Below are 55,953 nucleotides of genomic sequence, written 5' to 3'. Positions count from 1 at the left end.
CTCTAATGTTATCCGATCATTACACGAGTAAATATGAGAGGATATATGCTTTTTTTGTCAAAAATTATCTTGTAAGCGTTTCATAAGCTTTATACAAGCTATATTTAAAGTCATACTTTGTTAAATGGTTAACAAAAAGACCATCCTACCGGATGGTCTTTCACATATTTTTCTAATTGCGCTAAGCCTACTCAACTATATGATCGGCCCATGAATGAAGCGGACGCCAATTCAATACTTCTTGCGCCATCTTGTTGCTGACGACGGCAGTTCGTCCGGGAAGGTCATTCTTCAACACGGATACCTCGGGATAGAACGACTTCAGAAGCTCTGACGTCTGCCGATCGCTAAGCGTATCATTGCTCGTAATATTGAGGCTGATCGCCCCTCGATCTTCGACTTGAAGGGAAGCGATACACGCGCTTACCGCATCGCGAATATCAATATAGCTCCACATGATTTGCTTGAATGCTTCAGGTTTTCGAATCGATAAGTGATTATAGTCTTCCGGCTTCGTAATCATAGAGAAGCGCAGCGAGACAACCTGCATGCCATTTCGTCTGTCGAACATGGCGGCAGTCACTTCATTCACGACTTTGGAAAGTCCATAACACTCCTGCGGCTGCTGCGGATGCTCTTCATCGATCGGAAAATAATCCGGCGAGAATGGCGTCGGTGCCCACGCGAAGCCGTATGATGATTCGCTAGAGCCCATAACCACCTTCCGTATGCCTAGAATAGAAGCAGCCTCTAGGATATGATAGCCGGCTACCGTGTTATTCGCGAAAATATAAGGATTCGGATGCAGAATTGGCGCGGGAATYGCCGCCAAGTGGATGATTGCGTCCGCACCATGAACAGCAGCTACGACTTGCCCAAAGTCGTTCAAATCAACCTTAATCTGCTTGCATCTAAGCTCCTTGGATAGCTGATGATCAAGCGAAACAACTTTGTAATCCTGCTGCTGCAGCTCCTTGATAAGAGCCGTACCGAGCTTGCCGCTGCCTCCCGTTACCGCAATCGTCTTCATCTGTTATGCACCTCCGTTGTATCGCATGGCATTATGGACGGACAAGCGTGCCGTCTGCCTTGCGGTCAAGCTGATATGGATTGAAATAAGTTGTTTTGTTCCAATTGTCCCCAACGAGTAGCTGTGCCTTAAGCTCATCAAGCTCGATACCGAGCCCCGGCTTCTGGGATGGATATAAATAGCCGCCTTTTCGAACGATATGTCCTTCGAATGCATCCAGCTCTTCTTGCTTGAAATGATTCACTTCCTGAATGCCGAAATTCCAGATCGCCATGTCCAAATGGACGGCTGCCGCTTGGTTGACAGGATCGTTCTCCCCGCCTTCCTGCCATGCGGTTCGAACGCCGAACGCTTCGCATAATGCCGCGATCTTGCGGCATGCGCTAATCCCTCCAGCCTTGGAGACGCGTACACGGATGAAGTCAATGAGCCTCTCCTGCACAAGCTGCGTCCATTCCTGAGGATTGACGAATAACTCGCCGACTGCTTGCGGAGTGGCGCTTTGTTGACGCAGCTGGCGATACCATCCAATCTGTTCAGGTGCTAACGCATCCTCAAGGAAAAATAGACTATAGGGCTCTACCCGCTTCGCAAGTTGAATCGCGTTAATTGGCGACAAATGCTCATGCACGTCATGTGTGAACTGTACGCCCATACCGAACTCAAGCCGCAACTGCTCGAACATGGACGGTATGGCATGCAAATAAGCTTGCTCGTCGAATACCGGTCCCTTGCCCCAAGCATGATCCGGCAAGATTGCCTTGTCGCGATCGATAAAACCACCACCGCCGTAACCGCCCATTTGCACACGGATGACCGTATACCCTTCCTCCTTGAAACGATGCACGTCCTCTTTCAGTTCGGTAATATCCCGCCCCCCGGCATGTCCATAGCAAGGAACGGCCGCACGGCTCGCTCCGCCGAGCAATTGGTAGACAGGCAGACCTGCCTCCTTGCCCTTAATGTCCCACAGCGCCATGTCGATCCCGCCTATGGCGGTATGCAGAAGCGCGCCGTTGCGCCAATACCCGCTCATGTACATGGTCTGCCACAAGTCTTCTATATTCGCGGCATCCTTGCCGATCAGCAGTRGCGCCATCAACTGCTCAATAACTTGCACAACAGCTTCCGGATTATATACATCCGAGGCTGACCCCAGCCCGTAAAGCCCATCCTGATCCGTCATTACCTTTACGATTGTCCAAGTCCCGTTTTTGCGTGTGCGAATGCATTGGATTCCCGTTATTTTCGCCATGCCGGCACCATCCTTTTTTGTATGTCCCCTATAGTGTAAGCCGAATGAGCCCGCACCCAAATAAGACATACTTAAACTTTCTATCCCAATATTGGCCTCTTTTCTCACCACCGTTCATATCACCTTAACTACTCGCATCATAGCGAATCTCCAATCTCTTATTGCACAGCCCTCTTCATCGCTCGAGCATCATTTTAAGTCTCTATCAATCCTATTCGACTGATTACAACTTTCCGCCTATCCATACAGGTACTGTTGCTTTTTTCTTCTTTTGCTCACTATCCCCATGACTCAGGAAAATAACATCTAGTATTAATTATTTGCGAATCTCTTTCTAAAACGTACAGCCTTTGAACGAGCATCTTATAAATAACTATCAATCAGATTCTGCTAATTGCTGCTCCCAGCCTACCTGTCAGGATACTGCTGCCTTTTTCTGCTTTAGCTCACTATCCCTCTAGCTCAGGTAACAGGGCTGATGAAACAATCAACAGCAGTTACGATTCAGATATGACTTTAAAAATAACCGGAGAGTGAGCAAATAAYGTTGAACTACTTGCTTGCTGAGGTGGTGGATAGGTTAGCAATACATGTTAAACGCTATACGTCCTGAGCTGATGGGAGAGTGCGCTAAAAGGTTTGAAAAGCAGGCTTCCTGAGCAGACGGGTGACTTAGCTAAAGCGTTGAAAGGCTTATGTTCTGAATTGGCAGGAATGTGCGGAGAGCTTCGAGGCGCGCAAAAATAAAGACTGCCCCTCCAGGTCCGATAGATTAGGACTAAGAGGGGCAGTCATGTTTATTCATTCATTTGTATTAAGGCATCAAATTGTAGCTATCAATCCAAGCGTCAATTGGTGCGTGCTGCTTATTTTTTGGATGCCAGGAATGCATCGATTTGTTTTTGCGTTTCAGCGATGATTTTATCAAGGCCGTTTTTCTTTTGCGTTTCGATATATTCGGATACTGCTTTTTCAACGTCTTTCACAACACCGAACTCAATCGGTCTGTTCAGCTCGTCGCTTGCTGTATCACGCTTCGCGATTTCGTTCTTCATCGCATCTTCGGCAATGAACAAGCCGTCGATTGGAGAGTTAACGTTACGTTCTTCGCTTGCGAATTCAGCTTCTTTCACCCAGAAGTCCGGTCCGTAAGTCATAGTCGGACGCATGAATTGCGGTTTCCAGAACGCCCATTGGCCGCCCCACTCCATGTAGTTGCTCGTCGTCGTTTCCATGCCTTCCGGATATTCAGCTGTCTCGCCGTTCAATACGTAGGTTTTGCCTTCGATACCGTATTGGACAAGGTCGTACAACGTTTTGTCMGTTTCGATCATATCCAACAGGCGTAGAACGCGCTCTGGATTTTTGGAGTTGCGGTTGATCGCTACTACGTTGGCAAGCGCTGTACGGTTAATAAAGCGTTTGTCCGGGTAAAGCTCGGACGATTCCATTTTGTATGCCGGATCGGAGAAGCCAGGGTCAGCGCTTACCCACTCATGGGAAGTAACCGTGAACAGTTTCTTGCCGTTTCTCCACTCTGCCGCTTCATCCGATTTGTCGATCATCGCATCGCGGTTAATCAGGTTGTCGTCGTACCATACTTTAGCCAGCTTAGCAGCTTCCAGGTAGAACGGTTGTTGCTCTACAGCTTGAACCGTTACTTTAGGGTCGCTCAAATAGAAGCCGAGACCGTGGAAGTTAAGATCAACCCACTCATCGCGGATCATAATAAGCGATACCGGGGGTGTACGGGAAATTCTTTCGTTTGGATAAGCTTTCTTCAGATCGCGCAGCAATTTATCTACGTCTTCGATCGTTTTGACCGAGCCGTTCGGATAATCAAGACCAGCTTTTTCCGTCAAATCAGAACGCCAGCCCGTGAACTTACGCTCGTTCATCTTCATCGTCCAAGGCAAGCCGACGATTTCGCCGTTTACCGTAGCCGCTTGAAGCGTGCCTTGTTCTTCATACTTCTTGTACAAGTTAGGCGCAAACTCAGGCAGCAGGTCGTTCAGCGCCATATAGGAGCCTTTCGCCGCCATTTGCTTGTACGACAGCCAGTCGCCGTCGAAGTTCATGTCCCAGCTATCGCCGGATGCGGCCATAACGAGCATTTTTTCTTTGAAGTCTCCGAACGGAATGAAGTTAATATCGAATTTGACATTAAGGCCTTTGGCTTTGACATATTCGCTGACTTTAGCCCAAACCTCGTCCGTAGCCGCTTTCTTATCGCCGCCGAAGTAGAATTTAAGCGTAACTTCTTCCTCTTGCTTCGAGCCGTCGGATGGCTTGTTGGAAGCTTTGCCGCCATTGGCCGGTTCATTGTTGCCATTGCCTCCGCTGCATGCTGCTAGAATTACGCTGAACAGCATGATGACGGCAAGCAGTAACGGTAACCCCTTGATGCTTTTCTTCATCGTGACCTCTCCCTTTAGCTTGTCATTATATACTACACGGCCGAAGCCGGTATAGCCTCAAATCATTAACCTTTGACTGCGCCTACCATTAAGCCTTTCACGAAGAAACGCTGCACGAAAGGATACAGGAATATAATCGGCCCTATCGTAATGACCGTGAGCGCCATCTTGATCGACTCCGAAGGAATCTGCGCCGAGATACGCTGCATCGCGGATGCGTTGCTTGAGCTCTTCAGGAACTCGACGTTCGATACGAGCGTCCTTAGGAGCAGCTGCAGCGGCTGCAGCTCTTGCTTGTCGACGAACATGAGCCCGAGGAACCAATCATTCCAATAGCTCAGCGCTACGAAAAGTCCGACAGTCGCAAGTACCGGCAGCGAAAGCGGCATGATGAGGGCGTAAAAAATTTTGAACTCGCCCGCTCCGTCCATTTTCGCAGATTCGTTCATATCCTCGGGGATCGACATCATGAAGTTGCGGATCAGGAACATGTTGAACGCATTCGCCAGCATCGGCAGAATGAGTGCCCACAGCGTATCCTTCAGATCCAAATAACGGACGCAGATGATGTACCAAGGAACAAGTCCGCCATTGAAAAGCATAGTGATAATGACGTAAATGGACAAAATATTTCTATACTTGAACGATCGTCTTGCCATAACGTAAGCGCCCATGCTCGTTACGAGCAGTGACAGCACCGTTCCGGCTACCGTTACGAGAATGCTAACTCCGTAAGCATCGATAATACGAGTGGAGCCAAGCAGCAGGATTCGGTACGAATCGAAAGTAAACGTCTTCGGCCAAAGCGTGTAACCGTAATCCATGATGTCTTTCTCCGTGCTGAGCGAGCCTGATATAACCATGATGAATGGGAACAAACAAGCCAAGCTGAACAGGGAGATGACAATAATGATCATCATTTGCGAGATCGAGAATTTTTTTGCTACCATTATGTTGTTCCTCCTCCTGTGAGAAAAGCCTCTATCGAAGCCATTCGAGATGAGCGACCGCGTTTAGATGTTGTTTTTATCGCCAAACAGAATTTGTCATTTCGTTTAACTCGGAAATTTGTAAATTCTATTGTGGTTAGAATATTGCGGAATCCTTGTCAATTTTGCGAGCCGCATAGTTGCTGCCGATGATGAGCACGAAAGCAATGAGCGATTGCAGGAAGCCTGCCGCGGATGCCATGCCGATGTCGCCGGATTTGCGCAAGCTCCGATAAACGAAGGTATCGATAACGTCCGTTGTCGGGAATAGGAGAGAAGCGTCGCCGACCATGGCATAGAACATGCCGAAGTCCGCATTCATAATTCTGCCCACCGCGAGCAGCGTCAAAATAATAATCGTCGGCCGCAGCATCGGAATACTAATGTACCGAATTTGTTGCCATCTCGTAGCGCCGTCTATGGATGCCGCTTCGTAATACGAATTATCAACCGATGTCAGTGCAGCCAGATAAATAATCGTTCCATAACCCGTAATCTTCCACCGAATCGCGATTGTTAAGATGAGCGGCCATAATCCCGCTTCGCTGTAGAAATCGATCGGCGAGAAGCCTATGCTCTCCAGTACCCGGTTAACCGCACCGCTCTCGAAGTCGAGCAGATTGTAAGCGAACACGCCTACGACGATCCAAGAAATGAAGAAAGGCAGGAAGGTGAGCGACTGGGAAACGCGTTTGAAATATTTGTTGCGAACCTCGTTGAGCAGCAAAGCGAAGCCTACTTCGAATATAAGCCCTACCGCGATGAACAACGCATTAAGCAATATAGTGTTCCTCATCGCCCGGAAAGCTGTCGAGGACGAGAACAAATAATCAAAGTTGTTTAAGAGCGGGTCCATCCAATCACTGCCGAAAATGCCTTTCTGGAAATCGAAATCTTTGAACGCGATTACGAGTCCGGCAAGCGGCAAGTAGTTGAATAGAAATAGGAGTACGGCTACGGGCAAGAACATAAGCAGCAACGTACGATTTCTAAGCAGTTCCCGAATGACTCCATTTGTTTTCATATCGTGTTTCCTTTCGTTTATGTGATAGTTTTATTGTAGTTGAGAGGCAATTCGCATACCATGAGCCATTCTTATACTTTGTAGTATTGATTTATCCTCTGTCCCTTTCCTCTTCCGAAGACGTTAACAAGGCCGTCCTCATGTGAGAACGGCCTTGTATTTGAGCAGTATTTCATTTAGTTTTGCTTCCACTGCTGCCGCAGCTCCAACGTTTTCTTATTCCACGCATCGGTCGAGGCGATGACCCGATTCGGGTCCGATCCGCCAAAAACGATATCGTTAATGACGTTGATCCAATCGTACTCCGAGAACCATGGTATCGTTGCGCCAGGCAGAACGAGGCCGTTATCCTTCGTCATCTTGACCGCCTCGAGATTTTTGCCTTGCCAGAGCGGCACTTGGTCAAGATAAGCGGTTAGTTCGGGATCCAAGACGGAAGCGTTGGCTCCCTTCTCCATCTTCCACTTCTGCGCTTCCATCTCGAACTGGAAGCTAATCCACTTGTACGCCTCGTCCTTATGCTTCGAACCGCTAAGCAGCGCCAGCGGTCCATAGATATGGAATGAATACTGATTGATCTTGCCGCGCGGAAACGGAAGAATGTCCCATTCAAACTTCGCATTTTTCTGCAATCGCGGCAGCAGCCAGTCTCCTCCGACTTCGAAGGCTGTTTTGCCGTTCAGGAAATCTCTCGTCACATCGCCTTGCTTAATCGCTTCCTCCCATGATTGCATCGAGCCGTCCACGGTAACGAATTCCGTCAGCCAACGAACGTCAGCCATTACTTCCGGCGTGTTCAGCAGACTCTGATTGAGACGCTCATTCATATAAGACAAATTCGGGGCATGCCCGTCCGCAGCCGACTTCATCGGCAGCAGCCGCATAACAAATTCTCCGCTCGTCGTTAGACCGTATTCACCGGCTGCCGGGTCTGTCACCTTCTTCGCGATTTCCCGGAAGTCATCGAACGTCCAGTTGTTCGGCGGCATCTCAACGCCGTTCTTCTTAAGCAAATCTTTGTTCACGACGATCCACATCGGCACATCGACGAACGGTACAGCAAGTCTGCGGCCGGAGAACGCCATCATATTGAAATATCCGTCGGGAAGCTCCTTCTCCCGGAAGGAAGCGTCCGCATCCATGTAAGGCTTCAAATTCTCGAGCAATCCTTGTTGCTCGTATTGGAGCAAATCGCCAGCGACCCAGGTCAGGTCGGCAGGCGTTCCCGCGGCCTGCAGCTCCTGAATCTTCRCAACGATTGCCGGGTCTCCTCCATTCGTAATATAAATCGGCTTTATTGTTATCCATGGATACTTGCGATTGAACATGTCATAAAGCTCCTGGTACGTTTCGTCCGACCAGGTTAATAGCTTCAATTCAACCGGTGTCCTCTCTACTGTCTGCTGATCGTCCGGGGGCTTGCGTCCATTCTTGCCATCGACGCCAGGCCATCCTTCTAAGGTACATGCGGTAAGGGTGATGGAGAGAATGGCAAGCAGCAGCATGCTCTTCGCATATGCAATTGATTGTCTGCTTTTCAAGGCTATGCCTCCTTAGAGATTGGCTCTATCCGTTTCCGATTGTATCCAGTTCCTGGCCTTCTTGCAGTATCGGGTGGCGAAGCGTGATCCTGGTGCCGATCTCAGGTCCAGTCTCGATACGAAGCTTGTAGTTATCGCCAAAATAAAGCCTTAACCGGTCATTGACGTTGCRAAGCCCGACGCCTCTGCGCGCATGCGAGTATTGGTCGCTAGGCTGTTCTTCTTGCTCGAGCTGATCAAGCACATGCTGCGGGATCCCTTTCCCGTTATCGGCGATTACAAGTACGAGATCCTCATCATCCTTGGCAGCCGTAATCATAATCTTGCCCTTATCGAAATCGTCACGAACGCTATGTTGAATCGCGTTCTCGACCAAAGGCTGAAGCAACAGTCTGAGGAACGGTGAATCCATTATCGTATCGTCGCATGCGTATAAGATACGTACGGTCTTGCCCATCCGGGCTTGCTCAATCGACACATAAGCCTTTACTTGCTCGATCTCGCGCCGCAGCGTCGTAATTTCTTTGCCTTGATTCAAACTAAGCCGCAGTAGATTGCCAAGCGACGACACCATTTCGCTGATGTCGCTGCGACCATGATTCTCTGCCTTCCATCTAATGGACTCGAGCGTATTATAGAGGAAGTGAGGATTGATCTGATGACTGAGCACTTGGAATTCGAGCGCCTTCTTGTTCCGTTCTGCGCGCGCTCCTTCCTTAATGAGCCCTTCGATACGCGAAACCAGATTGGCAACGCCTCTGTACAGCCACCCGACCTCATCCTTGCGCGACGACCAAGGCAGCAAATAATGAAGATTATCCGCTTCGAGTCTTCGCATCAGCCGAACGAGATGAGCGATCGGCTGTGTATACGTTGCGGTAATGTATACAACCACACTAAATCCGCAAATTAAATAAATGATGAGGAAGTAGACCAGCATCCGATTAATTTCGTCGATCGTGCTCGTGAGCTCTTGCAGCGGCGTTAAGCTTACAATCGTCCAAGGATGGTTCGCCATGTTCAAATACGTTGCGAGAAACGTCTGCCCTTCAATCGTAAGCGACTCTGAACCCGATTCGCTTCCTTGAATTTTTGCAATAAACGAGGCCGAAGGAAACACCTTTCCAGTCCACTGATTGACCGAGGAATCATAGTGGACGACCCCTTTCTCGTTAATCAGCAGCATCTTCTGATCCTGAAGCTGGTCTGACGGCGAGAAAAACCGCTTTAAATAATCTTCGGATAAATCCGTTGCAATAATACCCCTTAACTTCTGATCGTATAATCCGGAAAATCGTTTGACATAAGTCAGCAGCGGCCTGCTGTATTTCCCTTGCCTTGGCATCGTTAAATACCAGGTCKGGCTTACCGTAGCCCGAGAGCGCTGGAACCAATACTCGTCGCCGATGCGCCTCGACTCGTCGATAGTTCTCATGTAATTCGGAAATTTGGCCGGATTCATCGGATACACCTTTACGCGGAAGCCGTCAATGACTTGTGTTGCGTTGTGCACCGCATTGACCATATTGACGGCAAACGCCTCTTCATCCTTATCGGTAATTGGCTCCCGCTCCAGCAATTCCTGAACGGATTTGTCCCCGATAACCTCATTCACTTGCTCGTTTAGCCTGTTTAAGTAAATTTCGAAGTTTTTCTTCGCTTGCTGGAGATAACTCATCGTCATCTTCGTATTCGTATTGGAAATGCCCTCTATGGACTTAATATGAGCGTAATAAGCGAAAAGCAGGAAAGGCACGATGATAATGACAAGAAAGATAAGGATCATTCGATTACGAAACGATGATGCCAATCGGAACGATACTTTTTTCACAAGTGCCTGCCCCCTTTCCTCATTCTAGCTTTAGCATTCAATAATCGATTGAACATGCTCGTCCTCGATTTTAATCATACAAACGCTTTCATGCAAGCTTATTTTCACATTCATACATCCGCTCACTCCTCTCTTACAGGAAGGCGACAACAATCCCCCTTAAAGTTTGCTATTCTCTCATTGTTCGGTGATGGCCGATTATTTACACTAGTTCCGTAACACTTAACCTTCATGGAAAAGAGGAACAACAATGACTGCATCGAAGCGGGTTGTACACGTCATATCGCATACCCATTGGGATCGCGAATGGTATATGCCATATGAAGCCCATCACGTGAAGCTGATCGAAACGATGGACACGCTGCTGGAGACGTTCGAGAACGATCCCGAATTCCGCAGCTTTTATTTAGATGGACAAACGATTGTGCTGGACGATTATTTGCAGGTGTATCCTGAGAAGCGCGACATCATTCAGAAATTGTGTGACGAAGGCAAGCTTTCTCTCGGGCCTTGGTACATTCTCCAGGACGAATTTCTTACGAGCAGCGAAGCCAACGTTCGCAACTTGCAAATCGGACACCGCGACGCAGCGAAGTTCGGTCCGATCTCGAAGCTCGGTTACTTCCCTGATTCATTCGGCAACATGGGCCAGGCCGCGCAGCTGCTGCAGCAAGCCGGCATCGGCACTGCCGTATTCGGCAGAGGCGTCAAGGCTACCGGCTTCAACAATCGGGTCGAAGAAGGTCCTTCGCTTGAGTCGCCTTATTCCGAGCTGCTCTGGCAGTCCCCCGACGGCTCGACGGTACTCGGATTGTTGTTCGCGAACTGGTACAACAACGGGATGGAAATTCCCGTCGATCCGGCTGAAGCGAAGGGGTACTGGGAGCACCGGCTGGCAAGAGCGGAGCAGTTCGCATCGACGCCGCATCTGCTGCTCATGAACGGCTGCGACCATCAGCCGGTACAGACGAACCTGTCCGAGGCGCTCCGCGTCGCAAGAGAGCTGTTCCCTGAATACGAGTTCGTCCATTCGAACTATGACGATTACGTGGCAGCCGTGCAAGCAGAGCTGCCTGAGAACCTAAGCTTGACGCGCGGCGAGCTACGCGGTCAGAAGACAGACGGCTGGTACTCGCTCGTTAATACGGCGTCAGCTCGCGTCTATATTAAGCAGCTCAATGCACAAAACCAAACGCTGCTAGAGAAAGTAACAGAACCGATTGCCGCGATCGCCCACCAATTAGGCAAGCCGTATCCGCATGGCATGCTTCAATACGCTTGGAAGACGCTCATGCAGAACCATCCGCATGACAGCATCTGCGGCTGCAGCGTCGACGAAGTGTATCACGAGATGAAGATCCGCTTCGCGAAAAGCATGGAGGTCGGCAAAGCCTTAACGACGGAGAGCGCCAGGTTCATTAGCGGCAAGATCGATACGTCTAGCTTCGCGTCTTACGGTGAAGCGGCAGCTCCACTTGTCGTATTCAACACGAGCGGCTATGAAGGGTCTAGCGTCATTACGACCGAGGTCGAATGGTCGCACCGCTTCTTCAATCAAAGCGAAGATCCAATCGAGATCGCCGGCATCGTTAGAGCAAGAACGCATGGACGCGGGTATCTAGTGAACACAGCCGGCGAACGGCTCGCCTGCACGGCAGAGGATCTTGGCGTCAGGTTCGGCTATGAGCTGCCAAGCGATAAGTTCCGTCAGCCTTACATGGCACGCGCTATGCGCCTCACCTTCGAGACAGGCACGATGCCGGCAATGGGATATTCGACGTTTGCTTGGATATCATCAGAACATTCCGGCGAGCTTGAACCTACATCCTTAGTCAAGGATGATAGAACGCTCGAGAACAGCCTCCTTAAGGTAACGGTCGAAGAAGACGGCAGCTACTCGCTTTATGACAAGCTGAACAAGCAGCAATATACKAACCTAGGCCATTACGAGAACGTCGGCGACATCGGCAACGAATATATTTTCAAGCAGCCGAACGGCGATATTGCGATTACGACCAAAGGCGTTAAAGCCTCTTCTATTGCTATTGTTGAAGATACGCCTTATCGTGCGACGATCGAGGTTGTCCATGAGCTCTCCATTCCAGCGAGCGCAGATGAGCAACTCGCTAAAGAGGTCAATGCGATGGTCGAATTCCGCCAGCGCAAGGCTGGCAGATCGAGCGAGCTTGCACCGCTGCGGATCGTGACTCGCATTAGCCTGGAACAAGCCGGCAAAGGCGTCCGTGTCCATGCGACCATTCACAATCAATCGAGGGACCACCGCATTCGCGTCCTTCTGCCTTCCGATACAAAGGCGACAAATCACTTCGCAGACTCGATCTTCGAGGTAGCAGAACGTGATAACGTGCCGTCGAAGGAATGGGAAAATCCAAGCAACGCTCAGCACATGCAGACGTTTATCGATACGCATGACAACAATCGCGGATTGACTGTGGCAGGCAAAGGACTAAACGAATACGAGGTACTGCAGGATGGTCGCAATACGCTTGCGGTCACGCTGCTTCGCTCGGTTGGCGAGCTTGGCGACTGGGGCGTATTCCATACGCCTGACGCTCAGTGCATCGGCCTGCAAGAAGCCGAATGGATGATCATTCCTTACGGCGGCGCAGAAGAACGTTTCTCTGCTTATCGCGAAGCCTACCGCTTCCCTATTCCGATGACTGCCTTTAGTAGCAAGATGCATGATGGCGAGCTCCCGATTGAACAGCATTTCCTGAAGTGGAGCGGCGATGGCCTTGCCTTCTCTAGCTTCAAGATCAACGAGGAACGCGGCGATCAAATGGTGCGCTGGTACAATCTGTCCGGCAGCACGACGAGTCTTGCGATTCATCCTGACTCCGCCGACAACAGCTATGTGAGCAATATTCTCGAGGAAAAACCATCCGAGCAGATTGCGAACACCGTTCAAGTCGAAGGGTTCAAAATCGTGACGATCGGCATTCCTTCAAAATAAAATAGATTAAAAAACAGCCTCCAAGGACATGCAAATTGAACCTTGGGGGCTGCTTCTTTGTGCGGGTGATCTAAGGTTTGTTTATTCGTCGTTAATCCCTCTCTGCCGCCGATATTCCTTAGGCGTGCAGCCGACCTGTTTCTTGAACAGCTTGGAGAAGTGAACCGGATCCTTGTAGCCGACCTGGAACGAGATTTGATACACTTTATACTTAATGTCGCCGAGCATTTCCTTCGCTTTCTCGATTCGTATATCGGTCAAATATTCAAGGAATGTCTGGCGTTTCTCTTTCTTGAACAGCTTGCTTAGCCATACCGGCGTAACATGAACGGCAGTCGCCACGCTTTGCAGCGTTAGCCCTTCCGCATAGTCGCGCTGCAAAATTTTCTCCGCCTCATATACGATCTGGCTAGGCGTCGAGGACAGCTTGCGGAAGTCGTCCGCTATCGACTTCAGGAATATTTCCACCTGCACRCGAAGCGATTGCAGCGTATCGTATTGCTCCAGCTGCTCCCATACCGCGATGGGGTTGTTTCCCCAATGCTTGTTCGGCATTCCCGCTGCTGCGGCTCTGCGGAATACTTCGAACAACCACTCGAATATTTTTTGCTGAATATCGCGCAATTGAGTGAATTGCCAAGCTTGTACCATGGCTTCAAATCGATCCATCGCCATCGTAATTTCCTCATCTGAACCGAACTTCACGAGATCAAGCACCTCCTCCGGCTCGGCAAGCGACAGATCGGCACCTTCGACCTCGGGATAATTCTCCTGTACCGTGAACACTCGGTTGCCGCCATAAACGGCCTTCTGCTCAAGAACGGACAATGATTCAACATATATCTCATGCAAATGCTCGAACGTGCAAATCGCTGTTGGAATACCGGCGCTCGCCTTTACCTTCACATAGTCGTTGATTCGCTTGATGCATAGCTGCGCGATTCCCGGACTAAGCTCCGCGTGCTCGGGACGAGAGCAGCCTAAGATGATAACCCACCTGTTGCTACCATCCATACAAAGCGCGGACGAGTAAGGATATTCCTCTTCCAGCGTCTGATTAACGACATTGCCGATTCCGAACAATATTAGTTCTTTCTCTTTGGTGCGGCGATTCTCGATCGCCTTCAAATCATCCGCCTCAATAACGATTAACGTAAGCTGCCCACTTGCTATCCAATCGAGATTCAATGACTTCAATCGATGGATTCTTCTCGATTCGCGATAGGGATCGTATTCCTTCTCCACCATTTCCCTCAGCAGTTCCTCGCGCATCTTGGGAATTGCAAACTTCACTTGATTAATAAGCAGCTGCTCGTTATGCAGATCCATCCTCTTCTGATGAATTTTCTCCATCGTCCTGCGAACGACCTGTTCCAGCTCCTGCATATTAATCGGTTTCAAAATATAGTCCAGCACGCCAATCTGCAGCGCCTGCCTTACAAGCTCAAAATCATCATAGCCGCTTATTACGATGGCCTCAGGATGATAGTCCTCTACAGGCAGCAAAGAACGTATAAACTCGATTCCCGACATTCGATTCATCTTGATGTCAGACACGATAAGATCAGGCCGCTTATCCAGCGCTAGCATGAGCGCCGTATCCCCGTCATCAGCCGTTAATACTTCTTCGATGCCGTAGGCTTCCCATGGAAAGCGGTTACGCAAACCTTCGCGGATTTCGAACTCGTCATCCACAATTAGCGCACGCAGCATTATCTCACCTTCCCTTAGTATGCATTTACATAGTCGGATTATTTATAGAATAGCTTATCTCCATACTAACTGACTGTATTTTGGATTGCACGGGGGCAAAAGAAAACTTTATGGGGGTGTTTTAAATTCCCGTATATCTACAGCGACATTTGGATGCAACGATTGTCTGAAGCGGTTATAAAAAGTTAAAAGAACACGCCTCGAAAGAAAAGACGTGTTCGTCTATTACTATGCGATAACTCTGTCAAACTCAGACCTTCGGCATCTGACTTTCATCCATATACAGTACGTTCCACCGATGTCCATCGAGGTCGGAGAAGCCCGCACCGTACATCCAGCCTTGATCGCTGGGCTTGCCGTAGATCGCGCCGCCTGCGCGTTCGACCTTTGCAAGCAGCTCGTCGACCTCTACCTTGCTCTCCGCATCGAAAGAGATCAGCACTTCGCTGCCGCGCTCCGTATCAGCGATATCGTGGCTCGTAAATTGCTTGAACGTCGTCTCGGGAACGAGCATGACCATCACTTGCTTGTCCCCGATGATCAACCCCGCCATTGCGTCGCTGCCCTCGTGTCTGGGATGAAAAGAAAATCCGAGCTCGGCGAAAAACTGTCTCGACTTCGCCAGATCCTTCACTGGAAGGCTAAGCCATAACTCTTTGGCCATCTGTATCGCTCCTCTTCGACTAAGCTCGTCTATTGAATATCGACTAGAGTTTAGCATATTTCGGGACAATAAGCTCAAGAATGTGAAGAACCCCTTCTCCACTTGGGAGACGGGGTTCTCGAACTCGAACTTCCTATTGCGATACCGACTTGAACCACTCATTTACTTCCTTCGTTACTTGCTCGCCGCCATTCGCTTTCCAGTTGGCAACGAACTCGTCGAATGCATCAACAGGCAGTTTGCCGTAGATGATTTTGTTGAACGTCTCCAGCTCGGATTGACGAAGCAAGTTCCATTTCTCGATCATCGTTGGCGTTGCTGCGCCCGTGAAATAGTTTTGCTTGCGAATATCGATTTGAGACATAACGACCTTCGCGGCATACCAGTTCTCCGGTTTGCGGAACGTAGCAAGCTGTTTCTCGTAAGGCGTCTCAGGCGTACCGCCGTCTGCCAGCTTCACGAGCGATTTCATGTACAGATCAGGAATACGTGCAGGACCTGTAATATAAGGGAATGCATCGAAGAAGTCTTTGATCTTTTCTTTGTCATTCGTAGGCTGACCGTCAATTACATCCCAATCGTAGCCTTGAGCGAAGCCATATTCGTATTTGCTGCCTACTGCCGGGTTGGCTAGATTGTCGAGCAGTGTGTTGTAATAAAGAATGATCGCTTCCGGATGCTTCGCGTCTTTGTTGATCATGAAGCTGCTGTTGACGCCGGAATTTTGCCATTTTGTGCCGATCAAGCCATCAGGTCCTGCAGGGATCGGATACGCTTTGTATTTCGAACCAGCTACGTTCTTCAGAAGGTCTGGAGCCGGCCAATCCGGTACCCAGTTCGCGCCTGGCAATACGCCCGCGTTTCCTTTGGTCCAAATTTCAGCCGATTTGCCTTCATCCCAAAGTGCGGAATCGGGGTGAATATAACCTTTATCCATCCATTCCTGCAGCTTAGCGAGCGCTTGCTTCGCTCCCGGATTAACCGAACCGTATTCTAAGTTGCCGCTTGCGTCCTTGTTCCATTGCTCTTGCACGCTGCCATAAGCGCCGAACAGCCAGTCAAGTCCGCCCATCCATGTGTTTGTATTGTTTTTGAGCGAGATTGCGAGCGGATATACGTCTTTTGCAGCCAATCCGTCCGGATTCTCGTTTTTGAATTTATCCATGATATTCTCGAGGTCGGCGATCGTCTTCGGCGCTTCGAGATTCAGCTTCTCCATCCAGTCTTCACGGAGCCATAGAAGCGTATCATCGTTGTCTGTGTATTCCATGATCGGAAGGTTCCATTTCTTGCCGTCTTTCGTGAACGGGTACCACAGTTCAGGATGCTCGGCAGCATGGCTTTTCCACGTTTCATTCGCGTATTTCTCAAACAGCTCGTCAATCGCGATGAATTGACCGGAATCGATGAGTTGATTCGTCAGTACGGCGTCCGTAGGCACCATGACGAAGTCTGGCAACTTCTCTCCCGACGTTAACGCCAGTTGAAGCTGTTGCTTGTATTGGTCGCTGCCTGCCGGATACCACGTATCCTTGTGCTTGATACCAAGCGTCTCCAGCATCCAGCGGTCATGCACGTTGTTTTCTTTTGTCTCGCCTTTTGTATATTCCTTCGGCATAATGATCGTGCTGATTTCAATCGGCGGATCATATTTACCTTTTTCGAATGCGAGATCCGCTTCGGACTTCGTCGCCGAATCCGTCGCAGCCGGACTTTCCGAACTCGTTCCGCCTTTGTTCTCATTGTTGTTGCCGGCATTGCCGCTGCAAGCCGATACGACCATCACGATCGCAATGAGAGGCAGCCATAGCTTTTTGTAATTACCCATTTGATTCTCCCCCTATGGTGTAAGTTGGTTACAAGTGTTACTTTACAGGCGCAACTAGGAGGTCATCTATAGGATTTTGTTAGTTTCCATAGGACTCTGTCATGTTGTTAATTTCCTTCGCGGAATTCCTGCGGCGTAGATCCGAATTGTCTTTTGAACACTTTGATGAAGTAGGCGGGATCCAAATAACCGATCTCCGAGCTTATTTCGTATACCTTCTTGTCGGTCGTTCGCAACAGATGGCAAGCCGTCTCCATGCGCAGCCGGGATACGTAATCGCTGATGCCTTCACCCGTCTCGATCTTATATAGCTTCGAGAGATGCGTGGGATGCAGATTGACATGGTCCGCAAGCGCGCGAAGCGATACGTCAAGATGCAGATTGGCCTCAACGAACGATTGAATCTTCTTCACATAGACGGAGCGGATGTCCTTCACTTCTTCGGACGTACCTTTGTCCAGCAGGTCCAGGGCGCCCAGCGCCCAGCTCCTCAGCTTGCCGATCGAGGAGAACGCCTCCCCGTTCTGCAGCTGTTCGATATGATCGCCCAATAGACCGGCTAACGTATGTCCATTGCGATGGGCATAGTGCGTATAGGAAGATGCGATGATATATCCCGCCTCCAGGCAGTGCTCCCACGAATCGGACCATTTCTCGTCCAGCTCCGCGAATACTTCACCCAGCTTCTGCTCCGCCGCTTCCCAGCGGCCGGCCGCAAGTAAGTTACGCAAAGCAGGAGGAGCATGGATCGCATCAAGCGCGCCATGCGACACTTGGTTCTCCAAATCGTCAGCCCGCATGACGAATTCCCGCTCGTCGCCGACGATTTGGCGGAAATATGCAACAGCGTGCCGGTAACGATCAGACAGCTTATCGGGAAATAGGAACGGCTCCGTCGTCACGATAGACAACGAACCTCTCAAAAATTGCTTTACCTTCGATTGGAGCTGCATGGCGGACTTCTCGAGCATCGTATCCTTCAGAGCGCTGTCGTACGGCTCTTTGAATTGGAGCAGGAAGACGAGATAGCCATGGTCGTCCTTGACGCCCCACACCTTCGCGAATTCGCCAAGTATTTCTTCCGCCATGTTAATAATGGCGTACTCCATCAGCTGCTGGCCATTGTTGCGGTACTGCCCGAACTCCTCCTCCATCCGAACGAGAAGAAGCGCGCATTCCCCGAAGGARAACGGCAAATCGTAGCTGTCCAGCTTCCGGTTCCAGTCGGCTTCGGACTGCCGCTCTCCGCGTAAAGCGCCAAGCAGCAATTGGCCTCGCAGCATCGGCAAGTTTTCCCGTAGCGTGAATTCGGTCCGCTCGCTCGAGCTGATGCTCTCCCACTCCGCCTTCAATTGGCCAATGGCCGCAGACACCGCGTCGAGCAGCTCTTRATCGGTCGGCGGCTTCAGCAAATAATTAACCGCTTGATGACGAAGCGCTTCCTGCGCGTATTCGAAATCAGAGTGCCCGGAGAGGATGATGCATTTGATCTTCGGGTCTCTTTCGCGGATTTTGGCTATAAGCTCGATTCCCGTCATCTCCGGCATTTGAACATCCGATAGGACGAGATCGATCGGGTGAGTTTCCAATAATTGCAGCGCCTCATGCGCGGAATAAGCTTTATGAACCTGTTCGATGCCGAGCGTATGCCACGGCTTTGTTGCGTACAGGCTGTCTACCCAGTGGGCTTCGTCGTCAACGATGATCATTTGCATGCGGCGGTTCTCCTTTTAGGTTGTTCGTTTGTTTGCTTTGCAATGCTCCTTGGGCGGGCTCCCAGACGATAACGGCACGCAGTCCCCCCAGCTCTGAATGCGCGAAACTCAGCGAAGACTTGTCCCCGAATAGATGGATAATGCGCTGATTCGTATTCCAGAAACCGTAGCCCATATCCTCTTCGAGCGGCCCCTTCATCTTGCGGTTTAGCGTCTCGAGCTGCTCCATGTCCATGCCTGGACCGTCGTCGTCGACATACAGCTTGCAGCAGCCCTTCTCCATTTCGCCGGTGATACGGATCTCGCCCGAGGAATAGGACTTGCCTACGCCGTGAATGACGGCGTTCTCGACGATCGGCTGCAGCAGGAGCCGCGGAACCTGCTGTTTCAGCATCTCTTCAGGGATGGCTATATCGTAATGAATTCTGCCGTTGCGCAGCTTCTGTATATCCAAATAATTATTGATCAGGCCGATTTCGTCGCCTAACAATGCGGTAGGTTTCTCAAGCCGTGTCATGTACCTGTAATAGGCGCTCAAATTATGCCCCATCGATACGACAGCTTCGTCATCCTTCATTTGCGCCATATTGATCATGTAGCCGATGCAGTTATACAGGAAATGCGGATTAATCTGTGCTTGAAGCTGCTTCAGCGTCGCCTCGCGCGATCGCAGCTTCTCGTTCAGCACGTTCTCGATCAAGCTCTGGATTTGCCGGGACATATCGTTGAACCGGTAAAATAAAAACGAAAACTCGTTATTAACGTTCGAATCTAGCTGTATCGAGAAATCGCCCCGCTGAACGCTCTGCAAACCGCGGACGAGCTTGCGGATCGGACGCTGCACGTTGCGGTAAAGCAAGACGGAAGACGATAGACCAACGACAAACAGCATCGCCATCGCCAAATAAAACAGATTGCGGCTTGTCGAGATCGGCCCCGTTATTTGTTCAAGCGGCACGAGATCGACCAAATACCAATCCAAATTCAGCGATTTCACGGCGCTGACCAGATAACGCTGATCATCCAGCTTGACGACCTCTTGCCATGTATCCTTCAGAGTGCTGTCATCGAGATTCCGGACAAGCTCGTTCGTCAGCTTCTCGTCGGCGCTGCGGTTAAGGATCGGCGCGTCTCCCTTGCGGTAAAACAAAGGATCGCCTTGCCCGCCCGCTTTGTACGTATCGAGCATATTTTGAATATTTTCATGCTCGAAGGTAGCTTGTACGACCAAATTGCTCCCTTTGAGCGCGCCCTGCTGACCGAATGAATCGGTATAAAACCAATGGAACGCCTTCGTCCCTCCAGGAGCGACGTCATTTCCGTCGCCGTAGTTCCACCTGCCGGTTACGTTTCTCTTCAAGTAATCCTCGTCATACACAGCCATGCTGCTCGCGTTCGAGATCGCTTCCTTGTGCAATTGCGAGTAGACGGTGAACTTGACCGGCCATATATTCATGACGCCCGATTGCAGCATCATCTTCTCCTGTATGACATACTTCGTCTGCATCCGGTCGTATTGATCGTCCCAAATGTTAAGCCCGTTGAACTTGCGGACGTTCGGATCTCTGGAGAACGTCAGGACGAAGTCCATCGTTTGGCTGATCCGCGAATCGATCTGACTCGCGAGGAACGACAGCTGCTTAATGTTCGAAGCCTGCAGCTCCTTGTCGATGACGCTTGACGCAACTCCATTGGAGTAAGTAAAAAGAATGGTGATCGGAATGAACAAGATGACGATCAATCCGTTCATTTTCGCGAACAAGCTGAACTTGGCTCCCATCCTTTTTCTTAGATAACCGATGACTGAACCCCGCTTCATATTTCTCTCCCCCTAGGAAATAACCCTAACAAAACACTATCGATCCTAATAATGTCTTATAGTTCGCTGATCGTACGCGTTGATATTATATATAGCAGGGCTACACCTCATATACAAATAAATTTTTTATTGAACGGGAGAGGGCTATGGAACAATTGACTTTGAAAGACGCTAACCTCGGGGCCGCCCGTAAAACGGGAAAAAGAAAGGGCTACCGGGTACCGTGGGTGCTGCATCTGATGGTGCTGCCGGCCGTATTGCTCGTTTTCGTCTTTTCCTACCTGCCGATGTCTGGCATTATTATGGCCTTCCAGGATTACAAGGCATCGCTTGGCTTTGCCGATTCTCCGTTCGTCGGCTTGAAGCATTTTCAGTACATGTTCGAAAATGACTATTTTATGAAAATTACCGGCAACACCTTAATCTTCGCCTGCTCCAAAATCATCATGAACTTAATCATTCCATTCGGCTTCGCTTTGCTGTTGAACGAAGTCCGCAATATGGGCTTCAAGCGTTCGATTCAGTCGCTCGTTTATTTGCCCCACTTCCTGTCGTGGGTTACGCTCGGGGGCATTCTGATCGACCTGCTCGCTCAGACCGGCATCGTTAACCAGTTGCTGACGAATGTATTCGGATTGGAAAAGCCGATCTTCTTCCTTGGCGACGGTACCTGGTTCCGCTTAACGATTATTTTCAGCGACGTATGGAAGGAATTCGGGTTCAACACCATCATCTTCCTGGCTGCGCTTGCCGGCATTAACCCTGCGCTCTATGAAGCGGCCGAAGTTGACGGTGCTACACGCTTGAAGCAGACGCTGCATATTACAATTCCTTCGCTCGTGCCGATCCTGATCGTTGTTGCTACGCTTGCGCTCGGCAACGTGCTGAACGCGAACTTCGACCAAGTATTTAATCTATACAGTCCGATGATCTACCAGCAGGGCGACATTATCGATACATTCGTCTACCGGGAAGGCTTGTTAAGCGGACAATTCAGCTTCGCGACCGCGGTCAGCCTGTTCAAGTCGATGATCAGCCTTGTCTTGATCGTTATCTCATACCGTCTTGCGTACAAATACGCCGGTTACCGCATCTTCTAAACCGACTCTGCTAGATTTGAAAGGATGAACGCTTATGTACCACAAGACGCTGCCTTACCGCATTTTCAGCGTATTCAACTATATTTTACTCGCCGTCATCTCTGTATGCTGCTTGCTCCCGCTGTTCCACTTGCTGATGGTATCGCTCAGCGATACCGCGCCCGCCAATGCCGGACTTGTCACCTTCTGGCCGATCGGCTTCACGGTCGAGGCCTACGTCAAGACATTCGACAACGCCAACTTCTTGGCATCGTTATGGATCTCGGTCAAGCGTACCGTCTTCGGTACGGCGCTAGCACTGCTCGTAAACTCGCTTGCCGCCTATGCGCTGTCCAAGGACAACCGCGTATTCCGCGGCCGCAACGCCTATCTCTGGTATTTCGTCGTCACAATGCTGTTCAGCGGCGGCCTCATTCCGAGTTATATTCTTATCTTGCGTCTCGGGTTGATTAACAACCTGCTTGCGCTCATTCTTCCGGTCCTCGTCACCGTATACAACATTATATTGCTGCTTAACTTTTTCCGCACCGTGCCTAAGGAGCTGGAGGAAGCGACGTTCATGGACGGCGCGGGACATTTTCGAAGTTTTATTTCGATCTATCTGCCCATTTCGCTGCCGGCAATCGCCACGATCGCCTTGTTCACGATGGTTGGCCATTGGAACGCGTACTTCGACGGGCTTATTTATATGAAGGGATCGGAAAATCTCCCGCTCGCGAGCTTCATGCAGACGATCATCGTGCAAGGGAATACGACGAGCTTCGATCCCGCCGTTATCGCCAATCTGTCGCAGCGGACGCTCCGCGCCTCGCAAATCTTTATCGGAGCCTTGCCGATCCTGCTCGTCTATCMGTTCCTGCAGCGTTTCTTCGTTAAAGGTATCGTTATTGGTGCGGTAAAAGAATAATAGGTTCAACCTCAGCCGTCCGCCCTTCATGGTGCGGACGGCTTTTTATATGTGCATATAAGAGCCTAGATGCTCTCGTCGACTCAGTCTCCATCTGTAAGAGCATATATGCTCTTACACAACCGAGTAACCAGTTACTCCTGCGCTGTAAGAGCACATACGAGCTTACAGCCACCCTCGCCGTCCCACATCCGTAGAGAGAAGCACTGTAAGAGCATATACGCGGTTGTTCTCCAAAAGCAAAGAGGCTGCAGGCGTTCGGTACCGTCGGCAGCCCCTTGCGTTTGATTGTGCGGGGCGTTAATTATTTGATTAGCTTGAATGGCAGCGCCGCATTGGTTTTGCTGTTCGGTCCTACGAATGCAATGAATGCGCCTGCATCGCTTTCATGCGCAAGATCGGAATGGTAGTACCGCAACTGCTGCTCCGTGAGTACGAATTCCACTACACTGGACTCCCCTGGCTGAAGCACCACCTTGCGGAAATCCTTCAGTTCCTTCACTGGACGGACAACCTCGCCCGACAGATCACGCACGTAGAGCTGTACCGTTTCCACGCCAGCAACGTTTCCTGCATTCGTTACCTTTACCGTTACTTTAAGTTGATCGGACTCCTTCATCGTCTCCGACGACAAGCTTGCTTCACTATATGCGAATTCACTGTAGCTAAGCCCAAACCCGAACGGCAGCAGAGGCTCATTCGGAATGTCGAGATACTGAGACACGTAGCGAACCTGAGCATCCGGCGCGCCTTGCGGACGGCCCGTATTATACGCGTTGTAGTAAACCGGAACTTGACCGACGCTATACGGGAAGGACATCGTCAACCGTCCGGAAGGATTCGCATCGCCGAACAACAATGGCGCTACCGCGCTGCCCGCTTCGGAGCCTGGATACCACGCTTCTAGAATCGCGTCCGCTTCCTCGTATACGCCATGCAGATCGAGCGGGCGTCCGTTGAACAGGACAGCTACGACTTGCTTGCCTAACGCCTTGATCTTGCGAATCAATTCAAGCTGAATGCCTGGCAAGCGAATGTCCGCTCTGCAGCCGGCTTCGCCGCTCATATCCGAGTGCTCGCCGAGCGCCAATACGACGATATCGGCGGCCGTTGCCGTTGTAAGCGCCTCCTGCCACTGCTCCTCCGTCGCTGTTTCGATGCCGCAACCTTCCGCGACAAGCAGTTCAGCTGCATCACCGAGCCTGTTTCTCATGCCTGCTTCCATCGTTACCGCGGCATCCTTCGAGCCTGTCCACGACCACGGGCCAAGCACGTCGCTGTGTCTGGCAAAAGGGCCGATAAGCGCGATCTTACGATCGGCTGACAGCGGAAGTGCCCCATCGTTTTTCAACAAAACGCATGATTTAACAGCCAGCTCTCTTGCCGTATCGCGATGCTCATCGCAAAACACGACTTCTGTCTCCCGCTTCGGATCTGCTGCACGATACGGATTGTCGAACAAGCCGAGCTTCTGCTTCAGCTTCAATATTCGCAGTACAGCCTCGTCAATAAGCTCTTCATTGACGTCCTTGCTCTCTACTAGTTCGGATAGATGACTCACATAGCAGGAGGTCATCATCTCAATATCTACGCCTGCTTTGATCGCTTTCAGCGCTGCTTCGGATTCGTCTGCGGCAATGCCGTGGGCGATTAGCTCCTTCACCGCTCCCCAGTCGGAAATAAGGATGCCGTCGAAGCCCCATTCCTCGCGAAGCAGCTTCCGCATCAGCTTGGAATTGCCGGTTGCCGGCACGCCGTCCACGGTGTTGAAGGAAGTCATGACCATCTCGCAGCCTTCGTCCAAAGCAGCTTTGTAAGCCGGCAAATAAAACTCGCGCATTTGGCGGTCGGACAGATCGACCGTATTGTAATCACGACCGCCCTCAGCCGCGCCGTATGCAGCGAAATGCTTCACGCATGCTGCGACCTTATCCATGTCTCCAGCCAGATCCGAGCCTTGGAAACCTCGTACGAAAGCGCGGGCATACAGCGAATTCAAGTATGGATCCTCGCCAGTCGATTCCACGACGCGCCCCCATCTCGGATCGCGAACAAGATCGACCATCGGCGCATACGTCACATGAACGCCGGATACGGCAGCCTCCTTCGCAGCAATGGCAGCGCTTTGCTCAGCCAGTTCCATGTCCCATGAGCAGCCGATTGCAAGCGGCACTGGGAAGATCGTTTTAAAACCATGCACGATGTCCGCCATCATAAGCAGAGGAATGCCGTGCCGATTGTTGCTTAAATGCGTGCGCTGCACGTTGATAACGTCCTGGGCGCCTGCCATTCCAAGTACGGAGCCCGAGTTGTGAACAGTCTCTTCCGTAATGCCAAGCGACTCCATCGGTCCCGTAATTTGTCCAGCGCCGACGGCGCCTTCATAGAAAGGTACGGCCAGTTGTATTAACTGGGCGATTTTTTCGTCCAGCGTCATTTGTTTGATGAGTCCGTTCAGATCAATGTCTTTACGGGATTGGGCTTGCTGCGTTTGAACTGAATTGTGATTTGACATGGCAGTCGCAACCTCTCCAAAATAAAATTGAATCGAAACGTTTCGATTGATCCTGTAATCGATTATAATTCCGCATTATTCGGGCTGTCAAACCTTTAATTGCACCTTATATACACATAAATCCTCCTATTGATAAACAATTGTTAATACGATATAGTCAAATATAGAATAAATAAAAACGTTTCACCAACGATATCGGAGGCACGAAACCATTGGCAAGCATCAAAGATATTGCAAAGCAAGCCGGCGTGTCCATCTCCACCGTTTCCTACGCGCTTAACGGAAGCGACAAGGTTACGAAGGAGACCGCTGCACGGATATTGCAGATCGCCGAGGAGCTGAATTACGTTCCTCACGCCGCCGCTCGACTGCTGAAGAAGAAAAAATCGAATCTGATCGGCATCTTCTTAACCGATTTCAGCGGCAGCTTCTATGGCGATTTGCTTCAAGGCGTCAAAGACTATTTGAGCGCCAAGGGTTATGACTTGCTCGTATGCAGCGGATCGCAATCCCGCCGCCTCATTCCGGAAGGAATGATCGATGGCGCTATTATTCTCGATGAAACTTTTTCCAATGAAGAGCTTCTTCAATACGCGGGGCAAGGGCATAGGGCGGTCGTGCTTGACCGCGAATTGCATCATCCTCTTATTAACCAGGTGCTGCTCGACAATAAAGCAGGGGCCACTCTCGCTATGGAGTTTTTGCTTGAACAAGGTCATGACCGAATCTATGCGGTAACGGGGCCGAAAGGCTCTTACGATGCCAACCAGAGGCTGCGCGCCATTCATCAGGTTGCCGAGCGCTCGCCCGGCGCGCAGTTGACCGAGCTTGAGGGGGATTTCAGTAAGGCAAGCGGCGCAGCGGCAGCTCAGCGAATCGTCGAGCAATATAACGGTCCAGCAGCCGTCTTGTGCCTGAACGATGAGATGGCCATCGGCGTGTATGGATACGTTCGCGACCATAGCAAGCTTATCATTGGCGAGCATATTCATCTGATCGGCTTCGACAACATCGAGCTGGCCCAATTCATCCAGCCTAGATTGGCTACCATCGATTATTCCATGCGCAAATGGGGAGCTCTAGCCTCCGAGCAGTTGCTCAAGATGTTAGCCGGCGACTCCGTCGACAACGAACGCATCTATGTCACGCTCATAAAAGGGCGATCCGTCCGGCCCAAATTCAAATAATCGACAAAAACAAAAAAGGGAATCCAATGAGGGCAAGACAGGGGAAAATCTAGGGGAAGTGAATAAGTTGCTTGAAATCCACCATAATAGTCAGGTACACCTACCTACTGATTGGAGGATTAGACATGCTAGGTAACCTCGAGAGCAATTATGATTGCGCCAATGCGGGAGACGATCTGCATCAGCTCAAGCAGGAGCTAGAAGCGCTTCGTGGACAGCAAGCAGAAGATAAGGAATCTCAAGAAACGATCAATCGACTTGAAAATCAAATCTCGTTTATATTGAACAAATGCGATATCAACCATTAGTCTGACGTTGCATACAGAACGAATCCCCTGCCTCTACCCGCGTATGCGGTGAAGCAGGGGATTTGTTTTTTCTAATTTCCATTGGTTCTGCGGTTGACGAAGTAAATGCTTAGAAGAATGAGCACAAGGCCGGCAAGCAAAGACATCGTGAAAGGCTCGTCCAGAAACAGCGTCCCGATTAGGATAGCGATGAGCGGGATTAGAAACGTAAAAGAGGCCACCTTGCTCGCTTCGCCCGAATCCATCAGTTTATAGAAGATGATCCAGCCAATCGCAATGACGAAGATCGATATGAACAATAAAGCGATTATAAAGCCTAAGCTCCATTCGACTTCAGACCAGCTCTCTACCCCCGAACCGACAGCCGTCATGAATAAGCCGCCGATCAGCAGTTGGTTCGTCACGAGCCAGATAGGATCAACGCGAGCGCTCGTCTTCTTCACATATATCGTTCCTAATGCCCAGCTAAACGCGGAACCAAGCGCTAGCAGTATTCCTTCTACGGATATATGGCCTGAAAGTCCGCCCGCTCCGCTGCATATGACGCCTACGCCCGCGAAGCCGAGTAATAGTCCGCCGATCTTCATGACATTCATTGATTCGCCGAGCCACAGCCACGAAAAGATGCCGACGAGCACAGGCTGGAGGAATACGATTGCCGAGAACAACCCCGAAGGCAAGTAATTTAATCCGATTGTCTGCAAGCCATAGTACAAAATAACATTGACGATCGACGATACGACATAGATCACCCATGTTTCCTTGAGCCGAAGCCGACTCCATCTCGGAATGGCGACTGCGAGCAGCAGTAAACCGCCGATCAACGTTCTAATGCCTGAGAACAATACAGGCGGCATGTAATCCAAAGCGTATTTGGACACAGGCCAATTGATCCCCCATACGATAATTAAAAAAGCGAGCAATAAGCTCGTCTGCAGCTTAGATAATGCCGGCATGTGTCATTCTCCCTGATGTCTGACTTTCCTTAGCGTTTAACAAATGACAATACTTATCCAATCGAAAGCCCCGAAAAAAAATTCCATCAGGGCCGTTGCGCAGATTAAATGTTCAAATGTCCTAGGCTTGCTCCCTTGACGAATATCCGCTCGATGCTCTTCTCGACATTCGGATCGGGAATAAGCGGAGGCGCTTGATGCGGCTTTACTCTGGCATCGATAATGACGTTATCGCAGCTCCAATGCTTATGCTCATAGAAGCTGTTCACTCCGTACATGTCGTGCGACGGATTGCTGCGCGTGAACGTAGCCCACAGGAAATTGCCTAAGGTCTCGCTCATGAACGAGCTGTCGTCGGCGACAATAATGATCAGGCATGAATCAAGCGGCCCTCTCTCCGCAATAGCTTCGCTTAGGCTGGCCATCTCCAGCTTAGCGCTGTCATAATCGGTGAACGCCGCGCCTTGCAAGACGGCGATCCCCGGCATAATCATACGCGGATTGTCATAGCCGCTCAGCAGCTTAAGCGTCTCCGGCGTCTCGCTGCAGAGCTCGCGCTTCTTATCTCCATAGGCAGCGAACACGACCTTACTGCCGCTATTTATACCCGTCCCCGAATAGTCGAGCGTATCGATCGTCGTATTCGTGTAGAAATGAATATCGCGTCTCAAGTCAAGACGTTCCAATATATAAGCCAGGAAATCCGCTTCGCGGTGCGTATCAAGCGGCTGCTTCTCTTCCGCCGTAATGAACAAATATTTGGCAAGACTTAGCTGCCCTGTACCAAGAATCCGATTGGCAATCGTGAGCAGCTCGGCAGRCTGCTTCACCTGCTGGTATGGCGTGTAGCGCTCGCTGCCGATAGCGAACAACAAAGGATGAACGCCCGCGGCATCGACCGCGTGAACCTGCTTCACGCCAGGAATCTCCTGCTTAATCGCATCTCCCGTTAGATCATGAATGAGATTGCCGAATGCCGTATCTTCTTGCGGCGGACGACCTACGACCGTGAATGGCCAGATGGCGCCGGGCTTGGCGTATACCTTATGCACCTTCATGAGCGGGAACTCATGGGTCAAGCTGTAATAGCCCAGGTGATCGCCGAACGGGCCTTCCGGCTTCGTCTCGCCGGGATGAATCTCTCCCGTAATGACAAAGTCGGCATCATTGCTAATGCAATATCCGTCGACATAGCTATAATTGAAGCGTCGACCTGCAAGCAGACCTGCGAACGTCATTTCGCTTAAGCCCTCGGGCAGCGGCATAACCGCCGACAGCGTATGCGCGGGAGGGCCGCCGATGAAGATGCTTACCTTGAGCGGCTGCCCCTTCCTCGTGGCCTTCTCCTGATGGATTCCAATGCCCCGATGTATCTGATAATGAAGACCGACTTCCTTGTTCATCTCGTATTCGTTGCCGCTTAGTTGAATGCGGTACATCCCGAGATTGGAATTCATAATGCCCGGCTTATCCGGATCCTCCGAGTACACTTGCGGCAGCGTTACGAAAGCTCCGCCATCCATCGGCCAGCTCTGGATGAGCGGCAAGTCGGAGATGTTCACTTCGTGAAGCGCAAGCGGACTGCGCGTCTTCTTCGCGGGGAGCGCATTCCAAGCCGCTAAGCCTGTTCCGATATTGCTGAAGGGCCGCTTCAGCGCGCTCATCGGATCGCTGCGAACAGCCATTACCTTCTGAACTGCATCCCATGTTTGGCGGAAGATGAACATGCTCCGCTCCGTCGTACCGAACAGATTCGATACGGACCGGAACTTCGTTCCTTTCACATTTTCGAACAATAAGGCAGGTCCTCCCGCCTCAAAAACTTTCATATGAATAGCCGCCATCTCTAAATACGGGTCAACCTCTTCCTTAATTCGAACGAGATGGCCGTTTTTCTCAAGATCAATTAAACATTGCTCCAAACTACTATACATAGGAATAGCTCCATTCATCGCGTCTTGTCCTGCTACTTGTCCCAAGTATACCAACCTATCGGCGCAAAATGAAGGTTTATCCGGACTGGCATACAATGTTCACAATTAAAACGACAGAGAGGCTGAACCTGCCGTTGCTCAGGTTCAGCCTCTCTGCTCTCGTCCGTTATTCTTATATCCACTGCAACTTGCTCAATAAATTATAGATCGCTTGCGCCGTTTCTGCGCGGCTCGCTTGATCCTGAGGAGCGAACAACGCTGCTGATTGGCCCTTCATTAAGCCCAGCTCGATAGCTTTCGCAACACCATCCGCAGCCCAGACGGAAACTTTCTCCCCGTCTTTCAAGCTTGCCAAGCTTGCTTGTTCCGATGCCTTCTTGCCGCTCGCTAGTTCATAAGCCCGCACCATCAATATCGCCATCTGCTCTCTTGTGATTGTCGCATTCGGTGCGAAACTCGTCTCCGATACACCTGTTACTAACCCGGCCTTGTATGCAGCCGCAATACTTCCTGCGTACCAATCCTGAGCATCCACATCCGTGAACGGCGTAACCCCGTTATCGCTTGTCAGCCCGAGCGCATTAGCAAGCATCGTAACGAATTGCGCGCGTGACGTCTGTCCGGCAGGATTAAAAGATACAACTGTCACGCCATTCGCAATATGTTTCGAAGCGAGCACTTTGATCGTCTTATATGCCCAATGGGATATTGGCACATCAATAAATGACTTGTTATAGGCCATAACCGCATATTTGCTAAAGTGCTGCAAGCCGACGACGACTGCTGTCCCTGACGGATCAACCGTCCCGCCTACATATTCCCACGCCTTCGTCGCTTCGTTGTAGTAATAAACGCCGAGCAGCTCTTTATCGACATTATTAGAAGTGATAGGAAGCGTAATGACGACTGGTTCAGGGAAAGACGATAACTTCACTTTCTTAYCTTCCTTATCCGTAAGGAAAAGATCGAGTTCGAACACTTGGCCGCCGAACGTCAGGTTCGGACCGGCAGGTGTATCTGCCTGTGCAGCGCCATGAACGCGAACGGTGACCTTAGCATCTATCGCCCCAGGAAGCAAACCGATCAATTGCGCAAGAACAGCATTCGGAATCGTGATGGACATTTCATCCGATTGAATGACAACGGGATGGTTGCCAGCTGCTTTGATACTGTCTACCGACAGTTGCGCCTCCGTCTCCCCCGGAGACAGCTCCGCTACCGCTTCCTCGCCTTGCAGCACAAGCTTGGTATCCTCTCTCGACTGCTCAGGGAGGGTTGGCTGATCCACTGGAGGATTGCTTGTATTCTGTGACTTCTGACCGCTAATGACAATCATTATAGTGCCTTTGACGCCCGAACCGTCCGATGCTGTCGCCACTGCTTTGATTTCTCCGTTCTTCACGGCCGTTAATAATCCGTCTACACTTATCGTTGCTTTATCTGTCGGGCTGTCGTCAGGCGACGAAACTGACCATACTACCGCATCATTATCCGCATCGGCTGGCAGTACTTCGGCATTCAATTGCAGCGTTCCGCCCTTAGCCGTAATCGTGGTTGCACCGCCTGCTGTTGTGACTGCAATACTTGTTAGGGGATGTTGTCCGCTAATATCGACGGTTAGAAAACCCGTTACGCCAGAGCCGTCTGTTGCAGACGCCACAACGTTCACAGAACCGTTATCGACCGCGGTCAACAGACCCGAACTGCTTATCGTTGCCAGTGCCGTAGGCAAGCTATCCGTTCCGGTTACCAACCAAACGTACTCTTTATTGTCCGCATCTGACGGCCGAACCTCGGCATTCAACTGCAAAGTACCGCCTTTTGTCGTAATCGTTGACGCACCGCCTGCTCCTGTTACCTCAATATCTGTAACCGGATGTTGTCCGCTAATCGCAATCGTAAGACTGCCAGTTATCCCCGATCCGTCGATGGCCGTAGCTACGGCTTTGACTGTACCGTTATCGAGGGCGGTCAATACGCCGTTATCGTTAATTTCCGCTGCTGTCGTCAGTTCTCCGCTCGAATCCGTCACGGACCAGATTACGCCTGGATCGTCAGCATTGTCCGGCGAAACGGCTGCGAACAGCTGCAGCTCTCCGCCTGCGGTTGTAATCGATGTTGCATCGTCTTCAGCCGTTACGATTATTGCAGTGACGGGATGTTGACCGCTAATTTCGATGATCGCACTCCCTGTTACCCCCGAACCGTCAACCGCCGTTGCAACTACCTTTACTGCACCGTTATCGAGTGCGGTTACCAGACCGCTTACGCTAATCGTCGCGAGCTCTGTCTCCTCATCATCTGCTCCCGTGACCGACCAAAAGACGTCCGTATCATCTGCATAGACCGGTAGCGCCTGCGCAGTCATTTGGAGGGTTCCGCCTTTCGCCGTAATCGCTTCCGCTCCGCCAGCGCCCGCTACTTCAATCCCGCTCACCGGCACCGGCACCGTACCGTCACGGTAAACCGTAATCTCATGGACGGACCACCAACTGCTATTCGTTGCCGTCTGAACAAGCTTCAAATAGCGAGCCGTTTGATCGGCAAAATCGGATACAATGAGCGGACCGTTCGCCGTTCCCGCAACGAGCGCCGTTCCCCATTCTGCGCCATCATCAGAAATATAGATTTCATACGAACGCGAATAATCGTTGTTGCTTCCTCTTGAGTCCACTACGATTTTGTTAAACCATTGCTCCGCTTTCATATCGATGACGATCGATTGGCCGGGAACCATCGTCGTGCCTGAGCTCCAGCGGGTTGAAGGCTTATCGTCCAGCARATTGGCGGTCGAATCGCCTGCCGGCGAAGCTGTTGCCGTCCATGACTTCCGATCAAGCGATTTCTCCGTATCCGTGTAAACGCCGAATTCATCGACGGCCCACCAGCTACCGGCTGAGCCCGTCTGCACGACTTTAACGAATTGCGCCGTTAATGCTTCTTCGAAGTCAACGATTATGGATGCGCTGCCCGTTCCGCTGGCGACCGCCGTGCCCCAATCGATGCCGTCTTGCGAGATGTAGATCTCGTAACCGCGCGCATAGTCGTTATTGCCTGCCGGCAACGTAATCGACAAGCGTGAAATTTGCTTGGCCGACTTCATATCGATAGCAAAGTATTGTCCCGGCACCATCGGCGTTCCTGAGCTCCAGCGCGAGCTTGTATTGCCGTCTATTAGATTGCCGACGCTGCCAGTACCGGACGAGGCCGTTGCTGTCCATCCGCTTTGATTGTAAGTCGTTAATTCTCTTTGCGTCACGRCGCTTGCTTCATTGCTGGCCTCCGATTGATTTCCTGCGGAGTCTCGCGCAACGACCGTATAGCTGTACTCCTTCTTCGCTTTAAGTCCGGAATCGCTGTACGACGTGCCGTTCTCAGTGCCCACCTTCACGCCATCGCGATAGATATCATAGCTTTCAACGCCGATATTGTCGGTTGCAGCTGTCCAGGTCAGATCGATCTGCTTGCTGGACACCGCGAGCGCCGTTAAGTCTGTCGGTTCGGTAGGCGCTTCGCTGTCGCCTGTCGTATAATGCGTAACCGTCTGGCGCATCGCGCTTGCCGGCGAGTTGGCATATACTTTGCCGCCTGTGCCGTTAATAATATGCGTAATTTCGCTGCCTGCCACGCCGTTCAGCCATATCGTAGTCACATGATGGATCTTAACCCCCTCTACTTGCGGAACCTCCATCGCATTTTCCAAGTCAACGTCAGCGTCCCTGAAAAAGGAATAGATGCCAAGCCCCCACGCCTCGTGAGTCGTTACGTCGTCGCCAACCTTATAGGAAGCGTAGCCGTTAACGGTTCCGTCATGACTCATCCAAGCTTCCTGGGAAGGCGGGTCATATGGAATCTCGGACTGATAGAAGTACAGCCTGCCGCCATTTCCGTTCCAGATCGTTTGGTATTGCTCATGATGCTCGTTGAACAACCCATAGATCGTCACATCTTCGCCGTTCACGATTATACCGTTATTGCTTATATTCGTATCCCAGCTTGCTCCGGCGCCATGGTCTGCTCGCCAAATCCAGAAGTGATCGCCAATGACGTCGTCGCTGTTCACGATAAGACCGACGTCTGCGCTGCCTGGAAGAAATCCGCCTATACCGAAGAATAGGTCCGCAATAAGGATCGGATTAGCGGAATGGTCGACGTCTGAATTTTCCTCTCCAACGGTTAGAAGCGATGGAGACATTTCCTCCCCGGCAATAAAGAAGAGCGAAGACACGCTTACTCCATCAACGTCGGCAACCGTCATAGCCGGCAATCCTGTTGTCGGCACAAGCGAAGCATATCCAAGACCCATTACGACGGTGTCCGGATTCTCTACTCTTATCGTATCGTCCAAGTAATAGAAGCCTGGCGTAAACAATAGATGAAGTCCATTATCGAGGGCCGCATTAATATCGTCCGCCGTCGAGCTCTCGGGATCAGCAATGTAAAAATCGCTAATCGGCAGCGAGTCGCCGGGAGTCGAGCCGTCCTTCCAGCTAACGCCTACTTTATCGGTTTGCAGTGAAGGTACAAAGACGTTATATTCACCGCTATCGTCGATATAGAGATAAGGCTTTTCCTTAATCGCCGGCGTTTCATCGATGACTGTATAGGGCTGTGCCGGGAATGTTCCTTCAGGCGGATTCGTATCGCCGACGAACATCATATTCCATACGCCGTTCAACCAGCTCGTATACTCATTATTGCGGGAGAAAAATTGTTGCTGCGATGCCGGAAGTATGGTGCCGTCGATAATAGAATCCGCGATATAGCCGCCGCTCGCCCAGCCCGCATCCCAGCTTGATGTAAAGTCGAATAAATTAATCTTCCCGAGCACATGCACGCGCCGCATCGGCGCAGCCTGCGACACCGCCCACTTCGCGTCGGTCAGCGTTGGCGGATTTTTGGTCAGGTCAAGCGGCTTAAACGATAAATTTTCCACCGAACGCCAAAAATTGCGTGTCGCATTGCCGTTATCCCACTTGGCATCGGCCGTGACGCCGCCGTTAATGAGCACATCGTCCGGGTCTTGGCCAAGTCCTGCTACTTGCGTGTAAAAGCCGACTCTCACGTTCAGATTGTTATAGACGCCTGGCTTGAATAGAAGCGAATAACGGCTTTGACCGAACTCCGCCCATTCCTGTTCGGCGAAGATGTCATCAACTTCTGACTGGATCGTCGCTATATCCATCGTCGGATCGTAGACTTTCACATTGGGGCCGAGTGCCACAACCGTCGTACCCGCAAATTCTGCGGATAGACTTGATTCTCCGCCCTCCCTTAACGCAGACACCTTGTAATAATAGGTTGTATCCGTCGCCACCCCTTTGTCCGTATAGCTTGCAGTTGCAATAGAAGCATCATTCACCTTCTCGTATGGCCCTGAACTGCTTTGTGCCCGGTATAAATTGTAAGCCATTGCATTTTCTGCGGCTGACCAGCTCAACTGAACAGAATTGACCGTCATTATGCCATTCAAATCTTCTGGCGCGGATGACGAATCAGCATGAACCATTGTCGCGAACCCGTTCAGTACTAAGACGAGAACAATAAATACGGTTGCCATCTTCCTCACGAATGTTACCTCCCGAATCGTTTTTTTGCTTCGTTACGACGTCTAACTAGCCTTCGATTAAATAGTAGCAATTGGCGCTCGGTCGTTATAGGTAGCATTTTTTAGATAAGAGGCATCATTTTTTGGACTTTTGCACTTGCTTCACGTACAAGCACTACATGCTTGGTCCATTGCCTTTGAACTTGACAACAAACTACAGACAGAGTACTCTAATTAGAGTACATTATATAAAGTATGGATAAAGAGCGGAGAGTGGAGCCATGAAAAGTTTTTTGAAGCACAAAGGGATTGCATCAGGCATATTCATGATGGTTTTTTATCAAGTCGTAATGATCGTTATTTTTATGTCGGGTTACAGCGCCATTCCCAAAAATGTAGACCAGCTTACCGTTTCCATCGTGAATGAGGATGCGCAATACGGTGACGAGTTCGTAAAGCAAATGCAAGAACAGTTGCCGCTTAAAGTCATAATGGATGACTCGTTGGATCATGCTAAGCAACAACTTGATGACCGCAGCTCCCATCTGCTTATTCATATCCCGGCCGATTTCTCGCAGAAGCTGTCAGAGCAGGGCGAGCAAGCAAAGCTTGCGTTTTTCATTAATCAATCCAATCCGGCGTCTGTCGTTAGCACCGTCCAGAGCGTAGCCGATCAAATTTCTAATCAAATGAGCTCGCAACTGCTCGCTCAGTCGACGCAAGGTGCGCTGCAATCGCTGAACGTCCCTGAGGAGCAGTCAAAGCAAATGACAGAAGCGATTCAGAACAAGTTTGCGGCTAGTATCGTTATGACGAACCAACCGCCTGCCGGGATGCACAATCAGATGGCGCCGATGTTTCTAACGATGTCTATCTATGCCGCTGCCATGATCTACTCCATGATGAGCATTGGCGCCTTGAATGAGCTGAAGTCTAAGCTCGGGAAGTGGAAGGCGTTCCTGTCGTTGCAGGGCGTTAACGTATTGCTGTCGCTTATCCTTCCGCTCATTGGAATATCGATTTATTTTGCCGTTCAAGGCTACGGCTTCGAAACGTTTGTTCATATGTGGCTTACTCAGTCGCTGGAAATGTTCGCAGCTATCGAATTCACAAGCATCTTCTGCATCTTGCTCGGCCAGGCCGGTATGCTGGTGAACCTGCCGATCCTGCTTAGCCAAACGGTCAGTAACGGCGCTGTGATGCCGCAAGATATGATGCCAGGTTTCTTCAAAGCCGTTAGCCACATTACGCCAATGTTCTACAACGTTCAATTGATCTACAACAACTTATTCGGCGGAGGCCGAACAGGCTATTATGTGCTCGGACTTGCTCTTGTCGCAGTCGGCGCGCTTGTTATCAACACCGTTATTCATGCTATCAAAGGCGGCAAATCGGAGGCTGTTCAAGAAGCTTCAGAGCTAAGCGGCACCCAGCAACCGCCTGCGACACAGCCAATCATGATGTAAAGTTTGCGTAATTATTACGCTTTCTAATGTGCTATTATAGAATTTAAGGGCCGGCAGACGATTTCATAGTCCTGCCAGCCCTTTTGACTGCCGTTGCTAAGGAGGCCATAATGACACTTCAAATTTTCATATTGGGAACGTTAAGCGAGGGTGAGCGCCATCCCTACGATCTGAAGAAGCAGRTGCTCAAGTCATTGGACAGCGCCATATCCATTAATGATGGAACGCTGTATTATCATTTTGAGGTACTTGCCAAAAAAGGCTTAATCAAAAAAATTAAAGTCGTTCAATCGGATAATCGTCCCGAGAAAACGACTTACGGCATAACGGATAAAGGACGTAAGGCGCTGGAGGATGACATCTATGCCGTCTTCCAGAACGTCACGAACATAACAACGCTTTACTCCTCGCTCCTATTTCTCGATAAAGTCGATAAGCACAAGCTGGCTTATCTCATTGAGGAATCGATCAATCGTATGGCCAAACGAATAGAACTCATCGAAAATAGCGATCCCGAGCTTCTTCACGACATTCCGGAGAATAAGCTTGTGCCGGTCAAGCTTATCTCTGAGCATGCCTATCAAATGCTCCAAAACAACCTAACATGGCTGCAGAAGCTGCTTGCCTATGTTAGGGGCGAATAAAGAACGGAGGCTGCCCGCATGGGCAGCCTCTTCTTTTAATTGGATAATGTATATTGAATTATGGACAAATAACATCTATAATGGATATATAGAGTCTATAATTCAAGATCCGAGAGGGAGATTATAATGGAACAATTGATGGATGTTGGTATTATCGGCGGCGGTCCAGCCGGTTTGAGCGCAGCGCTTGTGCTAGGCAGAGCAAGAAAAACCGTTGTCTTGATCGATGAGGGACGGGCTCGCAATCGGGTTACACATGCAACTCATGGTTACCTCACTCGCGACGGCATTAAGCCCGCCGACTTCAGGAAGGTAGCGCGCGAGGAGATAAGCGCCTATCCTAGCGTTCGTTTCGTCGACGAAGCAGCGACAGCCGTATCCGGTTCGGATGGCAGATTCATGATTACGACGTCTCAAGGGACGGTATACTATGTCAAGAAGCTGCTCTTCGCCGTTGGCAAACGAGATCTGCCGGTAGAGATCAATGGATTGCGAGAAGTATATGGCAAGAGCGCTTTCGTCTGTCCTTATTGCGACGGCTGGGAACTGAGCGATCAGCCGCTCGCCATTATTGCGAAGGGGCAAGGAGCGCATCATCTCGCGAAGATGCTCACCGGTTGGACGAATCAAACGGTTATATGCTCGAATGGGCCCGACGAGCTGTCCGAGGAGCAGCGCGAGGAGCTGAACCGGCATAATGTTGCCGTTTATTCTTCGCCGATTCAGCAAATTGAGTCAAACGACGGCATCGTAAACCAAATACGGCTGGAAGACGGGAGCGTTATTATCTGCACGGGCATTTTCTTCGCTMCAAAGCTCGCTGCCGGCTCCGATCTGCCTGCAAGGCTTGGTTGCAACATGACCGATTCCGGAACCGTCGTCATCGACAACTTCGGCAAGACGAACGTTGCCGGTGTCTACAGCGCCGGAGACGCCGCAACAGAGATGTATCAAGCGATTGCCGCCGCATCTATGGGGTCGCTAGCTGCAGCTGTCCTTAACGGCGAGCTAATCACGGAAGCTTGGGATAAAATCTAAATATTTTGGGCTAAAAACAAAACATTGTTAGGGTTTAATGGGCAGCGTTATTTGATAGAATAAGGAGGAAAACGGTTTCGCGAACATAGGAACTCACTAGGAGGATACGATGACTACACCGAACAAGCCTTTAGTAACCCATATCTATACCGCTGACCCTTCTGCCCATGTATTCGATGGCAAGCTTTATATTTATCCTTCCCACGATCTCGATCACGAGATGACGTCCAACGATAACGGCGACCAATACGATATGGAAGATTACCATGTTCTATCGATGGATGACGTTAATTCCGAGTGTGTTGACCATGGCGAAGCGCTTCACGTTAAGGATGTTCCTTGGGCCAAAAAGCAAATGTGGGCACCTGACGCAGCTTATCGCAACAATACGTACTATTTATTTTTCCCGGCTAGAGATCATGACGATATTTTCCGACTAGGCGTAGCAACAAGCACATCGCCTGCGGGACCTTTCACGGCGCAGCCGGACTACATTCCAGGCAGCTTCAGCATCGACCCAGCCGTCTTCATCGACGAAGACGATAAGGCATATATTTATTTCGGCGGATTATGGGGCGGTCAGCTTGAGAAATGGCAAACTGGTTCTTTTGTAGAAGATGCGGAAGGCCCGGCAGCGTCTGAACCGGCGCTCGGTCCAATCGTAGCTGAGCTTAGCGATGATTTGCTAACGTTCAAGAGCGAGCCGAAGCAAATCTCGATCGTAGACGAGGATGGCAATCCGATACCGGCAGGCGACGAAGACCGCAGATACTTCGAAGGCCCATGGGTACATAAGTATAACGGATACTATTACTTGTCCTACTCCACGGGAACGACGCATAAGATCGTCTACGCGATCAGCAAGGATCCCCAAGGACCTTATGTATACCAAGGTACGATTCTTACACCGGTCTTAGGCTGGACGACGCATCACTCGATCGTGCAGTTCAACGAGAAGTGGTACTTATTCTATCATGACAGCTCGCTGTCGGGCGGTGCAGACAACAAGCGGAGCGTTAAATTTACAGAGCTGCATTACAATGAGGACGGCACTATTCAGACGATTCCTTACGAATCCTAATCCAAAAGAACGCAAGGCAGAGGGCTTTAGAAGCCTCGGCCTTGCGTTCTTCTTAGTTATTGCAGCAAACTTACAACAGCATACCTCCGGATGCTTCGATACGTTGAGCGTTAACCCAAGCGAGCTCCGGCGTGCATAGTGCCGCGACAACGCCGCCAATATCGTCGGCTTCGCCCGCTCGTCCGAGTGCCGTAATCGATCCGATGTGGTCCCTTAGATTTTGGTTCGACTTAATGCGTCCACCGCCAAAATCGGTAGCAATCGCACCTGGCGCAACGACGTTAACGCGGATGCCGCGCTCGCCCAGCTCCTGCGCCATATACTTCGTAAGCACTTCGATTGCGCCTTTCATTGCCGCATAAGCTGCACTGCCCTTCATGGAGAAGCGCGTCAGTCCCGTAGAAATATTAACGATACCGCCATGATCGTTCATAACCGGCAGCAGCGTCTGCGTAAGGAAAAATACCCCTTTAAAGTGAACGTTCATCAGGCTGTCGAACTGCTCGACGGTCGTATCGGCAATCGGAGCATTTATACCGAAACCCGCGTTGTTGACTAGAAAATCGATATGATCCCGATTCCATTGTTCCTTAAGCACAGCTTGCAGCTGCGACCTGAATGCTTCGAAAGATGACACATCTCCTGCATCAAGCTTCATCGCATAACCCTTTGCTCCATTGCTTTCAATTTCTTGAACGGCGGAATCGGCGAGCTCCTGCTCTTTATTGTAAGTCACAATGACATCGATGCCTTTCTTGGACAGCGCAATGGCCGAGTTTCTGCCTAAGCCGCGGCTGCCGCCGGTTACTAGTGCGATTTTGGTCGTATTGCCCATTCTGCATTCTCCTCTAACCTTTTTTATTAACCGCTTGCTTATAGAAGCATTTCGGTCTAAAGTAAGGCTATCACTTAGAGTTAACTCGAAGTCAAGCGAGAGGATGAAAATAAATATGCCATACACGATTAATGAGGTTGCCGCGAAGTTTGGACTGTCCGCGCATACGCTCCGATATTATGACAAAGAGGGGCTTCTCCCCTTTATCTCCCGCAATTCATCGGGCAACCGATCATTCACCGACAACGATCTGGACTGGGTTGCGCTCATCTGCTGCTTGAAAGATACAGGTATGCCGATCAAGGAAATCAAGCAATATATGGAATGGGTCAAAGAAGGCGGCAGATCGATTCATCCACGAAAGGAAATGCTGACTTTGCATCGGCAAGCCGTGCTGAAGCAGATTGACGATTTGGCTAATCACCTGAAGCTTATTGATAACAAAATCGCGTTCTACGAGCAGCCGGGAATTGCCGAGAAACTCGATCAACATTTCGGCATCGCGGAAGCTGAGGGCAGCGATTACGAGTCGAAGCTTCCAAGCAGCATCTGATCGAGCGTTGTCCCCCCTAGCACCATCGGGTACACATTCTCGTCCGACGGGATAACAAACTCCAGCAATACTGGACCAGGTGTTGCCAGTGCCTCTTCCCATATGCGCAAAGCTTCCGCTTTCGTGCTAGCTCTGAGACCTTTAACCCCATAAGCATCGGCAAGCATAACGAAGTCTGGACTGCCGGCAAGGTCGATCTGACTGAACCGTTTGTCGTACATGAGCTCTTGCTGCTGCTTAACCATGCCGAGCACCTGGTTGTTGATGACGACGATCTTAACCGGAATTTGATGAATCACACATATCGCCAGCTCCTGTGCGCACATTTGCATGCCACCATCGCCATTAATGGAAACGACAAGCCGGTGCGGATTGCCGATCTGAGCTCCGATAGCCGACGGGAATCCGAAGCCCATCGTGCCGAAACCTCCCGAAGTTACGAGCGAGCGCGGATATTTGAACTTATAGAACTGCGCTGCCCACATTTGATGTTGGCCGACATCAGTCGTAATGATTGCTTCGCCGCCTGTCGTTTCGCTAATCAGCTCCATGACGAATTGCGGCTTCAGTACTTTGTCTGAATCGGCATAGCGCAACGGATGCTTCAGACTGCTGAGCTTAAGCTCTTCGATCCATTGCGCCGACCTGGCACTGCGAGCGCTCCTATTCGCGTGAGTCAGCACTTCTTTAATATCTCCGACACAAGCAATATCCGTCTTGACGATTTTGCCGATCTCCGCCGGATCGATATCGATATGGGCAATTACTTTCGCTTGCGGTGCGAAGCCGTCTACCTTCATCGTGACCCGATCGTCGAACCTCGAGCCGATGGACAGAACGAGATCAGCCTGTTGAATCGCCATATTGGCTGTATACGTGCCATGATGGCCAGGCATGCCAAGCCATAGCTCATGCGCGCTTGGGAATGCGCCTAGACCAAGCAGCGTCGTCGCTACAGGCATACTTGTCAACTCAGCGAAAGCTAGCAGCTCATCTGCTGCGCCTGCATAGACGACACCGCCCCCCGCAATAATAACCGGGCGTTCCGCCACGGCAATCGCTTCAAGCAGTTCATCTACTTGCGTAAGATCTAGTAACGGAGAAGCTTTATACCCCCGGATATCGAGCCCCTTGTGCTTGTGCGGCTTGTAATGCAGCTTCTGATTCGATACGTCCTTCGGTATATCGATGAGGACTGGGCCTTTCCTACCGCTATTCGCAAGAAAGAACGCTTCATGAACGATACGCGGAAGCTCCTCGGCATCGCTGACATAATAGCTATGCTTCGTAATCGGCATCGTGATTGATATAATATCCGCTTCTTGGAACGCATCCGAGCCCTTCAACGACTGGAACACATTTGCCGTAATAATAACAAGCGGCACGGAATCCATATGTGCCGTGGCAATGCCTGTAACGAGGTTCGTTGCACCTGGACCGGAAGTCGCGAGACATACGCCAACCTTGCCCGTCGAGCGCGCATAACCGTCGGCTGCGTGAACCGCCCCTTGTTCATGCCGAGTCAAAATATGCTTAAAGTCCGGATTGCCTACCATTGCATCGTAAATATAGAGCGCACTGCCTCCCGGATAGCCGAATACGCAATCCACTCCCTCTGCCTGTAGGCAACGCAAAAGCGCTTCCGATCCGCTAATATAATCCGTTGTTCCTTTGTTCATTCCAATCCCTCCATTGGTTTAGTATTTATGCAAATCAAAAACCCCTTTCCTCCCATGGCGACAGCATGCATGCGCTGCCAGCCAAAGGGACGAAAGGGGTTAGCTTCTCGTGGTACCACCCTGATTCACCGAAATGTTATTGTAGCGATTACGATTTCGGCCTCATGAGACAAGATCATTCGATCTGTCTGCAGCACGTTAACGTGTGCCAATCCGGTTAAGTCTACTCGCCATATGGACGAACAACATATTGCTTCTGCCCGTCTTGGCTTTCCTTCAACAGCTCCGAGACGACCATTCACGCGCCTTATGGCAAAGGTTGCACCGTTTCCTTTGCTCTCTGTACATAACGCATTCGTAAACGCTTCTCTTCATCGCTTATTTCTATCGGTTAAACTTACTCAAATAAGAAGATACGCCTGATGGCGTCCATTCTATAGACTCCAGCGTTTCGTCGAAACGTATAGAGAAAGTATGAGAAAATGCTTTCCTATACGTTAAAAAACCTCTCTCATCCGTTGGCGACAGCATACAGCTGCGAAGCCAAGGGACGAAAGAGGTTATCATTTCGCGGTACCACCCTGATTTGCCGAAATGTTGCCATTCCAGCCTCATGAGACAAGACATACGACTTGTCTGCAGCACGGTATCGTGTGCCAATCCGGTTGATTCTACTACTCGCTAGCCCTCGCGGTGGAGTAAAGTAACGACAGGCGCGGTTTCCTTCAACAGCTCCGAGACGACTTTGTACAGGACCTTAAGGCAAAGGTTGCAGCTTTCCCCTTGCTCTCTGGGCATAAAGCCTTTGTACTTCTTCTCTTCATCGCTTTTTATATCGTTTAGATAGCAATAACAAAACCCCTTCCATCCAATGGCGGCAGCATATGCTGCTAAGCYAAAGGGACGAAAGGGGTTAACTTTTCGCGGTACCACCCTGATTCACCAAAATGTTGTCATTTCGGTCTCATGAGGCAAAATAGTTTGCCTGCAGCACAGTAACGAGTGCCAATCCGTTCGATTCTACTCGCAATCCATATGCATCTGAAGAAGATGCACTCTGCTTTCCTTCGAATAGCTCAGAGACGACGATATACAAGGCTTAAGGCAAAGGTTGCAGCAATCCCCTTGCTCTCTGGACATGAAGCGCATTGTATTCCTTCTCATCAACGCCGTTATCAAAAATTTTCATCATCATATCATAACGATCGGTGAATTTCAATGCTCAATTTGGATACTTTCTGTTTCTGCAAATTGTATATTCGTGAGTTGAAATTGTCCATCCGAGTACAGAACTTCTCCTTGAATTACGCCAATATATTGGGGAGAAACCGCTGATCCGGCAGTAATGCCAGCTCCGAATTCCGCCTTGATGACCTTGTCCTCTAAGGTGAAACGGACAATGCTTCCGAACACCAAACCCTCATTAATCGGTCCTAAATCCGACGCTTTATAGGGCTCTAAGTTAACGGTGTACAAATGATCTCCTATCGTGATTTGGCCGCTTAACGCATCATCGTCATTCGACAAACTGAAAGCAACCGCATCATGAAGCTGCCCTAAGTATACGTCTGGAATATAGACATAGTCTTTGAAGAAATGTCCGTTTTCTAGCCCTGTATCATTCAGTTCTATCACGTGCAGCTGCTCAACAGAAACGCCTGTTCCGGAACCCATATACAAGTCCACTGCAAGTTCGTCTCCCCCATCTCCATCGTAATCCAATGCCTTCATATGCGGGGGAATATCTCTTGGCGTCGCATAAATCCAATCAAACGACTGCTCCTTGTCACCAACTTGCAGCGTTACGCCTTCTGACTCTTGACTATACAAATAGATGTCTTTACCTTGAATGAATGCTAATTGCTCTGGCTTAAAATCCGGCTCGTTGCTGACCGTCGCTGCGGTTGGCGGCGCTTCCGAGGCTACGTATCCCGAATCCGCTGAGCCCGAATCTTTTACAGGTTGCTCATTCTTCGTTGCAGAGCATGATGCAAGCAGCAGCAGGCCAGCAATGATTAGCAAACCTGTCATTCGAATACGCACCTTCGCTTGCTTCAACATTGCCTTACATCCTCTCACTGAGTCGTTACTGACGCTTCCTATAGTAAAACGCTGGAAAATGGATAATTGTTGCAGGAAACGCCAACAGTTGCTCGATCGAGCAGGACGATAACGGCGGTCATTGATTATTCTTACTCTTCCGCAACATGTAGCACAATTMTGCCGCGGCCATGCCCTGCTTCGCTTCGGATATGGGCTTCGCGCGCTTCAGCGAGAGGGTGCACGCTTTGCACGAACGCTTTCACCTGTTGACTTCCGAGCAGCTCGGCGATCTCCTCGAGATCACGGCTGGATGCCAACGAGGAAGGAATCACTTCAATGCCCAGCGCCTTTCCACGCTCCAGAGGCGGCTGCCCTGTAATGGTCATGAGCCGGCCGCCTTTTTTTACAATCGACCATGAACGCTCAAGTGTCTCTCCGCCAATCGTATCCAGGACAAAATCGATGTCCTTCGCCTCTTGCTCGAACATGACGGCTCTATAATCGATCGGCTGATCAACGCCAAGTGATTGAATAAACGCGATGTTGTCAGATCCTGCAGTACCGATCACATATGCTCCTCTTAGCTTAGCGAACTGAACGGCGAAGAGGCCTACACCTCCAGCAGCTCCATGGATGAGTACACGGTCACCCTTCTTCACTTGACCGCCCATGATCGCTCGCCAAGCCGTTGTTGCTCCGCCCGATATGGAGGCAGCCTCCTCGAAGCTAATAGACTTCGGTTTCATTGCAATGGACTCTGCTGATACAGCCGTAAATTCCGCATACGTGCCTGCTGTACTTCGGCCGAACACCGCCTGTCCTCGTTTGAACCCGGCAACGCCTGGTCCGACCTCCTCAATAATACCCGAGAAGGCTGTTCCGGGAATCGCCGGGAACTTCACTGGCATCGGGAACAATCCTTTGCGAATTTTCCAATCGACAGGCAATACGCCTGCTGCGAGGATACGAACCACCACTTCCCCCGTAATGGCCGCCGGACGTGATAGCTGCTCCAGCTTCAACACCTCAGGTCCACCGAACGCACTATAGGTTATTGCCTTCATGATTTGCATCGACATTTAAAAGTCATTCGGTCAAATCGGTTCAAACTTTATGGAAGGTGATGTGTTACCAAAGGGTACTTGCCRTACTCTAACTTCCATACTTATCCGCAAAAAAATCCGATCTCCAGCGCAACTGATTGTTGCCGCCGTAGACCGGAAGATTTCTTTTAATCATATTCGCTAACCGTTCAGCACATCGTCCAGTCGTTGCTCGCACTCTGCAAGTTCACTCTACTGCAGTCGATGTCATCTCAATCATCCGTCACTCTTGAATTTATCTCACCCATCCATCTATCAAAATTTGAATTGCAATTTATAGACAGGCTCGCTCGAACCTACGTCCTTCACGGTCAGATGAATGCGGTAATAGCTTTCTACTTGGCCAAAATGATTGGAAAAGCTTATTTCATCGATCGTTACGTCATAACGTCCAGCTTCGAACTCGAAGGCTACGTCATGTCGTTTCCCTTGAAGACGTATGCGCCCGTCTTCGAGCAACGACGGCTTGCAGCGTGTAATGACGGTCTCCACGATGGACTGCGCTTTGTCTGTGAATCGAAATGAATCCGTCAACTCGAGAACCGGCCGCGTAAGCTTGCGCCAGATGAACCGACGCTTGAACGAGGAGAGTTCGGCAACATCCGAATAGCAGCTAGCTAGTTCAAGCTCCAACCGATCTTCCTCCGCGCTCGTATGCGCCTCAAGCACGGAGGCCTTACTGCCGGCTCCCGTCTGCTGCAGTTGACCACCCACAACAGGAAGCGAATGCCCTTGCGCGCCAGTACAGTCATAGCTGTATCTATCAGAACCAAAATATTGTGCCGTGTATTCCCCGGCGCCTAGATCGGCAGCAAATGCCGGATCGTCATCCGCCAGCAAAATAAAATGGCCGACGTCGTTATGGTTATGCGGCTCGTTATTGTTGCCGCCCTTAGCCGCGAAGCCGAAGCTGCCTTCGCTTGATCGGCAACGCGATATAAGCCACTCGGCGTCTTGCAAGTACCAGCTCGCCGGACTCCAATCGGCTTGTCTGACCGCCTCTGGACGATACCAGATCAAATTCCGCAAGGCAGGCGCATAACGCATGCAATGATCCTCGGTAAAACCTGCACGGATGGAGAGCGGCGGATGCTCCGCTTCATCAAAAGAAACGGCCAAATAATCGGATAACCCGATGTGAACGCTTACAGTCGGCATCGCATCAGAAAAATTGGCAGGCCTATTACCGGTTAAATAGCAGCGTTGCTGGAACATCGCAATCTCTCTGACCTTCGCCTTATCAAGCAAGCTAGCCCTGCCACCTGTTGCGTTATAAAGCAGGTCAGCGAAATAAATATAATAGCCGAAGCCGTAATTCCAGTAACCCGGACCTTCCAGGCAAGCCCCGTCCGAGCCGAAGCCGGACAAATAATGCTCCATCGTGTCTAGCGCTTTCACAATTATTTGAGCGAGCCGCTCATTATCGCGTTCGACAAGCAATGCGGCTGAGGCAATCGATCCTGCGCATACAGCCGCCCAGTTATGATCCGCCGTCTCCCATTGATACGGCCCGTAACCTAAGTAAGGGATGAACAATCGTTGATCCACTAGCTCCAACATTTCATCCCGCAGAGACCGCGGCAATAAGTCGCCTGCCATCGATAAAATCTCGCAAAACGCAAAGCCTGTCTCCGCGGCGAACAGATCGATATTTCTCCCGATGATGTGACCCTTCATATGCGCGGGCAGACACCAGGTAGGTTCAGTCATAATCGCTTCCACGATTCGCTCAAGCGCGCTTTTATACGCAGCATTATCCGGATAYAGAAGAGACAGCAGCGCAAATGTCGTTAGTCTCCGTCTCCGATTGAAGTAAAGACCTTCATAGGACAGTCGGTTGCCCGTCATTTCGAACAGCGCATACAACTCTTGTGTCAGTTCCGGTATCGGTTCTGTAAGCAGCCGTTCTCCCTCATCCTTTATTTCCTTGATCATGTCGGCATAGAGAGAATCATTCGCCATCTTCTTCCAATCCACAGCGTTTCCGTCCTTCGTGTACAAGGCTGCTCCCGCTAAGCGCCGCTCCTCGAAACAGCCGATCAAAGTCTCTCTCGTTCCAACCGAACTTGTCAATTTACATCACCTTCGCTCTCTACTGAATCATTCATGCTACGACGGGTTCGTTGCGGCTCCTCGTGAAGAGTCAAAGCCAACATTTCTCCATCTAAGTTCTCATATTCTACTCGCAGCGACTCATGTAGACTAACTGACCATAACGGAATATGGTTGACCATTTCCGACATAAAGTCCTTCAAGCTGTTAAGCTGTTTGCGTACTGCTGTATCAGCGCTTAACGCTTCTACGACTACGCCGCCTGCAGCAATTCTTCGGCTTGTTAGCTTGATTCGGTCAACCTCTTCTGTAAGCGTGAAGTCATCGTGTAAATACAGTGCTACGAATACATCATCTATGCGTCCAAAGAGCGAATGGTCTACGCGCATCCATTCTCCCTTCGGAAGAACGCCAACCAGCCTTCCATCCTCGCCATCTGCGAGAGGATATAAAGCAATGATCACGTTGCGATGGAACAATAATTGTCCCGACTCTCCCGCATGGCGCGGATCGCCATCGCTGTATCCTTCTCCAGGTTGCATGATGTACAGCCGATTCACGCCACAGTCTTGGCGTAATGGAAAATCAATGCCCCAGCGATGCTGCTCATTGTCATATTCCTTGACGCGTTCCCAAATACCGCCTGCGGCGAATCCTTTATCCACATACAAGTAGCTATGCAGCGGTCGCTTCACCTCTTCACCAGCGGGCGTAATGACTCGCTCGATGATTTGCGGCAGATCTCTGTTCATCGCTGTGCGTATGGCACTCTCTGGCGCAGGGTAGAACAGTAGTCCCGCATATTCGACTCGCGTCAGCGCTTGCGGCAACGAAAAGTCGCCGAACTGAACATAATCGAATGCGACATTGCCGTCTCTCGGCAAATCATGCCCTAAGCTGCGCATCCGTCCGCCTGTCCAAGCCCCCTTCAAATAGTAGGTCGCCCGGTAATTCCATAGCTCATTCAACAGCGAGGCCAGATCCTCGCGAATGTCGTGAACGGCTACGATTTCATAAGCGCAGGTGAACGCCTGAATCCAATGCCAGAACCAAGGTAGTGCGCCGTATTCCGGTAAACCTAGCGCCCTCACGCGGTCCAAAGTTTGCTGCAAATCCAGCCTGCCTCTTTCCAACAGCTCTTCATCCTTGAAGCGATATCCGAAAATAAGCTTCGTCGCCGTATACTTCGCTTCATGATGATTAAATGCCTTTAGCGATACACGATAGTAAGTACTTTGGTACAACGCTTCAATCGCTTCATTCAGCGATTGATGGAGAGACTCGGGAAGCTGCGCCCCGTATTGCTGCTGGAAGTAAACGATCAATACACCCATCAGCTCAGCCGGAAGCAGATTAGGCTGTGCCTCGTCAGGCTTATCGCCGAGACCAAGAGGCCAATGACCGAATGTATCGCTTGCTCTGTTTTTGTCCTGAAGCTCTAGAACGCGCCCGAGAACGCTGACCGCTTTGGCCATCGCCTCCTGACGGTCGATTCCCAGCTTATCGCTGCATACGGAATCGGACGAGGCAGCCGCCAAGTAAGACGCATCATACATGTTGTTGCGAATATCGTCATGCCGCCAAAGCCCGCTGCCCAGTAGCGGCTCATTCCATGCGCGGCTCGCCAATTGGCAGACGATCTCTCTTTGCCTGCTCTGTTCGTTAGCCATCGTTCATGCTCCCTTTATTATAAAATGTACGGCGTTCATCACACAGCAAAACGGAGACGGTTATGCCGCCCCCATCTTGGTCACTATTATACCTTATTATTTTTGAGTTGGCGGCTATAATTTCCCAACAGCCGCATAAAGTAATGTATTGCATCATTACTGCTTACACACTATACTGTTTATACAATACGCAATTAAAAAGGTAAAGGGAGTGTTTCTATGCGTGAATTAGCCGTTCAAGTAACAGGACTGCGCAAAACCTACGGCAAGCAGGTCGTACTAGACGGTATCGAGCTTGCCGTATCAGCCGGAACGATCTTTGCCTTACTTGGCCCGAATGGAGCCGGCAAAACGACGCTCATTCATATCTTAACGACGCTTGTCGCAGCAGATGAAGGCGTTGCCCGCGTGTTCGGCAGCGATGTAGCAAATGCCAAACATGCGGTCAAGAGCGCTATTAGTCTGACGGGCYAATTCGCAGCCGTCGATGAAATGCTTACCGGCGAAGAGAATTTACGCATGATCGGAAGGCTCTCCGGGCTTTCGCCTTCACAGTCCCGTGCAAGGGCGGCCGAGCTGCTCGCAAGCTTCGATTTGACTGCGGCAGCAGGCAAGCGCGTCAAGTCCTATTCCGGCGGCATGAGGCGGCGGCTTGATCTTGCCACCAGCCTCGTCGTCGATCGTCCTATCCTGTTTCTCGACGAGCCTACTACAGGGCTCGATACAACCAGCCGCCGCGCCTTATGGACTATTATTCTTTCGCTGAAGCAACGCGGCGTTACGATCTTTCTTACCACGCAATACTTGGAGGAAGCCGATCAGCTGGCAGATACCGTTGCCGTCATATCCGGCGGCCGCATCGTCGCAACGGGGACTCCAGGACAATTGAAGTCGCGCGTCGGTACGGAAGTGCTCGAGCTGCGCGACGAGAACGATGAGCTGATTCGGAGTATCCCAACCGACGGCACGCTTCAGCATCTGCGGCAGTTGATCAATGATCCTTCCTTGGCGGTTTCCGGAAATGCCAAGCTAAGTCTGCGCAAGCCGAGCATGGACGACGTATTCCTTGCCCTTACGACAACGCAATTGGAGGCGGTAACGCTATGACGACGTCTAACAAGGCTGTTCCATCCGCATCATTCCTCACTACGAATGCCRTATTYATCGGCCGAAGCGTTCGTCTAAGCCTCCGCAATGTCGAAGCGATGCTTATGGCCGTCATCCTCCCAGTCATGCTCATGCTGTTGTTCACTTACGTATTCGGAGGAGCAATCGATACAACAGGCAATTATGTTAATTATGTCGTTCCCGGCATTATTCTGTTATGCGCCGGCTTCGGTTCATCTTCGACTGCGGTCAATGTTGCCGAAGATATGACGAACGGCATTATAGACCGATTCCGAACGATGCCGATTCCRAGTATTAGTGTCATAACCGGCCATGTTGTGGCAAGCGTTATACGCAACCTGATCGCAACCGCCATCGTCATTGCCGTCGCTTATCTCGTAGGCTTCCGCCCAACAGCCGACGCGATGGATTGGCTCGCCGCGCTAGGTATGATCACATTGTTCATAATCGCCTTTACTTGGCTATTCGCGGCAATCGGGCTTGCCAGCGGCAATCCGTCCGCAGCTAGCGGATACGGCTTCATATTGCTGTTCCTCCCTTATATCTCCAGCGCTTTCGTTCCTACGGATACGATGCCGACGTGGATGCGCGGAGTTGCCGACAATCAGCCGATAACTCCCGTCATAGAGACGATTCGCGGACTGCTCACCGGCACGCCAATCGACAACAGCGCCTGGCTCGCAGCCGGATGGAGCATGCTCATTCTGCTCATTGCCATCGGCTGGAGCTTTTGGACTTTCCATCGCAAAGCAGCACGCAGATAGAACCCGTTTTAATTACAAAGGGCTGCACCGTCCGATGACGGTGCAGCCCTTCTTAATATTTTCAACGATTAGTATTTTGTTGAGCGAGATAGGCCGCAATGCCATCAAGGATACGTTCAAGACCAAAATCGAAGTCATCGTCAATCGGACCTGCGTCTCCACTCTCCCCCGTGTAAACGCCTGAAGCGACAACACCCGATAAATATGGAAATTGATCAGGTGTTACGAGCTGCTTAAGAGCAGACGTAAAGGCTAGACCACTGAATGCTTCCTCGCTTGAGCCTGCACCAATCATCCTGTCCATGTCGCGCTGAAGAATGCCTGCCGACCTCGCATAGCCGCTAATCAGCAAAATAACTGATATTTTCTCGGCGTCGCTCAGCGGAAAATCGCGCATCGCCCGCAGCATCCAATCGACGAATCGCAATTGGTTAGGCGTCATAGGAGCTCCCATGATGGGAWTGTCCACAAACCACGAATGCTTCCGATACACGCGCATCAATTCGCGCACGAATTGACGCATGCTTTCGCGCCAATCCTCCCCCTCCTTTTCGTCAGGTATTTCAATATCGCTCACGGCCTCCTGCATCAAAATAAGCAAATCTTCTTTGGCCGTAATATATCGATACAGTGACATCGTAGAGTAGCCGAGTGATTGGGCCACCCGGTTCATCGACAAAGCGAATAAACCGTCTTTATCCGCGATTTCAATCGCCGTATCGACGATCTGCTTTATGCTGAGCTCGCCCTTCGGTCCTCTCTTCTGCCGCTTGACATAACCCCAGCTCAGCTTCACGCCATGAGGCAATGTATGTATAGGACTATTTTCGTCTTCCCATTGGTCTTCCTTTTTCATACCCAGTACTCCCCCAGCACCCGTCACGTTATGTCTATAAACAGTTTATATCACAAACAGTATATCACAGCGTTTCACTCAACAAAAAAGAACGATCTCTAAAAGTCATTATTACACGACTTTGGAGATCGTTCTTTTACTTAAATAGTTATGAATAAGCKCTATTACGATTATCCCAATAGCCGTCTCTTTTGCTCGTTAAACTCTGCTTCGCTAAGCAAATTTTGCTCTCTTAATTTGGCCAGCCTCTCCAGCTTCCCAATAATATCGTCACCGCCGCTCGAGCTTGGAGCCGAACTTGGTTCGCCTGCTTGATGAACCTTAGCGCTGAGGAAATCAGAGATGTTTCAACAAGCTTATTTGAATACATCCTTATGTAATATTATCTGACATGGACATAGCTAGCTCTATTATTTTCTGCTAAAATCATGATAGATTATCGCTCTGCATATCATGAATTAGCTGTATGCGAGCGAAAATGAAACCATTAGGGAGAGTGGATTATGGGGAGAAGAACGGTAGCTTTACTCGCTGTATGTTTGGTGTCAATTATGGCAGGCTGCAGCTCCGGCAGCGGCGGAACGACTTATAAGTTCGCGACGGATGCGGCTTATGCGCCAATGGAGTACATGGACAAAGACAAAATAACCGGTTTCGACATTGATTTTCTTGAAGCGGTCATGAAGGAAGCAGATCTTGATTACAAGCTCGACAATACGGGCTGGGATCCTATGCTAACGGAAGTCCAGAGCGGTGACAATTATGCCGCAGGCATATCAAGCATTTCGATTACAGACGAGCGTAAGCAATCGTACGATTACTCCATCCCTTACTTTGAATCCACGAATATGATTATGGTCAAAGAGGACAGTCCCATTCAAGGCGCTCTTGATCTGAAAGACAAAAAAGTAGCCGTGCAATCGTCCACCACAGCTGAAACGTTAATGGTTGACATCATGGGCGGCGATAATCCGAATCTGAAGCGGTTCGACAGCAATGCGGTTGCCCTGTTGGAACTGGATAGCGGCGGCGTTGACGCCGTTGTAGCGGACATCGCCATCGTTCGCGAATATCTAAAGAACAACCCGGACAAGAAATTCAAAGGCATTCTCGATCCCGAGCAGTTCGCGCCCGAGTTCTACGGCATTCTTTATCCGAAGGGCAGCGAGCTGAAAGAGAAGTTGGACCCGGCCATCAAGACCGTGCTGGAGAACGGGACATATACCGAAATTTATAAAAAGTGGTTTGGCGATGAGCCGAATATCGATAATGTACTGAATGCGAAATAATAGGGAGGCATGCGTAAATGGAATGTTGCGCATGCCTCTTCTGCAAATGAATACGTTCCTACATAAGGAGGGCGTCACTTGGATTTCCGCTTCGATATTATCATCGATTACCTTCCGCTTCTATTGAAAGGCGCATTGCTTACGATAGGCATCTCGATTCTTTCTATTTTACTCGGCTCCCTGCTTGGACTAACTGTCGTGCTTGGCAAACTGTCTTCCCAATGGTATTTGAGCTGGCCGATGAGCGGTTATATCCACTTCTTCCGCGGCACACCTCTTTATGTGCAAATCTTAATGGTGCACTTCGGACTTGTGCCTCTGTTTATCGGGCATACGAACTCTATCGTCTCGGCAGTTGCCGCGCTAGCTCTTAATTCAGCCGCGTATACGGCAGAGATCTATAGAGCCGGTATTCAGTCGATCGACAAAGGACAGACTGAAGCCGCCTATTCGCTTGGCATGACGAAGCGACAAGCCATGCGCTTCGTCATCCTTCCCCAAGCGATCAAACGAACCATTCCCGCCTTCGGCAATGAGTTCATTATGCTAATTAAGGATTCCTCGCTTGTCGCGTTAATCGCGGCGCCGGAAATTATGTACTGGAGCAATGCGATGCGCGGCCAATATATCCGCGTATGGGAGCCCTATCTAGCAGCAGCTTTCATCTATCTCATCCTTACCTATTCGTTAAGCAAGCTGCTTGCATCGATAGAAAGGAGGCTGGAAGATTGAATCCGATTATCGAAGTGAATAAATTAACGATGGCGTACGGCAATAATCCGGTGCTTCATGATGTTAACGTTCATGTAAATACGAAGGAAGTCGTCGTCATCATCGGACCTTCCGGCTCGGGAAAGTCAACACTGCTGCGCTGCTTGAACGGTCTGGAGAAGCCGCAAAGCGGCGATGTTCGAATCGATGGTCAATCGCTTAGCAATCCTACCGTTCCTATGCCTGCCATTCGGGCGAATATCGGCATGGTGTTCCAGCAATTCAACTTGTTCCCGCATATGTCTGTCATCGATAATATTATGCTTGCGCAGGTCCAGGTCCGCAAGCAATCGAAGGAAGCCGCGCGTGCGATTGCGCTAGAGCTATTGAAGAAGGTGGGCCTGACGGACAAGGCTGAGTTTCGTCCCTTCTCTTTGTCAGGGGGACAAGCGCAGCGAGTGGCTATCGCAAGAGCGCTCGCTATGCAGCCGTCCATTATGCTGTTCGACGAACCAACCTCCGCGCTTGACCCGGAAATGGTCGGCGAAGTGCTGACTGTCATGAAGCAGCTTGCAAGCGAGGGAATGACGATGGTCGTCGTTACGCATGAGATGGGTTTCGCCCGCGAGATCGGTGATCGCGTTCTTTTCATGGAGCAAGGGGTTGTCATTGAGGAAGGAACTCCAGAGCAGCTGTTCGATAATCCCATGCACGACAGGACAAAATCTTTCTTATCTAAGGTTCTATAGTTCCTCCAGTGATTGAAATGAAAAAGGCTGCCTTATAGTCACTAAGACTAAGGCAGCCTGTTATTATATATTGSCGATTCCAGCACCGTTGTTAGAGCTTATACTACCTTAAGCCTTATGCGCGATGCAAGCGGCTATACGCACCGCCGACGCTAAGCAGCTCTTCGTGCTTGCCTTGCTCTGCTACGCCTTGGTCGGCTATAACGACAATACGGTCGGCGTTCTTGATCGTTGCCAGACGATGCGCGATAATAAGCGTCGTCCGTCCGTTCGATAATTCCGATAGCGCCAGCTGGATCGCCGCTTCCGTCTCCGTATCGAGCGCCGAGGTCGCTTCGTCCAAGATGAGAATGGAAGGATTTTTGAGGAACATCCGGGCAATGGATAGACGCTGCTTCTGCCCGCCGGACAACTTAACCCCCCGCTCCCCGATAATCGTATCCATCCCGCTTGGCTGGGAGGCGATCAGCTCCTCGAGCTGAGCACGGCGGGCAGCTTCCCATAATTCCGCTTCGGATGCGCCCAATCTGCCGTACGCGATATTATCTCTAATCGTACCATCGAACAGGAATACATCCTGCTGTACAATGCCGATATGCGAGCGCAGAGACTCCAGCGTCATCTTTCGAATATCGATGCCGTCAATCGTAATTGCTCCGCCCGTCACCTCGTAGAACCTTGGCAGCAGACTGCATAACGTCGTCTTGCCGGCTCCCGAAGGACCGACCAAGGCGATCGTCTCGCCGGCGCGCACCGACAGATCGATGCCTTTCAGTACGTCCGGCCGCTCCTCATAGCCGAAGCTGACGCCTTTGAATGCGATATCGCCCTTCACTTTGCTCACCGCTACGGCATCCGGCGCATCGGCGATGTCCGGCTCCGTCTCGAGCAGTTCTAAGTATCGCTTAAAACCGGCAATCCCTTTCGGGAACGATTCAATGAACGAATTGATTTGTCTAATCGGCTGAAGGAACATGTTCGACAGCATKACAAAGGCGATGAACTGGCCGTAAGACATACGGTCCTCCATCACATAC

Annotated in this window: 39 protein-coding genes; 15 read left to right on the top strand and 24 right to left on the bottom strand. The window is 50.5% G+C overall.

What is annotated here, in order from left to right:
• Positions 1-187: 187 nt before the first annotated feature.
• The 7 genes from AB4Z33_RS18135 to AB4Z33_RS18105 form a co-directional block, all read right to left on the bottom strand.
• A complete protein-coding gene (locus tag AB4Z33_RS18135) occupies positions 188-1,030 on the bottom strand; it encodes an NAD-dependent epimerase/dehydratase family protein (RefSeq protein ID WP_442051257.1) in 843 nt (280 codons plus the stop codon).
• A gap of 31 nt (positions 1,031-1,061) precedes the next feature.
• Positions 1,062-2,285 carry an enolase C-terminal domain-like protein gene (locus tag AB4Z33_RS18130; RefSeq protein WP_442051256.1) on the bottom strand — a complete coding sequence of 408 codons (1,224 nt, stop codon included), beginning with the start codon at positions 2,283-2,285 and terminating at the stop codon, positions 1,062-1,064.
• An 866-nt stretch (positions 2,286-3,151) separates the two neighbouring features.
• Positions 3,152-4,702 (bottom strand): extracellular solute-binding protein, encoded by a 1,551-nt coding sequence (locus AB4Z33_RS18125; RefSeq protein ID WP_442051255.1) that lies wholly within the window; start codon positions 4,700-4,702, stop codon positions 3,152-3,154.
• Between the two features lie 65 nt (positions 4,703-4,767).
• A complete protein-coding gene (locus AB4Z33_RS18120) occupies positions 4,768-5,652 on the bottom strand; it encodes a carbohydrate ABC transporter permease (RefSeq protein WP_442051254.1) in 885 nt (294 codons plus the stop codon).
• 136 nt (positions 5,653-5,788) lie between these two features.
• Positions 5,789-6,715: an ABC transporter permease gene (locus tag AB4Z33_RS18115; protein ID WP_337099251.1), complete on the bottom strand. Its 927-nt coding sequence runs from the start codon at positions 6,713-6,715 to the stop codon at positions 5,789-5,791.
• A gap of 176 nt (positions 6,716-6,891) precedes the next feature.
• Positions 6,892-8,256 (bottom strand): ABC transporter substrate-binding protein, encoded by a 1,365-nt coding sequence (locus tag AB4Z33_RS18110; RefSeq protein ID WP_442051253.1) that lies wholly within the window; start codon positions 8,254-8,256, stop codon positions 6,892-6,894.
• A 25-nt stretch (positions 8,257-8,281) separates the two neighbouring features.
• Positions 8,282-10,087 (bottom strand): sensor histidine kinase, encoded by a 1,806-nt coding sequence (locus AB4Z33_RS18105; protein ID WP_442051252.1) that lies wholly within the window; start codon positions 10,085-10,087, stop codon positions 8,282-8,284.
• A gap of 250 nt (positions 10,088-10,337) precedes the next feature.
• Between AB4Z33_RS18105 and AB4Z33_RS18100 the strand changes: the two genes are divergently transcribed.
• Entirely contained in the window at positions 10,338-13,061 is a 2,724-nt protein-coding gene (locus tag AB4Z33_RS18100) for an alpha-mannosidase (RefSeq protein ID WP_442051251.1), read from the top strand.
• 81 nt (positions 13,062-13,142) lie between these two features.
• On the opposite strand, the gene AB4Z33_RS18095 is transcribed toward AB4Z33_RS18100, so the two are convergent.
• The 5 genes from AB4Z33_RS18095 to AB4Z33_RS18075 form a co-directional block, all read right to left on the bottom strand.
• Entirely contained in the window at positions 13,143-14,774 is a 1,632-nt protein-coding gene (locus AB4Z33_RS18095) for a response regulator transcription factor (protein WP_442051250.1), read from the bottom strand.
• 250 nt (positions 14,775-15,024) lie between these two features.
• Positions 15,025-15,438, bottom strand: a complete 414-nt coding sequence (locus AB4Z33_RS18090) for a VOC family protein (RefSeq protein ID WP_442051249.1) — start codon at positions 15,436-15,438, stop codon at positions 15,025-15,027.
• Between the two features lie 133 nt (positions 15,439-15,571).
• Entirely contained in the window at positions 15,572-17,266 is a 1,695-nt protein-coding gene (locus AB4Z33_RS18085) for an ABC transporter substrate-binding protein (RefSeq protein ID WP_442051248.1), read from the bottom strand.
• 107 nt (positions 17,267-17,373) lie between these two features.
• Positions 17,374-18,981, bottom strand: coding sequence for a response regulator transcription factor (locus AB4Z33_RS18080; RefSeq protein ID WP_442051247.1), 1,608 nt, complete (start codon positions 18,979-18,981; stop codon positions 17,374-17,376).
• Entirely contained in the window at positions 18,962-20,800 is a 1,839-nt protein-coding gene (locus AB4Z33_RS18075; RefSeq protein ID WP_442051246.1) for a sensor histidine kinase, read from the bottom strand. Before AB4Z33_RS18075 ends, AB4Z33_RS18080 begins: the two co-directional genes overlap by 20 nt.
• A 146-nt stretch (positions 20,801-20,946) precedes the next feature.
• On the opposite strand from AB4Z33_RS18075, the gene AB4Z33_RS18070 reads away from it, so the two are divergent.
• A complete protein-coding gene (locus AB4Z33_RS18070; RefSeq protein ID WP_442051245.1) occupies positions 20,947-21,900 on the top strand; it encodes an ABC transporter permease in 954 nt (317 codons plus the stop codon).
• Positions 21,901-21,934: 34 nt separating this feature from the next.
• Positions 21,935-22,807 (top strand): carbohydrate ABC transporter permease, encoded by an 873-nt coding sequence (locus AB4Z33_RS18065; RefSeq protein WP_442051244.1) that lies wholly within the window; start codon positions 21,935-21,937, stop codon positions 22,805-22,807.
• A gap of 304 nt (positions 22,808-23,111) precedes the next feature.
• On the opposite strand, the gene bglX is transcribed toward AB4Z33_RS18065, so the two are convergent.
• A complete protein-coding gene (gene bglX, locus AB4Z33_RS18060) occupies positions 23,112-25,322 on the bottom strand; it encodes a beta-glucosidase BglX (RefSeq protein ID WP_442051243.1) in 2,211 nt (736 codons plus the stop codon).
• 212 nt (positions 25,323-25,534) lie between these two features.
• On the opposite strand from bglX, the gene AB4Z33_RS18055 reads away from it, so the two are divergent.
• On the top strand, positions 25,535-26,509 hold the full coding sequence (locus AB4Z33_RS18055) for a LacI family DNA-binding transcriptional regulator (RefSeq protein WP_442051242.1): 975 nt from the start codon (positions 25,535-25,537) through the stop codon (positions 26,507-26,509).
• 125 nt (positions 26,510-26,634) lie between these two features.
• On the top strand, positions 26,635-26,817 hold the full coding sequence (locus AB4Z33_RS18050) for a DUF2524 domain-containing protein (protein WP_442051241.1): 183 nt from the start codon (positions 26,635-26,637) through the stop codon (positions 26,815-26,817).
• Between the two features lie 71 nt (positions 26,818-26,888).
• Here the strand turns inward: AB4Z33_RS18050 and AB4Z33_RS18045 are convergent, their stop codons facing one another.
• From AB4Z33_RS18045 to AB4Z33_RS18035, 3 genes are all read right to left on the bottom strand, one after another.
• Positions 26,889-27,773 (bottom strand): DMT family transporter, encoded by an 885-nt coding sequence (locus AB4Z33_RS18045; RefSeq protein ID WP_442051240.1) that lies wholly within the window; start codon positions 27,771-27,773, stop codon positions 26,889-26,891.
• A 104-nt stretch (positions 27,774-27,877) separates the two neighbouring features.
• On the bottom strand, positions 27,878-29,707 hold the full coding sequence (locus tag AB4Z33_RS18040) for a UbiD family decarboxylase (RefSeq protein WP_442051239.1): 1,830 nt from the start codon (positions 29,705-29,707) through the stop codon (positions 27,878-27,880).
• A gap of 172 nt (positions 29,708-29,879) precedes the next feature.
• Positions 29,880-35,267: a discoidin domain-containing protein gene (locus tag AB4Z33_RS18035; RefSeq protein WP_442051259.1), complete on the bottom strand. Its 5,388-nt coding sequence runs from the start codon at positions 35,265-35,267 to the stop codon at positions 29,880-29,882.
• Between the two features lie 269 nt (positions 35,268-35,536).
• On the opposite strand from AB4Z33_RS18035, the gene AB4Z33_RS18030 reads away from it, so the two are divergent.
• The 4 genes from AB4Z33_RS18030 (at position 35,537) to AB4Z33_RS18015 (ending at position 39,484) form a co-directional block, all read left to right on the top strand.
• The gene (locus AB4Z33_RS18030) at positions 35,537-36,721 is read left to right on the top strand and encodes an ABC transporter permease (protein ID WP_442051238.1); all 1,185 of its coding nucleotides are present in this window, start codon (positions 35,537-35,539) and stop codon (positions 36,719-36,721) included.
• Positions 36,722-36,831: 110 nt separating this feature from the next.
• Positions 36,832-37,365 (top strand): PadR family transcriptional regulator, encoded by a 534-nt coding sequence (locus AB4Z33_RS18025; RefSeq protein ID WP_442051237.1) that lies wholly within the window; start codon positions 36,832-36,834, stop codon positions 37,363-37,365.
• A gap of 126 nt (positions 37,366-37,491) precedes the next feature.
• Positions 37,492-38,403, top strand: a complete 912-nt coding sequence (locus AB4Z33_RS18020; protein WP_442051236.1) for an NAD(P)/FAD-dependent oxidoreductase — start codon at positions 37,492-37,494, stop codon at positions 38,401-38,403.
• Positions 38,404-38,512: 109 nt separating this feature from the next.
• The gene (locus AB4Z33_RS18015) at positions 38,513-39,484 is read left to right on the top strand and encodes a glycoside hydrolase family 43 protein (RefSeq protein ID WP_442051235.1); all 972 of its coding nucleotides are present in this window, start codon (positions 38,513-38,515) and stop codon (positions 39,482-39,484) included.
• Positions 39,485-39,554: 70 nt separating this feature from the next.
• Here AB4Z33_RS18015 and AB4Z33_RS18010 read toward each other — a convergent pair whose 3' ends face one another.
• Positions 39,555-40,319 carry an SDR family NAD(P)-dependent oxidoreductase gene (locus tag AB4Z33_RS18010; RefSeq protein ID WP_442051234.1) on the bottom strand — a complete coding sequence of 255 codons (765 nt, stop codon included), beginning with the start codon at positions 40,317-40,319 and terminating at the stop codon, positions 39,555-39,557.
• A 103-nt stretch (positions 40,320-40,422) separates the two neighbouring features.
• On the opposite strand from AB4Z33_RS18010, the gene AB4Z33_RS18005 reads away from it, so the two are divergent.
• Positions 40,423-40,872, top strand: a complete 450-nt coding sequence (locus tag AB4Z33_RS18005) for a MerR family transcriptional regulator (protein WP_442051233.1) — start codon at positions 40,423-40,425, stop codon at positions 40,870-40,872.
• Here AB4Z33_RS18005 and ilvB read toward each other — a convergent pair.
• The 5 genes from ilvB to AB4Z33_RS17980 all read right to left on the bottom strand — a co-directional run bounded on the left by ilvB (position 40,842) and on the right by AB4Z33_RS17980 (position 49,419).
• Positions 40,842-42,551 carry a biosynthetic-type acetolactate synthase large subunit gene (ilvB, locus tag AB4Z33_RS18000; RefSeq protein WP_442051232.1) on the bottom strand — a complete coding sequence of 570 codons (1,710 nt, stop codon included), beginning with the start codon at positions 42,549-42,551 and terminating at the stop codon, positions 40,842-40,844. The genes AB4Z33_RS18005 and ilvB overlap by 31 nt on opposite strands.
• Before the next feature lie 1,215 nt (positions 42,552-43,766).
• Positions 43,767-44,612 carry a hypothetical protein gene (locus AB4Z33_RS17995; RefSeq protein WP_442051231.1) on the bottom strand — a complete coding sequence of 282 codons (846 nt, stop codon included), beginning with the start codon at positions 44,610-44,612 and terminating at the stop codon, positions 43,767-43,769.
• Between the two features lie 131 nt (positions 44,613-44,743).
• Complete coding sequence (locus tag AB4Z33_RS17990; RefSeq protein ID WP_442051230.1) at positions 44,744-45,667, bottom strand: NADP-dependent oxidoreductase; 924 nt, start codon at positions 45,665-45,667, stop codon at positions 44,744-44,746.
• A 285-nt stretch (positions 45,668-45,952) separates the two neighbouring features.
• A complete protein-coding gene (locus AB4Z33_RS17985) occupies positions 45,953-47,770 on the bottom strand; it encodes a hypothetical protein (protein ID WP_442051229.1) in 1,818 nt (605 codons plus the stop codon).
• On the bottom strand, positions 47,767-49,419 hold the full coding sequence (locus AB4Z33_RS17980; RefSeq protein ID WP_442051228.1) for a hypothetical protein: 1,653 nt from the start codon (positions 49,417-49,419) through the stop codon (positions 47,767-47,769). Before AB4Z33_RS17980 ends, AB4Z33_RS17985 begins: the two co-directional genes overlap by 4 nt.
• A gap of 219 nt (positions 49,420-49,638) precedes the next feature.
• Here AB4Z33_RS17980 and AB4Z33_RS17975 point away from each other — a divergent pair, with 219 nt between their 5' ends.
• Positions 49,639-50,526, top strand: a complete 888-nt coding sequence (locus AB4Z33_RS17975) for an ATP-binding cassette domain-containing protein (protein ID WP_442051227.1) — start codon at positions 49,639-49,641, stop codon at positions 50,524-50,526.
• Positions 50,523-51,311 (top strand): ABC transporter permease, encoded by a 789-nt coding sequence (locus tag AB4Z33_RS17970; protein WP_442051226.1) that lies wholly within the window; start codon positions 50,523-50,525, stop codon positions 51,309-51,311. The genes AB4Z33_RS17975 and AB4Z33_RS17970 overlap by 4 nt, the downstream gene beginning before the upstream one ends.
• A 61-nt stretch (positions 51,312-51,372) precedes the next feature.
• Here AB4Z33_RS17970 and AB4Z33_RS17965 read toward each other — a convergent pair whose 3' ends face one another.
• The gene (locus tag AB4Z33_RS17965; RefSeq protein ID WP_442051225.1) at positions 51,373-52,167 is read right to left on the bottom strand and encodes a TetR/AcrR family transcriptional regulator; all 795 of its coding nucleotides are present in this window, start codon (positions 52,165-52,167) and stop codon (positions 51,373-51,375) included.
• 503 nt (positions 52,168-52,670) lie between these two features.
• Here AB4Z33_RS17965 and AB4Z33_RS17960 point away from each other — a divergent pair.
• The 3 genes from AB4Z33_RS17960 (at position 52,671) to AB4Z33_RS17950 (ending at position 54,916) form a co-directional block, all read left to right on the top strand.
• A complete protein-coding gene (locus AB4Z33_RS17960) occupies positions 52,671-53,456 on the top strand; it encodes a basic amino acid ABC transporter substrate-binding protein (RefSeq protein WP_442051224.1) in 786 nt (261 codons plus the stop codon).
• Positions 53,457-53,534: 78 nt separating this feature from the next.
• Positions 53,535-54,188, top strand: a complete 654-nt coding sequence (locus tag AB4Z33_RS17955) for an amino acid ABC transporter permease (RefSeq protein WP_442051223.1) — start codon at positions 53,535-53,537, stop codon at positions 54,186-54,188.
• 5 nt (positions 54,189-54,193) lie between these two features.
• Positions 54,194-54,916 carry an amino acid ABC transporter ATP-binding protein gene (locus tag AB4Z33_RS17950; protein WP_442051258.1) on the top strand — a complete coding sequence of 241 codons (723 nt, stop codon included), beginning with the start codon at positions 54,194-54,196 and terminating at the stop codon, positions 54,914-54,916.
• Between the two features lie 115 nt (positions 54,917-55,031).
• On the opposite strand, the gene AB4Z33_RS17945 is transcribed toward AB4Z33_RS17950, so the two are convergent.
• A partial coding sequence (locus AB4Z33_RS17945) for an ABC transporter ATP-binding protein (RefSeq protein WP_442051222.1) occupies positions 55,032-55,953 on the bottom strand: 922 nt, incomplete at its 5' end.

Source organism: Paenibacillus sp. 2TAB19, from assembly GCF_052115185.1.
In the GTDB taxonomy this organism is placed as follows: Bacteria; Bacillota; Bacilli; order Paenibacillales; family Paenibacillaceae; genus Pristimantibacillus.
Note: the sequence above shows the minus strand (reverse complement) of the source record. Positions and strands in the feature narration are given on the sequence as shown.

Excerpts from the sequence above, each read along its gene's own strand:
- AB4Z33_RS18120 (WP_442051254.1), bottom strand. The coding sequence starts at position 5,652 with ATGGTAGCAAAAAAATTCTCGATCTCGCAAATGATGATCATTATTGTC.
- AB4Z33_RS18115 (WP_337099251.1), bottom strand. The coding sequence starts at position 6,715 with ATGAAAACAAATGGAGTCATTCGGGAACTGCTTAGAAATCGTACGTTG.
- AB4Z33_RS18090 (WP_442051249.1), bottom strand. The coding sequence starts at position 15,438 with ATGGCCAAAGAGTTATGGCTTAGCCTTCCAGTGAAGGATCTGGCGAAG.
- AB4Z33_RS18085 (WP_442051248.1), bottom strand. The coding sequence starts at position 17,266 with ATGGGTAATTACAAAAAGCTATGGCTGCCTCTCATTGCGATCGTGATG.
- AB4Z33_RS18075 (WP_442051246.1), bottom strand. The coding sequence starts at position 20,800 with ATGAAGCGGGGTTCAGTCATCGGTTATCTAAGAAAAAGGATGGGAGCC.
- AB4Z33_RS18070 (WP_442051245.1), top strand. The coding sequence starts at position 20,947 with ATGGAACAATTGACTTTGAAAGACGCTAACCTCGGGGCCGCCCGTAAA.
- bglX (WP_442051243.1), bottom strand. The coding sequence starts at position 25,322 with ATGTCAAATCACAATTCAGTTCAAACGCAGCAAGCCCAATCCCGTAAA.
- AB4Z33_RS18050 (WP_442051241.1), top strand. The coding sequence starts at position 26,635 with ATGCTAGGTAACCTCGAGAGCAATTATGATTGCGCCAATGCGGGAGAC.
- AB4Z33_RS18045 (WP_442051240.1), bottom strand. The coding sequence starts at position 27,773 with ATGCCGGCATTATCTAAGCTGCAGACGAGCTTATTGCTCGCTTTTTTA.
- AB4Z33_RS18030 (WP_442051238.1), top strand. The coding sequence starts at position 35,537 with ATGAAAAGTTTTTTGAAGCACAAAGGGATTGCATCAGGCATATTCATG.
- AB4Z33_RS18015 (WP_442051235.1), top strand. The coding sequence starts at position 38,513 with ATGACTACACCGAACAAGCCTTTAGTAACCCATATCTATACCGCTGAC.
- AB4Z33_RS18010 (WP_442051234.1), bottom strand. The coding sequence starts at position 40,319 with ATGGGCAATACGACCAAAATCGCACTAGTAACCGGCGGCAGCCGCGGC.
- AB4Z33_RS18005 (WP_442051233.1), top strand. The coding sequence starts at position 40,423 with ATGAAAATAAATATGCCATACACGATTAATGAGGTTGCCGCGAAGTTT.
- ilvB (WP_442051232.1), bottom strand. The coding sequence starts at position 42,551 with ATGAACAAAGGAACAACGGATTATATTAGCGGATCGGAAGCGCTTTTG.
- AB4Z33_RS17995 (WP_442051231.1), bottom strand. The coding sequence starts at position 44,612 with ATGTTGAAGCAAGCGAAGGTGCGTATTCGAATGACAGGTTTGCTAATC.
- AB4Z33_RS17980 (WP_442051228.1), bottom strand. The coding sequence starts at position 49,419 with ATGGCTAACGAACAGAGCAGGCAAAGAGAGATCGTCTGCCAATTGGCG.
- AB4Z33_RS17960 (WP_442051224.1), top strand. The coding sequence starts at position 52,671 with ATGGGGAGAAGAACGGTAGCTTTACTCGCTGTATGTTTGGTGTCAATT.